This is a genomic window from Plantactinospora alkalitolerans (genome assembly GCF_015690345.1).
Taxonomy (GTDB): Bacteria; Actinomycetota; Actinomycetes; order Mycobacteriales; family Micromonosporaceae; genus Plantactinospora; species Plantactinospora alkalitolerans.
This window is the reverse complement of the sequence record NZ_JADPUN010000173.1, coordinates 1-43,881: the sequence shown is the minus strand read 5'-3', so window position 1 is coordinate 43,881 and position 43,881 is coordinate 1. Positions and strand designations below refer to the sequence as shown.

Sequence of the window (43,881 nt, the reverse complement as noted above, 5' to 3'; positions counted from 1 at the left end):
ACCCCCCACCTCATCCACAGGCGATTTCTCCGTGATCCGGTAACGTCCGGCCTGCGCGGGCAGGCCGAACTCTTCGTGATCACGGGAGGGTCCGGGGTCAGGCGAGGGGGGCAGGCGAGGGGTCAGGCCAGCACTGAGTGGTAGAGGGTCATCGTCCGGTCGGCGATCGAGTCCCAGGAGAAGTGCTCGACGGCGCGGCGTCGGCCGGCCCGGCCGAACTCGACGGCCCGCTTCGGGTCGGCCAGCACCTCGATGATCGCGGCGGCGAGGTCGGCGACGAAACGGTCCGGGTCCAGCGGGGTGCCCGTACCGTCGGTGGCCTGTGCGATCGGCACCAGCAGGCCGGTGGAGCCGTCCGCGACCACCTCGGGAATGCCGCCGGTGGCCGTGGCGACCACGGCGGTCTCGCAGGCCATCGCCTCCAGGTTGACGATGCCCATCGGCTCGTAGATCGACGGGCAGACGAAGACCGTGCTGTGGGTGAGGATCTGGATCACCTCGGGCTTGGGCAGCATCTCGGCGACCCAGACCACGCCCTCCCTGCTGTTCCGCAGTTCGGCGACGAGTTCCTCGACCTCGGCGGCGATCTCCGCCGTGTCAGGGGCGCCGGCCAGCAGGACGAGTTGCGCCTCCGGCGGTAGCGTCCGGGCCGCCCGGAGCAGGTAGGGCAGCCCCTTCTGCCGGGTGATCCGGCCGACGTACGTCACGCTGGGCCGGTCCGGGTCGATACCGAGCCGGGCCAGCACGTCGGTGCCGGGGTCCGGGGCGTACTGGTGTGTGTCGATGCCGTTGTGCACCACCCGGACCCGGTCCGGGGAGACCGACGGGTAGGCGGCGAGCAGGTCCCGCATCATCCCGGCGGAGACCGCGATCACCGCGTCGGCGGCCTCCAGCGCGGTCCGCTCGCACCAGGAGGAGAGCGCGTAGCCGCCGCCGAGCTGCTCGGCCTTCCATGGTCGCAGCGGCTCCAGGCTGTGTACGGTCACCACGTGCGGCACGCCGTGCAGCAGCTTGGCGACGTGGCCGGCGAGGTTGGCGTACCAGGTGTGGCTGTGTACGACGTCGGTGCCGGCGCAACCGGCCGCCATCTCCAGGTCCACGCCCATCGTGCGCAGCGCGGCGTTCGCGCCGGCCAGGGTCGCCGGTTCGGGGTACGCGGTGACGCCCGGCTCGGCGTACGGCGGCTGTCGGGGCGCGCCGAAGCAGTGCACCCGGGTGTCGGCGCGGGAGCGGAGTTCCCGGGCGAGGTACTCGACGTGTACTCCGGCTCCGCCGTACACCTCCGGGGGGTACTCCCGGGTCAACAGGTCCACCCGGAGCCGCCGGTCGTCGGGCGTCGTATCGGTCACAGCCGGCACCCTAGTGCAGCCGGAACCGATCCGCCCGAGAGGAGCCGGCCGGGTCGGACGCCACGGGTTCGGCGGGTCGGACGCCACGGGTTCGGCGGGTTGCCGGACCGGTGGGACGGCGGAGGCGTACCGGGGCGAGGACGCCGGCCCGGGGTCAGCCGTTGGCGACCAGGCTGACGCCGATGGTGACCATGACGATCGCGATCAGGGCGTCGAGGACCCGCCACGCCACCGGGCGGGCGAAGACCCGCCACGCCACCGGGCGGGCGAAGACCCGCCCGAGCAGGCGGGCGCCGTAGCCGAGCGCGGCGAACCAGGCGAAGCTGGCGAGCGCCGCTCCGGCGCCGAACGTCCAGCGGCCGGACCCTTCGTGTGTGTTGGCGATCGAGCCGAGCAGCAGCACGGTGTCGAGGTAGACGTGCGGGTTGAGCCAGGTCATTGCCAGCATGGTGAGCACGGCGGTACGCCTCGACGCGGCGCCGCCACCGCTCGCGGTGTCCAGGCTCTGGGTGCCGACGGCCCGGCGGGCCGCGAGGAGCCCGTAACCGACCAGGAACGCGGCGCCGGCCCAGCGGACGACGGTGAGCGTGGCCGGGGCGTGCGCGACGACGGTCCCGATCCCGGTGATGCCGGCCAGGATCAGGACGGCGTCCGAGACCGCGCAGATGGCGACGAGCGGAAGGACGTGCTCGGCCCGGATGCCCTGCCGGAGCACGTACGCGTTCTGGGCGCCGATCGCCACGATCAGGGACAGCCCGACGCCGAACCCGGTCGCCAGGACGGGCACCAGTTCGGTGACGGGCGCGAGGCCCGAGGAGATAGGCACAGACCCGACCCTAGGGAGCCGGTTCGGCGTACTCCAGCTAATGTTTTTCACGACTCATTAGAGTTGCTTATCATGGACGTACAGTTCGAGCAGCTCCGTACCTTTGTCGCGGTGGTCGACCACGGATCGTTCGAGGCCGCCGCCCGGCAGCTTCACGTCACCCCGTCCGCCGTCAGCCAGCGGATGAAGGCCCTGGAGACGAGCGTGGGGCGGATCCTGGTCGAGCGGGCCAAGCCGACCCGGCCGACCCGATCCGGCCAGGTCGTGCTGCGGCTGGCCCGCCAGGTCGCCCTGCTGGAAACCGACGCGGTCCAGGAACTGGGGTACGACTCCGCCGCCGGTCCGGCCGAGTTCACCCGGATCCCGGTCGTGGTCAACGGGGACTCCCTGAACACGTGGGTGCTGCCCGCGCTGGCAGCGGCAGCCCGGCAGCGGGTCTGCGTCGACGTCTACCGCGAGGACCAGGACCATTCCGTGGAACTCCTCCGGCAGGGCACCGTGATGGCCGCGATCACCTCCGAGGACCGGCCGGTGCAGGGCTGCGCGGTCCGGCCGCTCGGACGGATGCGCTACCGACCGATGGCCAGTACCGAATTCGTCCGGACCTGGCTGCCCGACGGGCCGACGATCGACGACCTGGCCCGGGCGCCGATGCTCGTCTTCGACCGGCGGGACGACCTCCAGGACCGCTACCTCCGCCAGCGGGCCCCCCGGGCCTGGGACCCGCCCCGCAGCTACCTTCCGTCGACCGGGGACTTCCCGGAGGCGATCCGGCTCGGCCTCGGCTGGGGGATGCTGCCGTACCAGCAGACCGACCGTTACGAGGCGGCCGGTCCGCTGGTTCCGGTCGACCCGGAGGCGTTCATCGACGTGCCGCTCTACTGGCAGCAGTGGCGGCTCGACTCCCGGTCCCTCGGCGTACTGGCCGACGCCGTCGTCACGGCGGCCGGCGAGGCGCTGGAGCGGTGATCTGGAGCGGTGATCTGGAGCGGTAACCGGCGCGGTGATCTGGAGCGGTGATCTGGAGCGGTGACCGGCGCGGTGAGCTGGAGCGGTGACCGGCCGGACCGGTCATCCGATCGCCCGCAGGTCGAGAAGGTAGAACCCGCCCGCGCCGTCCCACCACTGCACCGTCGCCGCGTCGGCGCCGAGCAGCGCCCGGCCCAGGAGCGTCGCCGGGGCGTCCCGAGCCGGCTTCGCCCCGCCCGGGGACACCGTCGTGATCGGGTTCGGCGGCACCGTCGTGATCAACGCCGTCCGCCCGGTCGAGCGGTCCCAGACGAAGGGTGCCGGCCCACCGTCGACGCGTACCGCGCCCACCCCGAACCGACCGTCGACGGCGGGGTACATCTGGAAATTGAACGAGCCACGGTACGGGAGCAACTGGTAGCCGCTGCCGTCGAGCCGCTGCACGAACGGCTGTCCGTCCCGCGTCTGGCCGGAGCACAGGACCGGGTCGCACGAGACGTTCGCGGACGGCTGTGTCGTCCAGCGCAGGCGCTGGCCGGTGACCAGGTTCCACAGCTCGCCAGAGGTCGGCGACGGGACGTCCGCGTTGTCCACCCAGGGTGACAGCCCGTCATGGCCGGGGCCGGACACGGCGGGGTAGAAGCCTTCGGCGCCCGGAACGGGCGTCGGGGTGCCGCCAGCGGCGGAAAGTCGGTAGATCCCGGCCGGAGCGCCCTCCTGGTACCAGTAGACATGGTCGCCGGCGACGCCGAGAGTGGGCAACGCGCGATCGGCCGGGGCCGGGGTGTGCAGCAGGCGCGGGGCGGCGGTGCCGTCGAGGCGGGCGGACCACAGCTCCCGCACGAAGATGTCTCCCCTGATGTAGGTCGCCCACCAGAGCAACTCGTCGCCGAGCACGGCGAAGTCGGGAACGCCGTAGCGGGTCTTCCCGGCCGCCGCCGTCGGATCGCCCAGCGCGCGCACCGTACCGGCCCGTACGTCGAAGACCGAGGGCGGCGCCTGCGGGGACACGTACGAGGCGAGTTGGTTCTCGGGGATCGACCGCGCACCCCACCTCGGGGACTCCACCAGGTACCTGTCGTCGTCGAGTATCGCGAGGACTCCGTACTCCCGGCCGTCCGGAAGCGTTCCTGGGAGCCGGCGTACCGCCTCCGGCCAGACCCGCTCCGGCGATTCCAGGGCGGTGGTGAAGGCCGGTACCGTGCCGGACCAGGCGGCCACCGCCGGTGCCGGGTCGGTCAGCGTCGGCGGTGGCGCGCCCAGGCGTACCACGGTCAGGCTGGCGACGACGGTGAGCGCGACCCCGCAGGCGGCGGCGACGGCGGTACGTCGACGTCGGCGTCGCTGCTGCCGCCCGCGTACTCCGGCCAGGAATTCTCCGTCCGGCGTCGGCGCCGAGGCGGCCGCGCCGTCCAGGGTACGAACCAGTTCCCGCTCCAACTGGTCGCTCATCTCCCCGCCCGTCACCGCTTCCTCCCGGTTGTCTCCGGCGTCGGCTCCCCGGCCCCGGCCGACGCGACGGCGGTGTCCCCGGACGAGGTGACGGCACCGCCCTCGGCCACGGCGGGGCCCGGCAGCCAGGCCGCGCGCAGCTTGTCCAGCCCTCGGGCCGCCTGGCTGCGTACCGTTCCCCGGGAGATGCCGAGCAGGCGGGCGATCTCCTCGTCGTCGCGGTGCTCGTAGTAGCGCAGTACCAGTACCGTGCGCTGCCGCCGGGGCAGGCCGGCGAGGGCCCGCCAGAGCCCACCGTCCCCGTCCGCGCGGGCGAACCCCGGATCGAGGTGCTCCCGCTCCGGAATCTCGTCGACGAGGCGTTCGTGCCGTCGTCGTCGCCACCAACTGATCTGCAGCCGAGCCATCGTCGTCCGTACGTACCCCTCCGGGTCGTCCCGCCGGCGGACCCTGGACCAGGCGGACCCGAGCCGGGCCAACGCCTCCTGCGTCAGGTCGGCGGCGTCGTGCGGGTTGCCGGTCAGCACGTACCCGTAGCGCATCAGTGCCTCGGAACGGGCGCGGACGAAGTCCTCGAAACCGTGGTCGACTGCATCGTTCATGACACCTCCTTCCACCCCGGGACGCGGGCGACCGTCGAACTGTTGCACGGAACGGCGGACCCACGGCGATCCTCCCGCCCGGACCAGTCGGACGAACTGGCCGTTAGCGATCTTGGTGGGATGAACACGACGAGCCCTGTGCGGAGCGCCCCCGGCTCCGTTACCGTCGGGACATGTCAGCCAAGGTCCTCGCGATCGTCCTGGCCGGAGGCGAGGGCAAGCGCCTGATGCCCCTCACCGCGGACCGGGCCAAGCCGGCCGTCCCGTTCGGTGGCATGTACCGGATGGTCGATTTCGTGCTGTCCAACCTGGCCAATGGTGGCTTCCTGAAGATCGTGGTGCTGACCCAGTACAAGTCGCACTCGCTCGACCGGCACGTCACCAAGACCTGGCGGATGTCGAACCTGCTGGGCAACTACGTGACGCCGGTACCGGCGCAGCAGCGGCGCGGGCCGTGGTGGTTCGCCGGATCGGCGGACGCGATCTACCAGAGCTTCAACCTGATCAACGACGAGCAGCCGGACTACGTCATCGTGTTCGGCGCCGACCACATCTACCGGATGGATCCCCGGCAGATGATGGACGACCACATCGCCTCCGGCGCCGGGGTCACGGTGGCCGGCATCCGCCAGCCGCTCGCCTCGGCCGATCAGTTCGGGGTGATCGAGGTGGCCGAGGACGGCCGGCGGATCCGGGCGTTCCGGGAGAAGCCGACCGACGCCCAGGGGCTGCCGGACGCGCCGGACGAGATCTACGCGTCGATGGGCAACTACGTCTTCTCCACCAAGGTGCTCTGTGAGGCGGTCGAGCGCGACGCGGCCGACCGGACCAGCAAACACGACATGGGCGGCAGCATCATCCCGATGCTGGTGGAGCGGGGCGAGGCCAACGTCTACGACTTCCGGGACAACGAGGTGCCGGGCAGCACCGACCGGGACCGGGGCTACTGGCGGGACGTGGGAACGCTGGACTCGTTCTACGAGGCGCACATGGACCTGATCGCGGTTCACCCCGTCTTCAACCTCTACAACTACGACTGGCCGATCTACACCGACCATCCGCCGTGGCCGCCGGCCAAGTTCGTCCACGGTCTGGAGGAGCGGGTGGGCCGGGCGGTCGATTCGATGATCTCTCCCGGCGTGGTGATCTCCGGATCGCTGGTGGAGAATTCCGTGGTCTCGCCGAATGTCCGGGTGCACTCCTGGGCCCACGTGGAAGGCTCGGTACTGATGGAGGGGGTGCAGATCGGCCGGCACGCGGTGGTCCGCAACGCCATCCTCGACAAGAACGTGGTGGTACCCGAGGGCGCGGAGATCGGCGTGGACCTGGAACGGGACCGCGAGCGGTACACGGTCTCCGACCGTGGGATCGTGGTCGTCGGCAAGGGGCAGCGCATCGAGCCCTGACGTCGCCGGTCACCACCGGGCGATCCGGCTCCCGCCGGTCACCACCGGGCGATCGGGCTCCCGCCGATCGGCCGGAGAGCGTGCACAGTTCCGTGTCAGAAGGAGGCCCCACCGATGTCGGTCCACGCCCGCGCCGGCCAGCCCGCCGAGCCCGAGGACCTGGTCGACGTGCCCCGGCTCGTCACCGCGTACTACGCCGAGCACCCCGACCCCGCCGACCCGGCGCAGCAGGTCGCGTTCGGCACCTCGGGGCACCGGGGGTCGAGCCTGCGGGGCGCGTTCAACTCCGACCACATCCTGGCCATCACCCAGGCGACCTGTGACTACCGCCGGGCGCAGGGGATCGACGGGCCGCTGTTCCTGGCCCGCGACACCCACGCCCTCTCGGAACCCGCCTCCGTGAGCGCGATCGAGGTACTCGCCGCCAACGAGGTGACCGTGCTGGTCGACAGCAGGGACGGGTACACGCCGACGCCGGCGCTGTCACACGCCATCCTCACGCACAACCGGGGTCGTACCGGCGGGCTCGCCGACGGGGTGGTGATCACCCCGTCGCACAACCCGCCCTCGGACGGCGGCTTCAAGTACAACCCGACGCACGGCGGGCCGGCGGACACCGACGCGACCAGGTGGATCCAGGACCGGGCCAACGCACTACTGGCCGACGGCCTCCGCGAGGTACGCCGGATCCCGTACGCCCGGGCGCGGGCCGCCGAGACCACCGGCCGGTACGACTTCCTGGCCGCGTACGTCGACGATCTTCCCTCGGCGGTGGACCTGTCGGCGGTCCGGGCGGCCGGGGTACGGATCGGCGCGGACCCGCTGGGTGGGGCCAGCGTGGCGTACTGGGGAGAGATCGCGTCCCGGCACGGGCTGGACCTGACCGTGGTGAACCCGCTGGTGGACCCCGCCTGGCGGTTCATGACCCTGGACTGGGACGGCAAGATCCGGATGGACTGCTCGTCCCCGCACGCGATGGCCTCGCTGATCGCGCGCCGCTCGGAGTACCAGGTCGCCACCGGCAACGATGCGGACGCCGACCGGCACGGCATCGTCACCCCCGACGGCGGCCTGATGAACCCGAACCACTACCTGGCGGTGGCGATCTCCTACCTGTACCGCAACCGGCCGGAGTGGGCCGCCGACGCGGCGATCGGCAAGACACTGGTGTCGTCCTCGATGATCGACCGGGTGGCCGCCGACCTGGGACGTCGGCTACTCGAGGTCCCGGTGGGCTTCAAGTGGTTCGTGCCGGGGCTGCTGGACGGCTCGGTCGGATTCGGTGGCGAGGAGAGCGCCGGGGCGTCGTTCCTGGCCCGCGACGGCAGGACCTGGACCACCGACAAGGACGGCATCCTGCTCTGCCTGTTGGCCTCCGAGATCATCGCGGTGACCGGGCGGTCGCCCAGCGAGCACTACGCCGACCTGGTGGCCCGGTTCGGCGAGCCGGCGTACGCCCGGATCGACGCGCCGGCCAACCGGGACGAGAAGGCGGTGCTCGGGCGACTCTCGCCGGACCAGGTCACCGCCACCGAGCTGGCCGGGGAACCGATCACGGCAACCCTGACCAACGCTCCGGGCAACGGTGCCGCGATCGGCGGTCTGAAGGTCACCACCGAGTCGGGGTGGTTCGCGGCCCGGCCGTCCGGCACCGAGGACGTCTACAAGATCTACGCCGAGTCCTTCCGGGGGCCGGAGCATCTCGGTCGGCTCCAGGAGGAGGCGCGGTCGCTGGTCACCGAGGTGCTCAAGGGCGCCTGACCACTGCCGCCCCGGTCACGGCCAGGTGTCTCCCGCGTCGAGCCGCCTGCGGAGCATCGCGTGCAGCGGCATCGACTGACCGTCCGGTCCGCCCTCACCGACGATCAGCTTCGGTGACGACGGCTCCGGCGTCGCCCCGGTCAGCCGGGCCCGTAGGCTGGCCGGCACCGTGAGCACGTAGAACGCCCCGTCCCCGTCGACCGCGTGGATCAGCGCGATGTCGAGGTACCAGCCGGTCAACGGGGTGCGGTAGCGGCTCCGTCCGTTGTAGGCGATCGCGATCAGCGGCGTCTGCCGCAGTCCGCGTTCCCGAGCCTCCCGGACGAACGACACGACGAGTTGCCGGGCCTGTTCCGTCTCCGCGTTCCGACGACGCTCGTCGGCCGCCGCGTGCGCGGCCACCGCCTGTCGTCGCTGTTCGGCCCAGTCCTCGGGCCCGCCCTCCGCCATGCCTGGACGGTACGCCCACCCCGTCGACGCCCGGCCCGTGAACCCCGGGTTCCGGCCGTGCCGGCGCTGTCAGCTGCTACCCGCCCGGATGTGGAGCACCGGGATGCGTCGGTGGGCGGGGCTGACCGGACTGGCCGTACCCCGGAGTCGGCTGGTGCGGTGCGCCCGGATGGCCCGGAGGCGGATATCCGGACGGCGGATACCCGGACGGCGGATACCCGGAGCCGGGCGGGCCGGTCGTCGGCGTCGCCGGATAATTCCCCGGCGGTGCGGGCGGATGCGGGGGAGTGCTCGACTGGCCGGGCGGACCGCGCCGACGGCGGCCGGAGCGTACGAGCAGCCAGACGAGTACGCCGACGCCGGCCAGCACCAGCAGCAGGCAGAGCGCGCCGACGACGTATGCGACCGGGCTCAGCGTGATGCCGGGCGACGCCCCGGCGTCCGGTGGTGCGGCCGCCGGCTCGGACGGATCGTCCGCCGCTGGCGTGGACACGTCGGGCGACGGTTGCGACTCGGCGGGCTTGACGTCGGCGGTGAGCGCCTCGACGAGATTGAGTACGCCGTAGCCGTACTCGGGGTCGCGGCCGGGTGCGCCCCTGTCGGTGGCGGTCGCGGTGAGCCGGTGTTCGACCTCGGTCGCCGAGAGGTTCGGATACTTCGCCCGGACCAACGCCGCCGCGCCGGCCACGATCGCCGTCGAGTCACTCGTTCCGGTCGCGGACTTGTAGTCACCGGTGCGGCTGGTGGTCGCGATGTCCTCGCCCGGCGCGACGATCCCCACCGCCTTTCCGGTAACGCTGACCGGCGCCAGTTTTCCGTCCTGGCCACTGGCGCCGACCGCCAGCACACCCGGGTACGACGCCGGGTAGCCGACGAACCTGGCGTCGGGCCGGTTGCCAACGGCTGCCACCAGGACGACGTCGGCGGCGAGCGCCTTGTCGACCGACTCCCGGAGCCGGTCGAAGGCTCCGCTGCTCAGCGACAGCGAGATCACTTTCGCCCCCCGCTGTACCGCCTGGTCGATGGCAGTTGGGAGGTTCTGGGCATTGCCGACCTCCGATTTCGCGTCACGAATGGGGAGGATCTTGGCCTTTGGCGCGATGCCCAGCGCGCCGTCGGCGTTGCCCGGTCCGTGTCCGTGCGCGGCGATCAATCCGGCCATCGCGGTGCCGTGCCCGTGGGCGTCCTGCTGGCCGTTGCCGCCCTCTCCGGTCAGGTCGACTCCGGGCAGGACGTTGCCGACCAGGTCGCGATGGCTCGCCCGGACCCCCGTGTCGATCACCGCGACCACCACACCGGCGCCCTGGGTGATCCGGTGTGCCTCGGCGACGTTGAGGGCGCGTAGGTGCCACTGCCGGTCCCGCTCCGCGTCCGCGAACGCCGGCGGTGCACCGACCAGAACCGTGAGGATTCCGCAGGCGGTCGCCGCGCACCAGCGCGGCAGCCACGTTCCGCGTCGGCCGCGAACCCTCACCGATCCTTCCCGATGACCCCGGTGCCGGGCTCGTGCCGCCCGACGGTCCGGTTCGGCTCGATCTCGGGGGCGACGCCCTCCTCGACTGCCCACGGATTGTCCGGGTCCCAGTGACGCGTGTCCTGCTCGTCCCCGCTCTTTCGGCCGCGCTGGCTGCCGACCATGCCGGAGGAACCAGATCCTCCGGCCGCGCCGGCCCGGCCCGTCCCCGACCCGCGACCTGCTCCAGCGCCACCGGCCGCACCGGCCGCCCCGGGCCGACCCGCGCCCTGGCCGGACTGTCCGATCACGCCACCGACCGGGTTCGCCCGGGGTGCGCCACCAGCTCTGCCCGATCCGCCTGGTACACCGCCGACGTTTCCGCCGGGCTTGGCCCCAATGACCCCACCCGGCGGTACCCCCGCGCTGAGGGCGGTCGGGCCCAGGCCGACCTTGCCCGTGCCGCCGGGTCCCCGGGGAACGCCGCCGGTGCTGATGGGGCCGACCGGCGGTCCTCCGATCAGTGGAGGCCCGATCGGGAGGCCGGGAGTGACGGTGGGCGGTGGTGTGGGCACCGGAGGAGCGGGCGGAAGCGTCGGTCCGGGCAGGGTGGTCGTCGGTGGGGTGACCCCGGTCAGGCTCGGACCATCCGGCGGGTAGATCGGTGTCGTGACGTTCGTCGGAGTGTGTTCGGTGTGCAGGTCCGGCGGGGATGTGCCTTCGATGTAGCCGGGCTTGTCGGTGTCCTCCGGCTCACCCCGACGGTGCGGCGGCGGGTTGACCTCGGGGGGAATCCTCGCCCGGCTCCTCTTGGCAGAGCGTTCCTTACTCTCCTGCTCCTCGACGTTCCTCGGTGGGAGATACTCCGGCGGGGGTTGGACCCGGTTGCTGCCGTCCCGGGCCGCGCCGTCCACCTCCACCTGCACCGCACGGGCCCGCGCGACCAGCGCCGCCTGTTGCGCGTCGCTCACCGGTGGCGAGGTGAACGTCTCCATGGCGTTCTCGCCCAGGAAGTCGCCGGCCTTCCGGCCGAGGGCGCCGAGCCCCCATTTCTGACCGGCGGCCCCGCCGAGCAGTCCGCCCACGTCGCCGGCCTTCTCGACCTGCTTCTGGTAGTCCGCCAGCGCTGCCTGGTTCTTGACGTACTCGTCGTAGATCGGCTTCAACTTGCCCCGCGCCTGGTCGATCGCGTCCGCCACATGGCCGATGTGCGTCGCGTTGTTCTGGGCGGCGGTCGACGTCTGTTGGGCCGCCACGATCAGCCGGTCCAACTCGGCCATGTACGCGGCCGAGGCGGCGTTCTGCTCCGGTGGCCAGAGCGCGGCGAGCTGAGCACGGCAATCCTGCAGTCTCGAGGCGTGGTTGCTGAGCATTCCCGAGGCCCGCTCCCATGCCGAGACCTGGTCCCGGCTCGGTTGGAGCTTCTGCTGGGCCGCGTCGATCATCTGCCACAGGTGGGGGATGTAGGCCGCGTCAGCCATTGTCGCCGCCTCCCGTCTGGCTGGCCGGGGCGGTCTGCGGTGCCGGCTGCTCGGGCGGTGGCAGTACCTTCTGGACGTCGCTCACGGTGGCGTGGGCGAACGCGTCGGAGCCGCGGTAGTTGGCGGCGATCTTGTCGGCGGCCTGGGCCACGGCGTCGGTGCCCATGTCCAGGTTGTACAGCGACTCCAGGGTCTTCTGGATGCACTCGTCGTAGCGGTCCTGCAAGTGCCGCCAGTCGTCGCCCTCGATCCGATCGCCGATCGTGGCGCCGGGCTGCATGGCGTCGTGCACCTGGGGCACCTGGGAGCGGTAGCCCTGTTCCAGTTCGTCGCGCATCACCGCCGCCGCGCTGACCAGACCGTCGATCTCGACGTTGATCTGGCCGATGACGGCAGCGGCTGCCGCACCGATCGCCACGCCGCCCGACTCAACCGGAATCATCGCAACCCCTCCCCGTGGTGGTCGTCAGATATGGGCGGGGCTCATTGTAGCCGAGGCACAACACCGGGTACCTGTCAAATCGTCGTACTCGATCATCATCCGAAAGTGGACCCGACTCGCCGACCGTCCTACCCCGACGCTGGCTACCGTACCCCTGGGGATCGTCCCATCCGGTGTCGGCCGTCGATTTCGGTTCACGGCGATGTTGCCCGCCGCACGCCTGCCGGACGCCGATCGCCGTGATGCTGTGCCCGACCGCCGGGGCCCCGCCCGGCGCGACCTCCGACAACGCATCCGGACGGAGGTCAGGCCGACCTCCGGAGCACACCACTGTGGAACGGGAGATACCCATGTCCCGACGACGTAACGTCCTCGGCGCGCTGCTGGTGACGGCAACCGTGCTGGCCGGGGTGCCGACCGGCGTCCAGGCCGGCGAGCGGCACCGGCCGGAGTCCGCGCGCGGATTCGACCTCCAGGCCCACCGTGGCGGGCTCGGCCTGCGGGTGGAGAACACGCTCGCGTCGTTCGGCAACGCGCTGCAACTCGGGGTCAGCACCCTCGAACTCGACGTGCAGATCACCGAGGACCGGCAGGCGGTGGTCACCCACGACCGCCGGATCAGCGGTACCAAGTGTGCGGACACCAGGCCGGCGGAACCCGGGGACACCGAGTTTCCCTACGTCGGCAGGTACGTCAACACCCTGACCCTGGCGCAGGTGCGTACGCTCGACTGCCGCAGCCGTACGCTGGCCGACAAGCCGGGACAGCTCGCCGTTCCGGGTGCCCGGATGCCGTTGCTCCGGGAGGTCTTCGCGCTCGTCCGGCGGTACGGCGCGGACGACGTGACGCTCAACGTGGAGACCAAGGTGGAGGCCGGCGCACCGATCGAGACCGCACCCCGGGAACAGTTCGTCCAGGTCACCGCGGCCGAGATCCGGGCCGCCGGACTGCTGGACCAGGTCACCATCCAGAGTTTCGACTGGGGCGCGTTGATGCGGATGCGTCAGATCGAGCCCCGGCTGCCCCTGGTGGCGCTGACCAACTACGACTTCCTGCAGACCGGTGCACCGGGGGCGTCACCCTGGCTCGGCGGCCTGGATATCGACGACTTCGGCGGCGATCCGATCAGGGCGATCAGGACCTTCGGCGCCCGCACCTTCTCGCCGGTGCACGGCTTTCCGCAGAACGGCACGGTCACCGACCCCGGCTACCGGCCGTACGTGACGAAGGAGCTGGTCGCGCACGCGCACCGAAACGGCGTCCGGGTCGTGCCGTGGACGGTGGACGACGTACCGACCATGGCCAAGCTGCTGGACGACGGGGTGGACGGCATCATCACCGACTACCCGGACCGGCTGCGTACGCTGCTCGCCCAGCGCCGGATCGCGCTGCCCCGGGGGTACGTGGCGCCGTTCGACATCCAGGCGCACCGGGGTGGCCGGGCGACCAGGCCGGAGAACACCCTGCCGGCGTTCCGGAACGCGCTGGACAATTCGGCGATCTCCACCCTGGAGCTCGACACCGGGGTGACCCGGGACGGCCACCTCGTGGTGCTGCACGACCGGACGATCAACGGCAGCCACTGCGAGGACACCGCGCCGGCCCGGCCGGGAGACAAGGCGTTCCCGTACGTCGGAAAACTGGTCCACGACCTGACGTGGAAGCAGATCAGGACCGTCGACTGCGGGTCGAAGACGCTGCCGGAGCTGCCGGAGCAGGTGGCCGTGCCGGGGGCTCGGATCCCGAGTCTCGACGAGGTGTTCGACCTGGTGAAGGCGAGCGGGCGGCGGGACGTACGGCTGAACATCGAGACGAAGCTCAGCCCACTGGTGGCGGACACCGAGCCGTACCGCAACTTCACCGCCAAGCTGGTCCGGGAGATCGAGAAGGCCGGCTTCACCGACCGGGTGACGATCCAGTCGTTCGACTGGCGGACCATCACGTACGCCCGGCAGCTCAACCGGAAGATCGAGACCGCGGCCCTGGTCTGGCAGTACGGCCCGGCCGAGTGCGCCAGCCTGGCCGACGAGTGCTCCCTGCGGGCGGTGTACGGCGACCGCTCGGTGCGCAGCCCGTGGACCGCCGGCCTGGACTGGTGGCGGTACCAGGACCTGGGCAAGCTGGTCCGGGCGGCCGGTGCGGGAACGGTCTCCGCGAACTGGCAGGTGCACGACCCGGCGCAGGGCACCGTGCGGTCGACCGACTGGTACCTGCGGCAGGATCCGGCCTACTTCCACGGACCAACGGTGCCGGAGCTGCAACGCCGGTACGGGCTCAAGGTGGTCCCGTACACGGTCGACGATCCAGCGGTCATGCAGCGGGTCATCGACCTCGGTGTGGACGGCATCATCACCGACCACCCCGAGCGGCTGGTGGCGGTGGCGATCCGCAACGGTCTCCGCTGACCTGTTAGGAGGGGACCCTTCTTCTACAGAAAACGATAAGAAGGGGCCCTTCCTTACACACCGTTGAAGTAGGAGCGGACCTCGGCGGCGACGGCTTCCAGGTGCTCGTCGGGGAGTTCGGGGTAGATGGGGAGGGACAGGCACTCCCTGGCCCAGGCCTCGGTCACCGGGAGGTCGCCGGCCCGGTGGCCGAGCGAGGCGTACGCGGGTTGCAGGTGCAGGGGGATCGGGTAGTGCACGCCGGCGCCGATGCCAGCGTTCCGCAGGTGGGCCAGCAGCCCTTCCCGGTGGCGGGTGCGCACGACGAACAGGTGGTGGACGCCGCGCCGGTTCGGTGGCTCGACCGGCAGGACCAGGTCGCCGACGCCGTCGAGTCGGGAGCGGTAGGCGGCGGCCAGGTCCCGTCGTCGTCGGTTGCCCTCCGCCAGCGTGGTCAGCTTCACCGCCAGCACGGCCGCCTGGAGCGTGTCGAGGCGCGCCGCGTAGCCGACGGTGAGGTGCTCGTACTTGGTGGTGCGACCGTGGTCGGCCAGGCGCCGGATCCGGTCGGCGAGTGCCGGGTCCGAGGTGGTGACGGCTCCGGCGTCGCCGAACGCGCCGAGGTTCTTGCCCGGGTAGAAGGAGAAGCATCCGATCCGGCCGTACGCCCCGGCGCGGATCGTCGAGCCGTCGTCGCGGACGTACTCCGCCCCGTGGGCCTGTGCGGCGTCCTCGATCAGCGGCACGCCGGCCGCCGAGGCGAGTGCGCCGATCGCGCTCAGGTTGACCGGTAGCCCGTAGAGGTGCACCGGCACTACCGCGCGGACCCGGTCGATGACCGCCTTCAGCGCGTCGGGGTCCATGCCGCCGGTCTCCTCGTCCACCTCGACGAAGCGCGGCCGGGCGCCGAGCCAGCTCACCGGCTCGGCGGTGGCGACGAAGGTGTGTGCCGGGACGGCCACCTCGTCACCGGGGCCCACGCCGAGGGCGGCCAGGCTCAGGGGATCGCCGCGGTGCCGGAGGAGACCCCGATGGCGTGGCTGGTGCCGCAGAAGTCGGCGAAGGCCGACTCGAACTCGCCGACGTCCCGGCCGAGGATGAACCGGGTGTCGTCGACGACGGATCGGATGGCGGCGTCGATCGCGTCGCGGTGCCGGGCGTACGCGGCGGCCAGGTCGACCAGTGGGATTCGGGGCATGACGGGCTCCTGTGTGTTCACGCTGCGGGGAGCTGTGCTGGGGCGATCTGCGCTGGGCGATCTGCGCTGGGCGATCTGCGCTGGACGGAGTACGCCGGGCGCGGGGTGGTTCAGTGCGCGGCGGGGGTGAGGTCCGGGTGCGGACCGTCGGTGTGCCGCCGTCCTACCGGTGCCGGGGTGACCGTCGACTGCGCGATGTCCGGCGAACCGGGAATGCGGGGCACGGTCACCGTCACGCCACCGGCCCGCAGCGACGCGTCGGCCGCCTCCAGTACGGCCACCACGCGCGCACCGTTCCAGCCGTCCGTACGGGGCCGGGCGCCGGTGCGTACGCAGTCGAGGAAGTGTCCCAGTTCCACCGCCAGCGGTTCCGCCGTGGACAGCACCGGTACGTGCGTCGCGTCGTCGCGCAGCCGGTACCGGCGGTTCCCGTGTCCGTCCGGCTCCAGGGGATCCGCGCCCTTGTCGAAGACGGTGAGCCGGGCGTCGGTGTTCAGGTCGTCGTAGACGAGCATCCGGCGGGTGCCGACGACGGTGGTGCGTCGGGTCTTCGCCGGATCCAGCCAGCTCACGTGCATGTGTGCCACCACGTCGTCCGGATACCCGACGGTGACGAACATGACGTCCTCGACACCGTCGTGCAGGTACCGGCCGCCCTGCGCGGCGACCCAGCGTGGCTCGGCGCCGAGCAGGTAGTTGGCGATGGAGACGTCGTGTGGGCCGATGGACCAGAACGTGTGCAGGTCGCTCTGGATCCGGCCGAGGTTGAGACGTTGGGAGTGCAGGTAGAGGACGTCACCGATCTCGCCGGCCCGGATGAACTCGCGCATCCGTTCCACCGCCGGGACGTACTCGAAGGTGTGACCCACCATCAGGACCAGGCCGTGGCGGTCGGCCGTCTCGGTAAGCGTGACCGCGTCGGCGACGGACATCGCCAGCGGCTTCTCGACGAAGACGTGCTTGCCGGCCGCCAGTGCCCGGCGGGCCAGCGGTGCGTGGCTCGGCGCCGGGGTGGCGATCAGGACCGCGCTGACGTCGTCGTCGTCGAGAACCTCGTCCAGGTCGTCGGTGGCCCGCACCTGCGGGTACAGCTCTGTCGCGGCGTGCCGGCGTTCGGGACTGGCATCCACCAGATAGCGCCACTGCGACTGTGCCAGTTGGTCGAGGTTCCGGGCGAGATTGGTGCCCCAGTAGCCGAAGCCGATCAGGCCGAACTTCTCGGTCACGATACTGTCTCCAATGGATCGGGGACGGTGACGGGTCGCCGGAAATGCCGCCGTGGTCCGCTTGCGCGACGTGAATTACTTTCGTCGATGAGAGCTTGCGATCGATTGTCGTAAATCGTCGTGACAGGCCCCTGTCCCGACCCAGCCGGCGCCGCCCGGTCGAAAAGTCAATAGGCGGGGCCATTGATTTTATTGGGTACGCGATGACAATTCTTCGGGGATCCTGCTACGAGTGCCCGCGACTCGCCATACCGCTGTCCAGTTCCCGACCTCGTCAGGTCGATCGGAACGAGGAAGGGCGAGCGTTTCGCGTATTCGGCACCAGTGCCGAGGCGCGGAGTGTCTGGTCCGGGTGGTCGCAGAGCCAGGCGAGGCGTTCGATCACCTTCTCCGGGTCGTCGAAGGGATCCAGCGCGGTCGCCTCGGTCGGATTCAACGGGGGAACCGAGACGTGCGAGATCAGCGGGTGCAGCGGTCGGACGTCGGTTTCGCCCTCGCCGAGCAGGTCCTCGTGTAGCTTCTCGCCGGGTCGCAGACCGGTGTAGACGATCCGGGGCTCGCCGGGTGCCTGGGCGGCGAGCTGTCGGGCCAGGTCGTCGATGCGTACGGGCTTGCCCATGTCGAGCACCAGTGCCTCGCCGTCCCGCCCCAGCGCCGCGGCCTGGAGTACGAGCTGCACCGCCTCCTGCACGCTCATCAGGTAGCGGGTCACGTCGGGGTGCGTGACGGTGATCGGTAGCCCGGCGTCGATCTGCGCCCGGAAGGCGGTGACCACCGAGCCCCGGCTGCTGAGCACGTTGCCGAACCGTACGCTCAGGAACGTGCCGGCCTCGTTGGCGCCGGCGTACGCGGTCAGGCGCTCGGTGATCCGCTTGGAGTAGCCGAGAACGCTTATCGGGTTGGCCGCCTTGTCGGTGGAGATGTTCACGAACCTGGCCACGTCGCGAGCGGCGTTCAGGACGGACAGGGTGCCCCAGACGTTGGTTTTGATCGCCTCCCCGGGGTGCCGCTGCAACAGGGTGAGGTGCTTGAGGGCGGCGGCGTGGAAGATGACGTCCGGGCGTCGGTCCCGGATCGTCCGCGCGATCCCCTCGCTGTCGCGCAGGTCGGCCAGGATCAGTTCCGGCCCGTCCAGCAGCGCCCGACCGGACAGCGACAACTGGAGGCTGTGCAGGGCCGACTCGTCCCGGTCGAGCATCATCAGCTCGCCGGGGTCCGCCCGGAGGATCTGCCGGCACAACTCGGAGCCGATCGATCCGCCGGCCCCGGTGACCAGCACCCGCCGGCCGGTCAGGGCGGAGTCCGCGTTGCCGAGGTCGGCGACGACCTGACGCCGGCCGAGCAGGTCGTCGATCTGCGCGTCCCGTACGTCGGCGACGCTGATCCGGTGGTTGACCAGCTCCCGTACGGGTGGCAGCACCTTGAACTCGGCACCGGCGGCGAGCGTGGCGGCCCGGACCGCACGGATCAGTTCCCCGTCCGCGTTGGCCACTGAGAAGATCACGGTGGTGGCCCCGGTCTGGCCCACCGCCTCGCGGATCTCGCATCGGCCACCGAGCACCCGTACGTCGTCGATCCGCAGGTGCCGCTTGTCCGGGTCGTCGTCGAGGAGGCCGACCGGCAGGTAGCCGCCCCGAGGGTCGCTGACCATGGCCCGCAGCAGTGCCTGGCCGGCCGAACCGAGGCCGAAGAGCAGCACCGGGATCGCCGAGCCGGTGTTCGGGCGTAGTGCCCGGTCGCGCCGGTGGCGGTAGGCGGACCGAACGCAGAGCATCAGGAGCAGGGCCACCGCCGCGCCGACCGGCGGGGTGCTGGCCGGGATCGGGCGGTCCGCCACGGCGAGGACGGCGAGCAGCATGATCGCCGCGCTCGTGGCCACCGTCACGGCCAGGGACCGGATCTCCTGCAGGCTGCCGAGCGGGTGTCGTCCCCAGTGTCTGCGCTGCACCGAGGCGAGCGCGGGATGCAGGCTGGCGGCGATCAGTCCGGCGCCGACCACCTGGACGAACTGGCCGGTGGTGAGCTCGAACTCGTATCTGGTCCACGCTGCTGCGGTGAAGCCGCCGATCCACGCGACGGCGTCACCGACGACCAGAGCCGCGGCGCGGCGCTGGGCCTTCCGACGACGACGGACGTTGTGGAGGGGTGGCGCATCTGAGCTGAGCGACATGTACGACTCCTGGTGCGGCTCTGTCTCGTTGGCACCTGGCGGAACGCAAGGTCCCTATTCCTCAGGTGATAAACACTTACCCGAGTGAAAAGCGGACCGAGGGCTTTTTCCGATTTTTTTCCGCCCATGCGCGTTCTGTGCGTCACCGGACGACTCCTTCCTCGTTGACGTGTCGGGCGGATTGGGTCGGCGGTACCGGTGCCCCGGTGCCGAACAGGAAATGAAAAAGCTACGCCTAGGTGAATTGGGAAAGCATTGAAGATCGTCGTGACTGGCGGAGCCGGCTTCATCGGCTCCAATGTGGTACGCGCGCTCGCGGACGCCCCACGGGTCAATGAGATCGTCGTTGTCGATGACTTCTCGACCGGGATACTCGAGAATCTCGTGGAGTTGCCGGCCCGGTTGCTGCCCGGCACGATTCTCGACCCCGGGACCCTCGACGAGGCGTTCGGAGGGGCGTCGAGTGTGATCCACCTGGCCGCCATACCCTCGGTCCAGCGGTCGGTGGACGATCCGCTGCGCAGTCACCAGGCCAACGCGACCGGCACCCTGATGGTGCTCGAGGCGGCGCGGCGGCACCGGGTACCCCATGTCGTCCTCGCCTCCTCCTCGTCGGTGTACGGCGCCAACCTGGCCCTGCCGAAGGTGGAGACGCTGCGGCCGATGCCGCTGAGTCCGTACGCCGTGTCGAAGCTGGCGACCGAGGCGTACGCGTTGGCGTACTCCTCCTGTTTCCGGCTTCCGGTGCTTCCGTTCCGGTTCTTCAACGTGTTCGGCCCCGGCCAGGCCGCCGGGCACGCCTACGCGGCGGTGGTGCCCGCGTTCGCCTCGGCGGCGCTCGAAGGCCGACCGCTGCGGGTGTTCGGCGACGGGCAGCAGACCCGGGACTTCACCTTCGTCGGCAGCGTCGCCTCGGTGATCGTCGACGCGGTGCTCCGCAGGGTGTCGGCGCCGGACGCGGTGAACCTCGCCTTCGGGTCGCGGATCTCCCTGCTCGGCCTCGTCGCCGAGTTGGAAGCGGTGCTGGGGCGGAGTCTCGAGGTCGTCCACGAGCCGCCCCGTCCGGGCGACGTGCGGGACTCGCAGGCCGATCGCACGCGACTGACCGCCCTGTTCCCGTCGGTGCGGCCCCATTCGCTGCGGATGGGGCTGGAGGCCACCGTCGACTGGATGTCCGGCCGCGTCCTCGCCGGTCGCTAGCCCCGCAGGACATGGGTTCCCTGGGACACGACGTCGTCGAGCGCGACGAGTCGGCGGTCGGGCGGCCGGGCGAGGATACTGCGGCGGTGGGCGGGGTCGGCCGGGACCGGAGCCGGCGGCTGGTCTCCGGCATCGCCACGGCGGCGGTGAGCCGGGGGACCGGGGTGGTGGTCCCGCTCGTTCTGATCCCGGTCACGTTGTCGTACCTCGGTGCGGACCGGTACGGCCTGTGGATGGCGGTCACGGCGCTCACCGGAATGGCCGCCTTCGCCGACCTGGGGCTCGGGAACGGGTTGATGACCAAGCTCGCGCCCTGCTACTCCAGCGGGGACGCGGCGAAGGCCCGCGGCTACGTCTCCAGCGCCTACCTGGTGCTGACGGTGATCTCGGTCGGGACCTGCACCCTCCTCTGGCTTCTCTCCGGTGTCATCCCGTGGTCATCGCTGCTCAACGTCTCCGGCACCGCTACGCCGGCGGATGCCCGGGCGGTCACCCTGGTCTGCCTGACCGCCTTCGTCCTGAACATTCCGCTCTCGCTGGTCATCCGCGTCCAGTACGCGTACCAGCAGGTCGGCAGGAGCAACATCTGGCAGGCGGCGGGAAGCCTGTCGTCGCTGCCGCTCACGCTGGGGGCGGTGCAGGCATCCCTGCCGCCGGTCGCGGTCATCGCGGCCAGCGTGTCGGGTCCGGTGCTGGTCAACCTGGTCAACACCGGGTGGACGTACGCCCGGCAGATGCCGGAGATCGGGCCGCGGATCGGTGCCGTCGACCGCCGGCTCGCCCGGGAGCTGCTGGGGCTGAGCGGGCTGTTCTTCGTCCTGACCATCGTCTGGTCGCTGGGGATGAACGCGGACAGTCTGGTCGTCGCGCACGCGCTCGGCCTGGAGGCCGTCACCGCGTACGCGGTACCCGCCCGGCTGTTCACCCTGCTCGGTTTCCTCGTCGTCCTGGTGAACCTTCCGCTCTGGTCCGCCAACGGGGACGCGCTGGCCCAGGGGCATCTCGACTGGGTCAGGCGGATCACCCGGTGGATGACGCTGATCTCCGCGCTCACGTTGCTGCTGCCGGCCGCCGTCCTGCTGATCGCGGGCGACCGTCTGCTGGCGGCCTGGCTGCCGGTGCCGCTGGGCGGGGACCGCTGGCTGCTCGGCGGTCTCGCGCTGTGGATGGTGGTGCTCGCGGCCACCTCGCCGATCGCCATGGTGCAGAACGCCGCCGGCGTCGTCCGTCCGCAGTTGCTGGGCGTGTCGCTGTACCTGGTGCTGTCGGTGCTCGGGAAGTGGTACGGCGCGACGCGGTACGGGATCGCCGCGGTGCCGTACGCCTCGGTGGTCGGTTACACGCTGACCGTGCTTCCGTTCACCTGGTACGGATACCGGCGGGTGCTCCGTACGCATGCGGCGAAGGCGCTCCAGGGCGACGTGGATTCGGAGGGCGATTCGCATTCACGGGTACGGGAGCGACTGCCGGGATAACGACGCAGGAACAATTTTCGGATTGCTTTCCCGATTTTCGAAGTCCCTATCGGACCGAACTGACTGGACTATGGTTGGCGGGCTATGAACAGACACTCAGTGATGGCGCGGCTACGCACGTTGATGCCGGGAGTTCCCCGTACCCGTGCCGAGGCGCTGGCGTCCCTGCACCTCCTGGCGACCCTGCGGGCACAGGGTTGGCAGCGGTCGACGAGCGGCGGGGCGCCCGTCAACGCGAGCGGTGAGCCACAGCCGTGGCTGACCTATCCGGCGGTGGACTGGCTCGAGCGGGCGCTGACGCCGAGCGTCCGGGTCTTCGAGTACGGCGCCGGTTCGTCGACCACCTGGTTCGCCCAGGCGGGCCGGGTCAAGGAGATCGTTTCCGTCGAGCACGACCCGGGATGGTTCGCCCGGCTGCCGCAGCCGCCCAACGGGCGGATCCGTTACGTGCCGTGCGAGGGCACGTGGTGGGAGACGGACGAGCGGGCGCCGTACGTGCGGGCCGTCGCCGACGGGGCGCCCTGGGACGTGATCGTCATCGACGGCATGGCCCGGAACACGTGTGCCCGGATCGCCGCCAACCATCTCTCCCCGACCGGAATGGTGGTCCTCGACGACACCGACAACGTCGCCTCCCTGCCGGCGCAGGTCGCGCTGGCCGAGCGGGGGCTCGGCCGACTGGACCTCTGGGGATTCAAGCCCGGGATCGGCACCCGCCTGTGCACGTCGGTGTTCGGTCGGGACATCGACGCCTGGCTGCCCAGATGACCCGGCGCGGAGCCTGGGTGGCGCAGGTCGGCCCGTTCCTCTTTCCCTGGGGGCAGCCCGGGTCCCGGCGGGTCTACGGGGTGGCCAGGTCCCTGGCCGCCGCCGGCTACGACGTGGTGGTGGCGAGCGGCGAGGACGGGCCTCGGGCGCCGACCCGGCTCGACGAGGTCGACGGCCCGGGATCGGTCCGCTACCTCGGGCTGGGCGAGATTCCGCCGGCCGGAGCCAGTCGGCTCACCCGGTCCGTGCAGTGGTTCCTGCGCTGGGGGCAGCGGACGGCCCACTGGCTCGACGCCCAGCCCACGTTGCCGTCACACGTCGTGGTCGCCGGCGGCGACGCGCCGTACATGGTGCACCTGCGGCGGTGGTGCCGCCGCAACCGGGTTCCGCTGATCGCCGACGTGGTCGACTGGTACAGCCCGCGGCAGCTCCGGGGCGGTGTCCTCGGCCCTCCGCACCTCAGCGCCCAGGCGGCGTTGCGCTACTACTATCCCCGCTGCGACGGCATCATCGCGGTGAGTTCCTTCCTGGAACGGCACTACCGCAGCCGGGGGAGTCGGGTCCTGCGCGTGCCGCCGACCCTCGACGTCCGGAACCTGGCCGTGCAGCCCACCGGGGCCGGCACCGGCAGGACCGATCTCACCCTGGTCTACGCGGGCACGCCCGGCCGGAAGGACCTGATCATCGACATGATCCGCGCGGTGGACCGGTTGGACCGGGAGGGCGCCCGGATCGAGCTGCGGATCTACGGTCCGTCACCGCAACAGGTGCGGGGGCTGCTCGGCGGTGAGCCGCCGCCCGGCAGTGTGCGGTCGCTGGGGCGGCTGCCGCAGCAGGACATCCCGCGCGCGTTGCAGGAAGCGGACTTCAGTGTGCTGCTGCGCCGGCCGGAACGGGGCAACCAGGCGGGCTTTCCGACGAAGTTCTGCGAGAGCCTCGCCAACGGCACGCCGGTGATCGCCAACCTCACCAGTGACCTGGGTGGCTACCTGGTCGACGGCCGGGAGGGACTCGTCTGCGCCGACCACTCGGTGACCGGGCTCGGCGAGACGCTCCGGACGGCGTTGCGACTGACCGCCGCGCAGCGGCGGCAGATGCGTGAGGCCGCGCGGCGGCGGGCGCTCGACTCGTTCGACTTCCGGGCGTACGCGGAGCCGCTCGGCACGTTCCTCGACACGGTCCGGCTCTGACCGTCACCGGTACGAGGAGACGGTCCGGCTCCGACCGTCACCGGTACAGTCGCTCGGCCCGGTGCCCGGCGTCCACGGTCGCGTCCCGCAGGGCGTGGTAGAAGACGTCCCGCCGCCGCGCCAGCGGCTCGTCGGCGAAGTCGGCGGCCCGGCCGAGGTTGCGGGCCGAGGCGGCCGCCATCCGGGCCGGATCGGTCAGGAACTGCCGGATCGACCCGGCGAGTCCCTCCGGGTCGTCCGGCGGCACGAGGTCGTCCGGCGGCAGCAACTCCGGTATGCCGCCCACCGCCGTGCCGACGGCGGGCAGCCCCCGGGCCATCGCCTCGAGAAGTGCCTTCGGTAGTCCCTCCGTCCGGGACGGCATGACGAACAGGTCCGCCTCGTCGAGCCGGCGCCGTACCTCGGCACCGGCCGGCAGCGCGCCGGTCAGCACCACCCGGTCCGCGACGCCCAGCCGCTCGGCGATCCGTTCGACCCGAGGGCGGCACCGGCCGTCGCCGACGTGCACGAGCCGCAGCGGAAGTCCGGTCGCGACGAGCCGGGCGAGCGCCTCGACGAGGGTGTCGACGCCCTTGTACATCTGCTCCAGGGTGCCGACCGACACCAGCGTGTGGCCCTGCCGTCCGGGATCGGGGCGGCGCGGTCCCTCCCGGTACGCCTCGGCGGGAAGTTCGATGCTCGAATAGGCCGCCGTGACCGCCCCGGTCCGGGCCGGGTAGCGGGCCTGGAGATACCGGTCGGTCACGTAGGCCGCCCCGACCGCGGTGCGGCACTGGTGCCGCAACCGCGCCGTCTCCCGCTTGCGCAGCAGTGGGCGCAGCGGATGCCGGATCACCCCCGGGGCGAACACGTCGTACGGGTCACCCACCACCTCGACCGCATACGGCAGACCCGCGCGTTCGCGCGAGGCCGCCAGGAGCGAGCCGAGCGGGGACGGCACCCGCAGCACGACGGCGTCCCCGTCCTCCGCCGCCGCGCGCACCGCCCGGACGACCGCCGCCCGGCGCGTCAGATACTGCGCCGGCCCGATGTAACAGGGCACCGGCCACACCTCGACCCCGGCGCCGTCCACCCGCTTCGCGCCGTCGTCGCGGCCGGGGACGTCGGCCACCCGGGCGACCACCCGGACCCGGTCGAAGGCCGACAGGTATCGGGTGAAGAAACGGTATGACGGGCCGCCCCGGGTCCAGATCGTCCCGTCCGGAGAACGGCTGAACCGTGCCTCGACGGTCACCACCACTCTGGTCCCGGAATATTGAGAAGCGTTCACTTCAGGAGCCTCCACATCCGTATTCGGGACGAGCCGGGACCGCGATATCGCCATAGGACTAAATCAGATTAGGGATGGCCTTTGGTGATAACCGCGGATGTCCCGCATTTCTGCGTGTCTTTCGTCTTGTCACCTCGTTGACCCCGATGTTGTTGACGAACGGGAGTACGGATGACCTTCCTGCCCGCCGGCCGCCGGGTGCTGATCACCGGAGGCACCGGTTCCTTCGGTCGGACCATGGCACGCCGGCTCCTGCACCAGGACGTGGGCGAAGTCCGGATACTCAGCCGCGACGAGGCCAAACAGGACGCCATGCGCCGCACCCTCGGCGACGACCGGGTGCGCTACCACGTGGGCGACGTACGGGACTACGACACGGTGCTGCGGGCGAGTCGCGAGGTGGACTTCGTGTTCCACGCCGCAGCGCTCAAGCAGGTGCCGTCCTGCGAGTTCTTCCCGCTGGAGGCGGTCCGGACGAACGTCCTCGGCAGCGCCAACGTGATCGAGGCGGCCGACCGCAACGGGGTCGGCTCGGTGGTCGTACTCAGCACCGACAAGGCGGTCTATCCGGTCAACGCGATGGGGATGAGCAAGGCGTTGATGGAGAAGGTGGCCCAGGCCCACGCCCGTAACAACCCCCGCAGCCGTACCACGGTGTCGTGCGTGCGGTACGGCAACGTGATGTACTCGCGCGGTTCGGTGATCCCGCTCTTCGTGGAGCAGATCAAGGCGGGGCGGGCGCTGACGGTCACCAACCCGGCCATGACCCGGTTCCTGATGTCGCTGTCCGACTCGGTGGAACTCGTGGAGCACGCGTTCTCGCACGCCCGGCCGGGTGACGTGTTCATCCGCAAGACGAGCGCCTGCACCCTCGGCGATCTGGCCGCCGCGCTCTGCCAGCTTTTCGACGCGCCCGCCAAGCTCGACGTGATCGGGGTACGGCACGGCGAGAAGCTGGACGAGACGCTCGCCAGCCGGGAGGAGTTGGCCCAGGCCGAGGACTTCGGCGAGTTCTTCCGGGTGCCGGTCGACGCCCGCGACCTCAACTACGCCCTCTACGTATCCGAGGGTGATCCGTGCACTGACACCGTCGACTTCAACTCCGCCAACGCGCCCCGGCTGGGCGTACCCGAGATCGTCGCGTTGCTGCGTACCCTGCCCGAGATACGCGCGGAGCTGGCCCTGCGCGAACCGGTGCTGATCTCGTGAACCTGGCCCTCACCGGAGCCGACGGTTTCCTCGGCTGGCACGTACGCGTGCTGGTCCGGGCGTTGGGCTGGCCCGACCCGACGGTGCTGACCCGGGCCGACCTGACCGATCCGGACGCGGTGGCGGCGAAGCTCGACGGCGTCGACCGGCTGCTCCACCTGGCCGGCGTCAACCGGGGCGACCCGGCCGACGTGGCCGCCGGCAACGTGGAGCTGGCCGCGGCGCTCGCCCGGGGCCTGCGCCGCTGTGCGGAGCCGCCGGCGACGGTCGTCTTCGCCAACTCCACGCAGGCCGGAAACGGCACCCCGTACGGCGACTCGAAGGCGGTCGCGGCGGCCACCCTGGCCACCGCGACCGGACCCAGTGGGCACTTCGTCGACCTCCGGCTGCCCAACCTGTACGGCGAGCACGGCCGGCCGCACTACAACTCCGTCGTCGCGACCTTCTGCCGGCTGCTCGCGCGGGCCGGCGACCCCGAGGTGCGAGACGACCGGGAGCTGGAACTCGTGCACGTGGGCGATGCGGCGGCGCTGCTGGTCGACGCGCCCGGCGAGGGCGCCTGGGACAGCACGATGCCGAGCCTGCGGATCGGCGTACGGGCCCTCGCCGACCGGCTCGGCGACTTCGCGGCGACGTACCGCAGGGGCGAGATTCCGGCACTGCGGGACCGGCACGACGTCCGACTCTTCAACACCTACCGGTCGCACTGCTTTCCGGCGCACTATCCGCTGCCGCTGACCCGGCACGCCGACCGGCGCGGCGAGCTGGTCGAGGTGGTCAAGACCCACGGCGGTGCCGGCCAGACCTTCTGCTCCACCAGCCGTCCCGGGATCACCCGGGGCGAGCACTTCCATCTGGCCAAGGTGGAACGCTTCGCGGTGCTGCGCGGCACCGCCGAGATCAGCCTGCGTCGGGTCGGCCACACCGAGGTGACCCGGTTCGCGGTCGGCGGTGACGAGCCGGTCGTGGTGGACATGCCGACGATGTGGGCACACCAGATCACCAACACCGGGCCGGACGAACTCCTCACCCTCTTCTGGGCCAACGAGATCTTCGATCCGGCCCGTCCGGACACCTATCCGGAGCCGGTGGACGGCGCGGCCCGGGTGCCGGCGGTGGTGGGATGAGCGGCTCCGCCGCGACCCGGGTGATGACCGTGGTCGGCACCCGCCCGGAGATCATCCGGCTGTCCCGGGTGCTCGACCGGCTGGACCGCACCCTGGACCACGTGCTCGTGCACACCGGGCAGAACTGGGACCGGTCCCTGTCGGACGTGTTCTTCACCGAGCTGCGGCTGCGGAAGCCGGACCGCTTCCTCCGGGTCGACACGTCGTCGCTGGGCCGGGTCCTCGGCGGGGTGCTGATCGGCATGGAGGAGGCGATCGAGGACCTGCGCCCGGACGCGCTGCTGGTGCTGGGCGACACGAACAGTTGCATCGCCGCACTGATGGCCCGGCGGATGCGGATCCCCGTCTACCACATGGAGGCCGGCAACCGGTGCTTCGACCTCAACGTGCCGGAGGAGACGAACCGGCGGCTGGTGGACCACGTCGCCGACTTCAACCTGGTCTACACCGAGCACGCCCGACGCAACCTGCTCGCCGAGGGGCTGCATCCGAGGCGGATCCTGCACACCGGCTCGCCGATGCGCGAGGTGCTGGAGCACCACCGTACGGACATCGAGGGTTCGTCGATCCTCGACCAGTTGGAACTGCGGCCGGACGGCTACTTCGTGGTGAGTGCGCATCGCGAGGAGAACGTCGACGACCCGAACCGGCTCCGGCGCCTGCTGGACTGCCTCCGCGCGGTACGTGACACCTGGCAGTTGCCGGTGCTGGTCTCCACCCACCCCCGTACCCGCAAACGCCTGGAGGCGTTGACCGTCGACGCCACCACCCTGGACGGGGTCGCGTTCCACGACCCGTTCGGACTGTTCGACTACGTACACCTTCAGACGCGTGCCCGCTGCACGCTCTCGGACAGCGGCACCATCAGCGAGGAGTCCGCCATCCTCGGATTTCCGGCGGTGACCCTGCGGGAGTCGATCGAGCGCCCCGAGGCGCTGGACTCCGGCGGAATCATCATGACCGGGCTGGATCCCGCCGGGGTGGTCGAGGCGGTCTCGGTCGCGGTCGACCAGGTCCGCGCCGAGGGCGTGCCCTGTCCGGTGGACTACCGCGTTCCGGACACCTCCCGCCGGGTCGTCGACTTCATCCTCTCCACGGTCCGTCGTTCCCACGACTGGGCCGGCATCCGGCGGTGACGCCGGTGGGACGTTCAATGGCGACAGATCGGACGACGAGATGCACGCAGTGATAATGGCCGGCGGCAAGGGCACCCGGCTGCGGCCGTACACGACCGCGCTGCCGAAGCCGCTGGTGCCGATCGGTGACAGCCACGCCATTCTGGAGATCGTCCTGCACCAGCTGGCGGCGCAGGGGTTCGCCGACGTCACCCTGGCGATCAACCACATGGGTTCGCTGATCCGCGCCTTCGTCGGCGACGGCTCGCGGTTCGGCCTGCGGGTCGACTACGTCGAGGAGCGGGTCCCGCTCTCGACCATCGGACCGCTGTTCGGCCTCCGGGACCGGCTGCCGGAGCACTTCCTGGTGATGAACGGGGACGTCCTCACCAACCTCAACTACGCGGACCTGCTGCACACGCACGCCGCCTCGGGTGCCCCGCTGACCGTCGCGACCTGCCACCGCACCGTCAACGTCGACTTCGGCGTGCTCTCGGTCGAGGGCGGCAGGATCGTCAGCTTCAGCGAGAAACCCAACCTCGACTACCAGGTCAGCATGGGCGTCTACGGGCTCTCCGCCCGCACCATCGCCGCGTACCCGGAGGGGTTGGCGTTCGGGTTCGACCAGCTGATGCTGGAGCTGCTCGATCGGGGTGAGTTGCCGGCCAGCTACGACTTCAGCGGCTACTGGCTGGACATCGGCCGCCCCGAGGACTACGACGAGGCCAACCGCCGGTTCGACGCGCTGAAGCCGATCCTGCTGCCGAGCCCGGTACCGGAGCCGGTATGACCGGGCAGAGCGGAGCGGCCGTGACCGGGCAGAGCGGAGCGGCCGTGACCGGGCAGAGCGGAGACACCGGCCAGCCGAGGGTGCTGCTGTTCGGCGCGTCCGGATTCATCGGCGGCCAGGTACGCCGGACGCTCGGCTCGGTGGCCGCGCTGCGCTGCCCGCGCCGCGACGAGTTCGACCTGGTCCGGTGCGAGGTCGACGAGTTGGGTGCGCTGCTGCGCGCGGAACGCCCCGACGTGGTGGTCAACTGCACCGGTCGGCTGGCCGGCGGTACCCACGACCTGGTCCGGGCGAACACCGGGGTCACGGCCAAGCTTCTCGACGCGGTCGCGAAGGAGGCCCCCGACGCCCGGCTGGTCCGGTTGGGGTCGGCGGCCGAGTACGGCCCGGTGCCGCCGGGGCACGCGGTGACCGAGACCGATCCGGCGTTGCCGATCAGCGGGTACGGCGTGAGCCAACTCGCCGCGACCCGGCTGGTCGAACTCGCCGCCGCGGCCGGTCGGATCGACGGGGTCGTGCTGCGGGTGTTCAACCCGATCGGCCCCGGCACGCCGGAGGAGACCCTGCTCGGCCGGGCCGCCGCACTGCTGCGCCATCCACCGGTAGCGGCCGGGGCCGCCGGAGACGTCTCGCTGGGCTCGCTCGCGGCGTACCGGGACTTCGTGGACGTCCGCGACGTGGCGTCCGCGGTCGCCGCCGCGGCCCTGACCGGGACGCTGACCGAGCGGGTGTTCAACGTCGCCAGTGGCCGCGCCGTGTCGGCGCGGGAGGCGGTACGCCTGGTCGCCGAGGCGGCCGGGTTCGCCGGGAGGATCCGGGAGGACCATCCGGCACCGGAACGGTCGGCGGACGTCGGGTGGATGTGCGGCGACATCCGGCGCGCCGGCCGACTGCTCGGCTGGACGCCCTCGTACGACCTGGAGGGGTCGGTCAAGGCGATCTGGTCCGGCGGACTCGACTAGGTCCGCCCCGGGCGGTTCCCGCCATCAGGTCGGACCGCCGGAGAAACCCGACCGGTGCTCCGGCGACGGAACCGGCCGGGGGAGTCTACTTTCGCAAGGAGGCAGGAGTTTGTACCGGAAGATTGGCGTCGTCGGGCTCGGCTATGTCGGCCTGACCCTCGCCGCCTCGTTGGCCCGCAAGGGCTACCAGGTGTTCGGGGTCGACGCGCAGCAGCAGGTGCTGGAGTCGTTGCGTGAAGGCCGGGTGCACATCTTCGAGCCCGGCATCGCCGAGGTGCTCGCGGAGCACATCGGACGGTCCCTGCGGGTCGGCACCACGCTGCCGCCGGACGTCGACGTCGCGGTGCTCTGCGTGTCCACGCCGGTCGACGACCACGCACACCGGCCCAACCTGGCCAACCTGGCCGCCGCCGCCGAGCAGGTGGCGCGGTGGTGCGGACCGGAGACCCTGGTGGTGGTGCGCAGCACGGTGCCGGTCGGGACGAGCCGCGCGGTGGTGCTGCCGCCACTTCTCGCGGCCTGGGGTCGGGCCCGGCTGGTGATGGCGCCGGAGCGGACCATCCAGGGGCAGGCGCTGCGCGAACTGGTCGAGCTGCCGCAGGTCGTCGGTGGGCTGGACGAGCCGAGCCGCCTTGCCGGACTGGAGTTCTTCGGCGGGCTGGCCACCCAGGTGGTGCCGGTCTCCAGCCTGGAGGCGGCCGAGCTGGTCAAGCTGGCGAACAACTGCCACACCGACCTGATCTACTCGTTCGGCAACGAGCTGGCCCTGATCGCCGAGCGGCACCGGCTCGACCCGTTGGAGGTCATCGGCGCGGCGAACCTGGACTACCCCCGGCCGGACCTGAGCCGGCCCGGGTACGTCGGTGGCGGCTGCCTCTCGAAGGACCCGTACCTGATGGTCGAGAGTGCCGGCGGTCCGGGACCGTTCCTGGTCGGCGCGGCCCGGCGGCTCAACGAGTACCTGCCGGTGCACGTCGCCAACCGGGTCGTGGAGCTGATCCGGCAGGAGCGCGGCGCGACCGCCGGTGCCCGGCTGGCCGTACTGGGCTGGGCCTACAAGGGATGGCCGCCGACCGACGACATGCGGGGCACCCCGATCGCGGCGATGACGACGCTGTTCCGCGAGGCGGGACTGGTGGTGCTCGGCCACGACCCGATGGTCTCCGACGACGTGATCCGGGACCATGGCGGGGAGCCGACCAGCCTCGACAAGGCATTCGCCGACGCCGACGCCGTCCTCGTGATCAACGATCATCCCGACTACCGGGCGATCGAGATCGGCTCGGTGCTCGGTGCCCGACGACCGGTGCTGATCTACGACTCGTGGCGGATCCTCGACGAGCCGGCGATCAGGGCCGCCGGCATCCGCTACGCCGGCATCGGCTACCTGCCGGAACCGGGCGGCACCGACCGTCCGGAGCGGGACCTCTCGGAGGGTCGGATCTGATGCGGGTACTCGTCCTCGGCGGTGCCGGCTTCATCGGCAGGCATCTCGCCGACCGACTGGTCGCCGACGGGCACCGGGTGACCATCGTCGACGACTTCTCCCGGGGCCGGGACGACCGGCACCTGGCCGCGCTGCGCCGGCACCCGGCGGTCCAGGTCCGCTCCGCCGACCTGACCAGCCCCGATTCCTGGGCTGTCCTGCCCCGGGGGTGGGACCAGATCTACCTGCTGGCCGCGGTCGTCGGGGTCCGCAACGTCGAGGCCGACCCGGCCCGGGTGGTCCGGGTCAACACCCTCACCGCGTTGCACCTGCTGGACTGGATCGCGCCCGGCGAGCGGGTGTTCTTCAGCTCCACCAGCGAGGTGTACGCCGGCGGGGTGGACGCCGGCATCGTGCCGGTGCCCACCTCCGAGGACGTACCGGTGATGGTCACCGACGTCACCTCGCCCCGGTTCGCGTACGCGATCAGCAAGCTACTCGGCGAGGCGGCCTTCGTGCACGGTGCACGGGCGAAGGGCTGTCCGGCGGTCATCGGGCGGTTCCACAACGTATACGGCCCACGGATGGGCACCGACCATGTCGTTCCGGAGCTGGCGATGCGCGCGCTGGGCGGGGAGGACCCGTTCCGGGTGTGGGGCTTCGACCAGTACCGGGCGTTCTGCTACGTCGACGACGCGGTCGAGGCGATGCTCCGCCTGATGGACTGTCCCGACGCGGCCGGCCGGATCGTCCACATCGGAAACGACACGGCCCACACGAGCATCGGCGAGCTGGCGGCGCTGGTGCTGCGGATCGCCGGGGTGAGTCCGGTGGTGCAACCGCTACCGGCGCCCCGGGGGTCGGTGAACCGGCGCTGTCCCGACCTCGGCCTGCTCCGCCGGCTGACCGGGTTCGAGCCGACGGTCTCGCTGGAGGAGGGGGTGCGGCGCACCTTCGACTGGTACCGGGAGTGGCAGGCGCCTTCCGTCGGTCCGTCCGTCGGCGCCCCGGTCGCTGGCGTTCAGGGTGCTGGTGCTGGTGCTGGTGCCCGGGTCGCCGACGCCCCGGTCGGTGTCCATCGACGCGAACCCTGACGCGGTCACGCCACCTCGGCCCCGGAACCCTGCCGCCACGACGGCATCGGGATCCGGGGCCTCGCGCTCGCCGGGGCCCCGGCCCGGATCCGGGTCCCGCCGAGGTGGCGCCCCCGGATCCCGGAGCCGCAGCCTCAGCGGCGGGACGGGTCCGGTAACGGCCAGGCACCGGGTGCGGCTGCCGGGCGGCGGGTGCGGACCGCCGTGGCGCTTCCGGCGTACTTCGCCGGGCGGGCCGCCCGGTCGACCGACCTGCGGCCCTGCCGTGCCAGCCACACCACCGCGGCGACCGGGAGTACGTACTTGAGCAGGAACCAGGTGTTGTTGTCGAGGTCGGCGGTGGGCAGGAACGCGCACACCAGTGCCATCGGCCCGAGCAGCTTCGCGGTGAGCGACCCCTGCTGCCGCGCCCGTGCGTAGTACCGCCGGCCGAACCGCACGAGCATGCCGAGGAAGGCGAAGGAGAGCACTCCGCCGGCCGGGCCGAAGTTCATGATGGCCTCCCCGGCGAGGCCGTAGACCCGGCTCGACCGCATCCCCGACTCGTACGCCCCGGGACCGAAGAGCAGGTCGGTGCCGGCCGCGACCTTGTCCGTGGGGCGTACGGGCAGGACCGCGCCGGGTACCAGGAACGAGACGTCGCCCAGATAGGTGACTCCGTACGCGAGTTCGGCGTCGCTCCGAAGCTGCCGGTCGAGCACCAGGGCCTGGATGTCGGCCCGGGAGAGATCTCCCAACAGCAGCGAGGGCACGTCCCGACCGGTCTCCGACGAGATGTCCCCGACACTGCGGGTACCCCGCGCGGCGTCCAGCACCTCCAGCCCGGCGGACTTGTAGAGGCCGTACGTGTAGATGAACAGGCCGACCACCAGGAGGAATACGAGCAGGGCCTTTCTGGAGACCCGGGCGACGAGGAGGTGGACGAGGGTCAGGCCGATCAGGATGGGCCAGATGGTGTTGCTCCGACTTCCTCGCAGCCCGCCCACGAAGAACTGCATCAACGCCAGGCCGACCAGCAGGAGGAGGATCACCGACCGGTGCCCGGCGAGCCAGCTCCGCCACCGTACGAGGACGAGCGCGAAGATGATCATCGGGAAGGCCTCGCCGAGGATGAGGAGCCAACCCAGCCCGGTCAGCTCGACCCGGTCCGACTCGCCGGTCATCGTGTTCAGATATCCGGACAGCCCGCCGAACATGGCGACCTCGCCGCAGAAGGCCAGCACACTGACCAGCACCGCGGCCAGGCCGACCCGGTGGAAGGCCCGCTCGTCGAACCGGGAGGCCCGCCGGGGGCGGGGCTGCGGCCGGTCCCGGAAACCCAGCACCACCCGGTAGAGGCAGAGGCCGAGGACGTTCAGCAGGGCCATGGTGCCGAGGGCGGCCCGCCAGTCGGGTGGCCCGACGAGATGGCGGGGCCAGTGGTCGAGCATCACGTTGAGGATCGGCGCCAGATAGAAGAAGTGCATGCCGAGCAGGCCCAGGATCGCCTGCGGATCGAAGATGTCACGCCGCCGACGGACCCACTCGATCGCGTCGACGCCGATCAGCACGCCACACACCGTCACGGGAATCACGAACCAGTGCCGCAGGCGCGGATCGAGGAGCGCCAGGGTCGTGCTGACCGACGTCACCAGGACGGCGGACATCGCCCAACTGGCGGCCTCGGCGCCGAGTCCGGGACCGATCACGGCGACCCGTACCGGTGGGGTGGCCGGCGGCGTTCCTTCGTCCGGAACGGGTTCGGCGGTCGGTTCGACCGATGGCGTGGCTCCGTTCGCCGGACTGCCCGGCGCCGGGTACCTGGTCCGGATCACCGCGCACCCGCCCGCCACAACGTCTTCCACTCCCGTACCGCGTGCTCCAGGACGAACGGCGACGACCGCAGGCTCCGGCTGATCCGCCGGCGCCCGTCGGCATCCGTCCGGGCCTGTGCCGTCGCGGTGCCCGCCCAGCTACGCGCCCCGGCCGACAATGGCAGCAGGGTGAGCCCGTGCAGGTGGGCGGCGAGTTCCCGCAGGCAGGGCAGGTCCGTCGCCACCACCGGGACGCCGGCCGCCAGGGCCTCCAGCACCACGCCGGGCAGCCCCTCCCGCCGCGAGGGCAGCACCAGCACGTCGGCGGTGGCCAGCACCGAGGCGATCTCCTCGGTCTCGCCGCCGAGGACGACGTACGGGTCGTACGCGGCATCGGGATATGCGGTGACGATGTCGTCGACGCCTCCCGGGCCGACGGCGAGCAGCCGCGCGTCCGGCTCCTCCAGCCGGACGGCCCGGTGCACCTCGACCAGGAACGGGCGGTTCTTCGCCGAGGCGGCCCGACCGATGTGCACCAGGACCGGAACCTCGGCCGGAAGGTTCCACCGCCGCCGCGCCGGCTCGCGCTGCCAGCCGTCTACCCGGTCGGTGGAGACGCTGTTGTAGAGCACCCGGTAGCGGCCGTCACCGGACCGGGGTGCGGCGAGGTCGAGCGCCGCCGAGGTCACCCCGACGACGTCGGTGGCGGTGCGGCGGAGCAGTTGCCGCAGGAGCGCCCGGCGGGCCCGCTGGGGCCACGTGTCGGGTCTGCCGTCCCCCTCGCTCCAGAGCCGGGCCACCCGTACCGGCACCCTGGCGGCCCGCGCCACCAGCAGGACGGCCGCGCTGACCAGGCTGACGTGCGAGACGACGATGTCGGGCCGGAGTGCCCGCAGGCTCCGCCACAGGCGCGGTCCGAAGGTCGGGCCCGGCCGGAGCGGGCACTGCCGTACCAGGGCGCCGGCCGCCCGGAACTCGTCGACCAGTCGCCCCTCCCGGCCGGCGAGGGTGAGGAAGACCTGCTCGACCTCTGTGGACGGCACCGAACGACAGATGTCCAGGGTCACCGTCTCGGCGCCGCCGCGATCCAGGCTGCCGATGACGTGCGCCACCCGGACGGGTGCGAACGGGTACGCCCCGGCGGCCCGGTCCGGGAGCCGGTCCGCGCGGTCCCGGGCGACCTTCTCGATGACGTCGGCGACCCGGACCGCCGAGGCCCGGTTGTCGAAGAGCCGGACGGCGCGGAGCCGGGCCTGCTCGCCGCGCCCGGCCAGACGCCCGCTCTCGAACTCGCGGTACGCCGAGTCGAGCGCGGTGGCCAGCGCCGTCGGGTCGCCCCGGGGCACGATCCAGCCGGACGACTCGTCGACGGTCTCGGGCAGCCCTCCGGCGTCGCTGACGATGCTGGGTACGCCCATCGCGCTCGCCTCGACGGCGGCACCGTGTCCCTCGGAGAGCGACGGGCTGACGCTCAGGTCGGCGGCCTGGTGGCAGGGGCGTACGTCGGCGACCGACTCGAGCCAGGTCACGCTCGGGTCCGCGTCGACGCCGAAGCGGCGGACGAGTTCACGGCGGTGTGCCTCGCCGGCGGCGGTCCAGCCGCCACCGACCAGCAGCAGGTGGGCCCGGGGGTGCCGGGACCGGAAGGTCTGCCAGGCCGTGAGGAGGACGTCGTGCCCCTTGATGGCCCGGCCCTTGTGGGCCAGTCGTTTCGGCGGATAGACGTAGGCGATCATGACGACGAGGAAGGCGTCGGAGTCGACGCCGAGTTCGGCACGGGACTTCGCCCGCAGCTCGTCCCGGCTCGGGACGTCCGGATCGCCCGACCGGACCCCGTCCGCCGGGTTGCCCGACCGGTCCCCGTCCGGCGGATGGGCCATGGCGAAGTGGGCCGGGTCGACGCCGTAGGTCGCCACGGGCCGCCGCTCGGGTGGGCACCCGAGCGCGCCGTAGAGCCCTGACGTGTGTTCGGTGCCGCAGATGGTGGCGTGGTCCAGCCGCCACAGCAGACGCTCGACCGGCCGGATCAGCGGCGACTCGAGGAACAGCGGCCCGGCGACCATGTGCACCCGGCGTACCGGCAGCCCCAGGGTGCCGAACCGGGCCGCGAGCGCCGAGGCGTACAGGTGGTAGTGCAGCACGTCGGGCCGGAGCCGGCGGAGCAGCCGGCGGAGCCGCCACAGCCCCCGCAGCGTCGCCAGCCCCGGCCGGAACCGGAAGTCGAAAGGCGATTCGAGTACGTCGAATCCGCGCCGGGTCAGCTCCGCCGTCAGCCGACCGGGGCCCGGGGGCAACACGACGTCGACCTCGTGGCCACGGCGACGCAGCTCCTCCACCTGAGGGAGAATCCACATTCCACCGCTGTTCGTCTTCAGCAGGACCGCGACGCGAAGTCTTCCCACCACTGCTGGTCCTCTCTCTTGCCCGGGCTGTTCCCGCTCAGGCCTGGTCGCGCCCGGTCGGCCGGCGGGGTGCCGGCGTGACCAGGCGCGGATGTCACCTCGCCGGCACTCCCTTGACCACCGCACCGGCCGGCACGTCCCGGACGACGCAGGCGCTGGCGCCGACGGTGGCGTCCGCGCCGACCCGGAGGCCCTGGAGTACCACCGCGCCGGCACCGATCAGCACGCCGGCCTGGAGCCGGCACTCCCCGGAGACCGCGGCGAGGGGGTTGACCGAGACGTAGTCCGCCAGCACGCAGTCGTGCGCGACTGTCGAGTTCTGGTTCAGGTGCACGTGCCGGCCGAGCGTCACGTTGGTGGTCACCCGCGCACCGGCGAAGACGACCAGGCCGTCTCCGGAGACGGTGTCCGGGCCGACGACGGCGGCGGGGTGCACCAGGCTCGCGGCCGGCAGCCCGTACCCGTCGATCCGCCGGGCGACCGTGCGGCGGACCCGGGGATCGCCGAGTCCGAGTACGACGTGTGTGCCCGGCCCGGCCTCCCGTAGCCACTCGACCGTGCCGAGGTACGGGACCGCCAGGCGTTGCAGTCGCTTGTGGTTGGCCTCCGAGGGGCGATCGTCGACGAAGCCGAGCACCCGCCACCGTGGGCCGGCCGGTGACGAGGCGTTGATCGCGCGGATGATGTCGAGGGCCTCGCGGCCGTGGCCGCCGCAGCCCACGAGAACGACGTCCACTGTCATCCGGTCCGCCAGTCCGCCGGCCAGTGCCCGGCAGCTCCCCGGCTGCCGGTGAGGTCGCCGAGGGGAGCCGTCCGGCCGTCCGGACCGCTCGGCGCCGGCGCGTCGTGGTCGGCGCCACCCTGGCCCGGTAGTTCGGTGCCGCCGAGGAATTCCGGCATGGTGGGGTTGCCGAGGAATTCCGGCATGGTGGGGTTGCCCGGTGCCGTGATGCCGCGCCTGTGCAGGACGGCACCGACGGTCTCGACGAGGATGTGCAGGTCCATGCGGAGGCTGCGGTTGTCGACGTACCACACGTCGTGCGCGAAGCGCTCCGGAAAGGGCATCGCGTTGCGGCCCCGGACCTGCGCCAGTCCGGTGATTCCGGGCCGTACCTCGTGGCGGCGCGCCTGCGCCGGGGTGTACCTGTCGAGGTAGTCGACGAGCAGCGGGCGCGGCCCCACCAGGCTCATCTCGCCCCGGACCACGTTCCAGAGTGTGGGCAGTTCGTCCATGCTGGTGGCCCGGAGCCGCCGGCCCAGCCGGGTCAGCCGGTCGCGGTCGGTCACCACGCCTCCGGCGACGTCGACCGGCCGCATGGTCCGGAACTTGACCAGCTCGAACAGCTCGCCGTGCCGGCCCGGCCGGGCCTGCCGGAACAGCACCGGCCGCCCCAGCGTCACGGCGATCACGACGGCGACCGCGAGCATGACCGGCGACGCGACGAGGAGCAGCAGAATCGCCAGCACGACGTCGAGGAGGCGCTTGGTCCGGTCGTACCGGGTCCGGCCGACGGGGGTGACCGGCCCGCTGGGTCCGATCACCGCCGTGCCTCAACGAACTCCGCGGTGGCGTCGAGCACCCGTCCGATCTGCGGCTCGGTCAGGGCGGAGCCGCTGGGCAGGGTGAGTCCCTGGTCGAACAGCCGCGCGGCGGCACCGGTCAGGGCGGCCCGGGCCGTGCCGAAGACGGGTTGCAGGTGCATCGGTTTCCAGACCGGTCGGGTCTCGATCTGCCGTTCCGCGAGGTGGGCGGCGAGTTCGTCGGCCCGCCATCCGGCTCGGGCCGGGTCGACCACGACGATGGTGAGCCAGCAGTTCGCCCCGGGATCACCGTCGCCGAGCAGGCGTACGCCGGGTGTGGCGGCGAACAGCTTGGCGTACCGCTCCCGCAGGTCCCGGCGGCGGGCCATCATCTCGTCGAGCCGGCACAGCTGGGCGCGGCCGAGGGCGGCGAGCAGGTTGCTGAGCCGGTAGTTGTAGCCGACGTCGGTGTGTTCGTAGTGCGGCACCGGCTGGCGGGCCTGGGTCGACAGGTAGCGGCACCGCTCGATCAGCGTGGCGTCGTCGGAGACCAGCATGCCGCCGCCGGAGGTGGTGATGATCTTGTTGCCGTTGAAGGAGAGGGCGGCGACCCGTCCGAACGACCCGGCCGGTCGCCCCCGGTACGTGGCGCCGAGCGCCTCCGCCGCGTCCTCGACGACCGGCACCTGGGCGGCCGCGCACAGCGGAAGCAGCGTGTCGTAGTCCGCGCAGGCGCCGAACATGTCGACCGGGATCACGGCGGCGACCCGCTCGCCGGCGGCGGCCAGCCGGCGGAGCAGGTCCGCCAGCAGCCCGACGTCGATGTTTCCGGTGGCCGGATCGCAGTCCACGAATACCGGCTCCGCGCCGGTGTACGCCACGGCGTTTGCCGTCGCGACGAAGGTCAGCGTTGGTACCACGACCACCTGGCCGGGCCCGGCGCCGAGGGCCAGCAACGCCAGGTGCAGGGCGGCCGTTCCCGAACTCAGCGCCACCGCGTGCCGGGTGCCGGCGCGTTCGGCGATCTCCTGTTCGAACGCGGCGAGGTCCGGACCGGCGGGCGCGATCCATCCGGAGCGGATCGCCCGCAGGACGTACGACTCCTCCAGCGCTCCGACGTCGGGGGGCGACAGCAGTATCTGGGCGGTCATCGGGTGGCGGCTCCGGGGGGATGAAAACCATGAAAATGGCTCAAAAGGTTCTACGGGTCCAACTACCGCTCTAACGGTGTCGACCGACTTTTTTCCCCTGATGTCACCGAGAATTCGGCTACAGCGCACGATATAAGTGATATCCGCCCAGGGCGTGTGATGATCCAGCTACCCTGACGGGTTGCCCGGACCGGCGCCGTCCGGTCCCCGCCGCGACCGGACGGGCGATCGCTCAGACCGACACGACGGGCAGGGTGAGGATGACGGCGGTACCCACCCCGAGCTGGCTGGTGACCCTGATCGATCCGCCGTGGTCGGTCAGGATCTGCCGGACGATGGCCAGGCCCAGTCCGCTGCCACCGGTCTGCCGGCCACGTGCCGAGTCGGCCCGCCAGAACCGGTCGAAGACGTGTGGCAGCGCGTCGGGGGCGATTCCCGAGCCGGTGTCGACGACCCGTACGACGGCGGAGTGCGCGTCGCGCTCCAACGTGAGCGTCACCCCACCCCCCGGACGGGTGGCGCGGAGCGCGTTCGTGATCAGGTTGCCCAGCACCTGCCGGAGCCGGTCGGGATCGGCGTACACGGCCACCGGTGCGGCGGTGACGGTCAGCGACACCCCGGCGGCGTCGGCGCTGGCCCCGTGGGCGGTGCGGCAGGTCTCCAGCAGTTCCGCCAGGTCGACGGTGGTCCGGTGGTAGGCCAGGCTCCCCGCCTCGGCCAGTGCGAGTTCCTGGAGGTCGTCGACGATGCGCTGCTGCAGGACCGCCTCCTCGTGCAGCGAGGCGAACAGCTCCGGATCGGGCTCGATCACACCGTCGGAGAGCGCCTCCAGATAACCGCGCAGGTTGGCCAGCGGGGTACGCAGTTCGTGCGCGACGTCGGCGACCAGCCGACGCTGACGTTCCTCGCCGCGTTGCAGTGAGTCGGCCATCCGGTTGAACGAGCGGGCCAGCGTGGCGAGTTCGTCGTTGCCCCGGACCGGTACCCGGCTGCTCAGGTCGCCCCGTCCGAGCCGCTGCGACGCGGTGGTGAGGATGCCGATCGGCCGCAGCACCCGGTGGCTGAGCAGCGCGGTCGCGATGATCGCCACCGCCGCCACCCCGGCCGCCGCGGCCAGCAGCGGACCGACGACGAGTCCCGCCCCGCCCTCCTCGCCGACCCCGACGATGACCCGGGCCGGCTCGGGCGCCGCCTCGTCGATCCCGGCGTTGAACGCCTGGGCCAGGCAGTACTTCATCGACTGGGAGTCCACCGACGTGCCGCAGGCGGCCAGTTGGGTCTCATCCGTCTGGGAGGCCTGCGGAGAGTCGCGCGCCTGGTCCTGACAGTTCCGGACGGTAAGAAGATCCGGGGACGTACCGGGGGCGACGTCGTGGGTCGGGATGCCGTACGGGCCGGGTGTCTGGACGACCTCGACGCCGTTGCGGGTCAGGCAGGCCGCGTACCGTATTCCGGTCCGGTACGCGTGGAGCTGTTTCGCGGTGACCGCCACCGCTTCGGGGCCGGCACCGGACAGGTCGAGCGTCGGCCGGGGGTTGACGAGCCCGACCACCGTGCCGAGGCGCCGGGTCGCCTCCGCCGGATTCGCCTCACGATCGGTGTCCACGAGCACCCAGCCGGACTCGGAGACCAGGTGGATCCGTTGTCCGGTCTGCTTGCCCAACCGCACGACGACGTCCCGGACGCCCTCCCAGGTGCCGTGCCGGCTGCCGTAGTCGGCGAGCTGCCCGGTGATCCGGTCCAGCGTCGTACCGGGGACGGCGGACTCGTCGATCTGCTGTGAGGCCTGGCGCAGGACCAGCCAGAGAGTGGCGGCGGTCGCGCTGACCGCGACGAGCATGACCAGGGCGAGCACCCGGAACCGGAAACTCACGCCGACAGTTCCGCCCCGTCGGCGGTCGGCTCGGCCAGCCGGTAGCCACGGCCGAACACGGTCTGTACGTAGCGCGGCTCGGCGGGATCGATCTCGATCTTGCGGCGCAGGTTCATCACGTGCGCGTCGACGGTGCGTTCGAGCACGTAACGGTCGAAGCCGAAGGCCCGGTCGATGATCTGCGCCCGGGTGAACGCCCGTCCGGGCTCGCCGGCCAGCACCTCGAGGATGCCGAACTCCTTCGCGGTGAGCGTGATCAGGCGCCCGTCGATCCGTACCTCGAACCGGCCGGGATCGACCTCCAGGTCGCCCACCCGCAGCACCGCCTGGTTGCCCGCACTCAGTACGCCGGACCGGCGCAGCAGGGCGCGCACCCGGGCGGTCAGTTCACGCGGACTGTACGGCTTGGTGAGGTAGTCGTCGGCCCCGATGTCCAGACCCAGCAGTACGTCGTCCTCCGTCGTCCGGGCGGTCAGCAGCAGGATCGGGAGGGTGGATTCGGCCCGCAGGATCCGGCAGACGTCGAGCCCGTCCACCACCGGCATCATCACGTCGAGGATCGCCAGGTCGGGGCGGCGGGTCCGGCACTGCTCCAGCGCCGCTCGGCCGTCGCCGACGACAAGCACGCTGTGGCCCTCCCGTTCGAGATAGACCCGGACCAGGTTGGCCTGTTTCGGGTCGTCCTCGGCGACCAGTATCCGCGCGCTCATGATTCCCCATTCTGCCTGCTCCCGGCGGCACCGATTAGAGGCCGGCGGCGGTGAAGAATCGATGAAAACCGGATGGGAAAGCTGTCGGGGGACGCTTCGCACCGGGCGGGGACGGCTTCTTCACCGATTCCGCACATCCGCTGGCTACATTCGTCGCCATGGCAGTCGAATTGTTGCTCATGGCCGGGTCGGTCGGCGGAGCCGGTGATCAGGAGCGGAGCCGCCGCCGGGCGGTACGTCGACGGATCCGGGAAACCGTGGCGCTCCGCCGGGCCTGCGCGGCCGCCGGAGCGGATGCGCGGGATGCGGCGGGGCCGCGCCCCGAGGTGGCCGGGTCGCACCTGCCCTGAGCCAACCGGCCACCCGCCCGCCCTCGGTCCGGCTGAGCCAACCGGCCACGCACCCGCCCTCGGCCCGGCTGAGCGAATCGGCCACGGGCCTGCGCTCGGTCCGGCTGAGTGAATCGGCCACGGGCCTGCGCTCGGCGGACCGGAGCCGGCTACCGGCGGACGGAGTCGGGCGCCGGCCGGCCGCGCTGACTAGAGTCGTCGCCTGGCGGCCGGCCCGGTCGGGCCGGCCCGGGTGAAGGGTGGCGGCGTGCTGCACCTGCGGATCATCGTGCCGACCGACCGGTCGGCCGAGGTACTCGACCTGCTCGATCGCGAAGCGGCGGTGACACACGTCATCGTGCTGCCACAGGCCGCCCGTACGCCGCCGGGTGACGTGGTCCTCTGCGACGTCGCCCGGGAAGGCGCCGACGAGGTGCTCGACGCGCTCCAGGCGCTCGGTGTGCACCGTTCCGGCGCTGTCGTCGGCGAGGCAGTCGACGTGACGCTCTCCGCCGCCGCCGACCGGGCGGCCGACGCGGCTCCCGGGCTCGGCACCGACGCGGTGGTCTGGGAGGAGATCGCCCAGAAGACCGGTGAGGAGACCCGGCTCTCGGCGACGTACCTGATGCTCATCACCCTCGCCACCATCATCGCCGGCATCGCGGTCCTGCTCGACCAGCCGATCCTGATCATCGGCGCGATGGTGGTCGGCCCGGAGTTCGGCCCGCTGGCCGCGCTCAGCGTGGCGCTGCTGCGGTGGCGACCGTCGGTGATCCGCCGCTCACTGCTGGCCCTGGTGGTCGGGTTCCTGGTCGCGGTGGCGGTCACCGTGCTCGCCACCTGGGCGCTGACCGCCGCCGACCTCATCGACGAGTCGATGCTGCTCGCCGAGCGGCCGATGACCGACTTCATCTGGCGACCGGACGCCCTCTCCTGGGTGGTCGGTTTCCTCGCCGGGGTGGCCGGCATGCTCGCGGTCACCTCCAACAAGTCCGGCTCACTGGTCGGCGTACTGATCTCGGTCACCACCGTGCCAGCAGCGGCGAACGGCGCCGTGGCGCTCGCCTACGGCGTGTTCGACGAGGCGGCCGGCTCGGCCGTCCAACTGCTGATCAACGTCTGCGCGATAGTGCTGGCCGGGGTGCTCACCCTGCTGGTCCAGCGGCTCTGGTGGCACCGGGTGACCGAGATCAGTACGCCGACCAGTGAGCCGGACTTGTTGGAGGTGACCGCGAGCATGCCGGCCACCCCGGCGAGGAAACCGACCACCCGGGAGAGGGCGTCCGGTCGCCAGATGAAGTCGGTCA

General features: G+C 71.5%; 36 protein-coding genes and 2 pseudogenes. 17 read left to right on the top strand and 21 right to left on the bottom strand.

Features of this window, described 5'->3' with window-relative positions:
* Window positions 1-122: 122 nt before the first annotated feature.
* Together glgA and I0C86_RS18325 are read right to left on the bottom strand one after the other, a co-directional pair.
* Window positions 123-1,349, bottom strand: coding sequence for a glycogen synthase (glgA, locus tag I0C86_RS18330; protein WP_196202464.1), 1,227 nt, complete (start codon window positions 1,347-1,349; stop codon window positions 123-125).
* Window positions 1,350-1,503: 154 nt separating this feature from the next.
* The gene (locus I0C86_RS18325) at window positions 1,504-2,139 is read right to left on the bottom strand and encodes a LysE/ArgO family amino acid transporter (protein WP_196202467.1); all 636 of its coding nucleotides are present in this window, start codon (window positions 2,137-2,139) and stop codon (window positions 1,504-1,506) included.
* Window positions 2,140-2,247: 108 nt separating this feature from the next.
* Between I0C86_RS18325 and I0C86_RS18320 the strand changes: the two genes are divergently transcribed.
* Window positions 2,248-3,144 (top strand): LysR family transcriptional regulator ArgP, encoded by an 897-nt coding sequence (locus I0C86_RS18320; protein WP_196202463.1) that lies wholly within the window; start codon window positions 2,248-2,250, stop codon window positions 3,142-3,144.
* 102 nt (window positions 3,145-3,246) lie between these two features.
* Here I0C86_RS18320 and I0C86_RS18315 read toward each other — a convergent pair whose 3' ends face one another.
* Both I0C86_RS18315 and I0C86_RS18310 read right to left on the bottom strand, forming a co-directional pair.
* Window positions 3,247-4,611 (bottom strand): serine/threonine-protein kinase, encoded by a 1,365-nt coding sequence (locus I0C86_RS18315; RefSeq protein WP_196202462.1) that lies wholly within the window; start codon window positions 4,609-4,611, stop codon window positions 3,247-3,249.
* Window positions 4,608-5,198 carry a SigE family RNA polymerase sigma factor gene (locus I0C86_RS18310; RefSeq protein ID WP_196202461.1) on the bottom strand — a complete coding sequence of 197 codons (591 nt, stop codon included), beginning with the start codon at window positions 5,196-5,198 and terminating at the stop codon, window positions 4,608-4,610. Before I0C86_RS18310 ends, I0C86_RS18315 begins: the two co-directional genes overlap by 4 nt.
* Before the next feature lie 167 nt (window positions 5,199-5,365).
* Between I0C86_RS18310 and glgC the strand changes: the two are divergent.
* Window positions 5,366-6,604: pseudogene (gene glgC, locus I0C86_RS18305) on the top strand (glucose-1-phosphate adenylyltransferase); the annotation flags it as partial.
* A 114-nt stretch (window positions 6,605-6,718) separates the two neighbouring features.
* Window positions 6,719-8,365: a phosphoglucomutase (alpha-D-glucose-1,6-bisphosphate-dependent) gene (gene pgm / locus I0C86_RS18300; RefSeq protein WP_196202459.1), complete on the top strand. Its 1,647-nt coding sequence runs from the start codon at window positions 6,719-6,721 to the stop codon at window positions 8,363-8,365.
* A 15-nt stretch (window positions 8,366-8,380) separates the two neighbouring features.
* On the opposite strand, the gene I0C86_RS18295 is transcribed toward pgm, so the two are convergent.
* From I0C86_RS18295 to I0C86_RS18280, 4 genes are all read right to left on the bottom strand, one after another.
* A complete protein-coding gene (locus I0C86_RS18295; protein WP_196202458.1) occupies window positions 8,381-8,815 on the bottom strand; it encodes a hypothetical protein in 435 nt (144 codons plus the stop codon).
* Between the two features lie 76 nt (window positions 8,816-8,891).
* Window positions 8,892-10,289 (bottom strand): type VII secretion-associated serine protease mycosin, encoded by a 1,398-nt coding sequence (mycP, locus tag I0C86_RS18290; RefSeq protein ID WP_196202457.1) that lies wholly within the window; start codon window positions 10,287-10,289, stop codon window positions 8,892-8,894.
* The gene (locus I0C86_RS18285) at window positions 10,286-11,749 is read right to left on the bottom strand and encodes an MCP four helix bundle domain-containing protein (RefSeq protein WP_196202456.1); all 1,464 of its coding nucleotides are present in this window, start codon (window positions 11,747-11,749) and stop codon (window positions 10,286-10,288) included. Before I0C86_RS18285 ends, mycP begins: the two co-directional genes overlap by 4 nt.
* Complete coding sequence (locus I0C86_RS18280; protein WP_196202455.1) at window positions 11,742-12,191, bottom strand: hypothetical protein; 450 nt, start codon at window positions 12,189-12,191, stop codon at window positions 11,742-11,744. Before I0C86_RS18280 ends, I0C86_RS18285 begins: the two co-directional genes overlap by 8 nt.
* 350 nt (window positions 12,192-12,541) lie before the next feature.
* On the opposite strand from I0C86_RS18280, the gene I0C86_RS18275 reads away from it, so the two are divergent.
* Window positions 12,542-14,596, top strand: coding sequence for a glycerophosphodiester phosphodiesterase family protein (locus I0C86_RS18275; RefSeq protein ID WP_196202454.1), 2,055 nt, complete (start codon window positions 12,542-12,544; stop codon window positions 14,594-14,596).
* 53 nt (window positions 14,597-14,649) lie between these two features.
* Here I0C86_RS18275 and I0C86_RS18270 read toward each other — a convergent pair whose 3' ends face one another.
* The 4 genes from I0C86_RS18270 to I0C86_RS18260 all read right to left on the bottom strand — a co-directional run bounded on the left by I0C86_RS18270 (window position 14,650) and on the right by I0C86_RS18260 (window position 19,169).
* Entirely contained in the window at window positions 14,650-15,555 is a 906-nt protein-coding gene (locus I0C86_RS18270; protein ID WP_323373710.1) for a DegT/DnrJ/EryC1/StrS family aminotransferase, read from the bottom strand.
* Between the two features lie 17 nt (window positions 15,556-15,572).
* Window positions 15,573-15,773, bottom strand: a complete 201-nt coding sequence (locus I0C86_RS44480; protein WP_255527754.1) for a DegT/DnrJ/EryC1/StrS family aminotransferase — start codon at window positions 15,771-15,773, stop codon at window positions 15,573-15,575.
* A 110-nt stretch (window positions 15,774-15,883) separates the two neighbouring features.
* The gene (locus tag I0C86_RS18265) at window positions 15,884-16,999 is read right to left on the bottom strand and encodes a Gfo/Idh/MocA family protein (RefSeq protein WP_196202453.1); all 1,116 of its coding nucleotides are present in this window, start codon (window positions 16,997-16,999) and stop codon (window positions 15,884-15,886) included.
* Window positions 17,000-17,273: 274 nt separating this feature from the next.
* A complete protein-coding gene (locus I0C86_RS18260) occupies window positions 17,274-19,169 on the bottom strand; it encodes a nucleoside-diphosphate sugar epimerase/dehydratase (protein ID WP_196202452.1) in 1,896 nt (631 codons plus the stop codon).
* A 267-nt stretch (window positions 19,170-19,436) separates the two neighbouring features.
* On the opposite strand from I0C86_RS18260, the gene I0C86_RS18255 reads away from it, so the two are divergent.
* The 4 genes from I0C86_RS18255 (at window position 19,437) to I0C86_RS18240 (ending at window position 23,802) form a co-directional block, all read left to right on the top strand.
* Window positions 19,437-20,369, top strand: coding sequence for an NAD-dependent epimerase/dehydratase family protein (locus tag I0C86_RS18255; RefSeq protein ID WP_323373709.1), 933 nt, complete (start codon window positions 19,437-19,439; stop codon window positions 20,367-20,369).
* 11 nt (window positions 20,370-20,380) lie between these two features.
* Window positions 20,381-21,844, top strand: coding sequence for an oligosaccharide flippase family protein (locus I0C86_RS18250; RefSeq protein ID WP_196202450.1), 1,464 nt, complete (start codon window positions 20,381-20,383; stop codon window positions 21,842-21,844).
* Window positions 21,845-21,928: 84 nt separating this feature from the next.
* Window positions 21,929-22,612 (top strand): class I SAM-dependent methyltransferase, encoded by a 684-nt coding sequence (locus I0C86_RS18245; protein WP_196202449.1) that lies wholly within the window; start codon window positions 21,929-21,931, stop codon window positions 22,610-22,612.
* Window positions 22,609-23,802: a glycosyltransferase gene (locus I0C86_RS18240; RefSeq protein WP_196202448.1), complete on the top strand. Its 1,194-nt coding sequence runs from the start codon at window positions 22,609-22,611 to the stop codon at window positions 23,800-23,802. The genes I0C86_RS18245 and I0C86_RS18240 overlap by 4 nt, the downstream gene beginning before the upstream one ends.
* 37 nt (window positions 23,803-23,839) lie before the next feature.
* On the opposite strand, the gene I0C86_RS44765 is transcribed toward I0C86_RS18240, so the two are convergent.
* Complete coding sequence (locus tag I0C86_RS44765; protein WP_323373708.1) at window positions 23,840-25,072, bottom strand: glycosyltransferase; 1,233 nt, start codon at window positions 25,070-25,072, stop codon at window positions 23,840-23,842.
* Between the two features lie 171 nt (window positions 25,073-25,243).
* On the opposite strand from I0C86_RS44765, the gene I0C86_RS18230 reads away from it, so the two are divergent.
* The 7 genes from I0C86_RS18230 (at window position 25,244) to I0C86_RS18200 (ending at window position 32,795) form a co-directional block, all read left to right on the top strand.
* Window positions 25,244-26,281, top strand: a complete 1,038-nt coding sequence (locus I0C86_RS18230; protein ID WP_196202446.1) for an SDR family NAD(P)-dependent oxidoreductase — start codon at window positions 25,244-25,246, stop codon at window positions 26,279-26,281.
* The gene (locus I0C86_RS18225; RefSeq protein WP_196202445.1) at window positions 26,278-27,408 is read left to right on the top strand and encodes a polysaccharide biosynthesis C-terminal domain-containing protein; all 1,131 of its coding nucleotides are present in this window, start codon (window positions 26,278-26,280) and stop codon (window positions 27,406-27,408) included. The genes I0C86_RS18230 and I0C86_RS18225 overlap by 4 nt, the downstream gene beginning before the upstream one ends.
* Window positions 27,405-28,544, top strand: coding sequence for a non-hydrolyzing UDP-N-acetylglucosamine 2-epimerase (wecB, locus tag I0C86_RS18220; protein ID WP_196202444.1), 1,140 nt, complete (start codon window positions 27,405-27,407; stop codon window positions 28,542-28,544). Before I0C86_RS18225 ends, wecB begins: the two co-directional genes overlap by 4 nt.
* 40 nt (window positions 28,545-28,584) lie before the next feature.
* Window positions 28,585-29,313 (top strand): sugar phosphate nucleotidyltransferase, encoded by a 729-nt coding sequence (locus tag I0C86_RS18215; protein WP_196202443.1) that lies wholly within the window; start codon window positions 28,585-28,587, stop codon window positions 29,311-29,313.
* A complete protein-coding gene (locus I0C86_RS18210) occupies window positions 29,310-30,275 on the top strand; it encodes an NAD-dependent epimerase/dehydratase family protein (RefSeq protein WP_196202442.1) in 966 nt (321 codons plus the stop codon). The genes I0C86_RS18215 and I0C86_RS18210 overlap by 4 nt, the downstream gene beginning before the upstream one ends.
* A 109-nt stretch (window positions 30,276-30,384) precedes the next feature.
* Window positions 30,385-31,722 carry a nucleotide sugar dehydrogenase gene (locus I0C86_RS18205; protein WP_196202441.1) on the top strand — a complete coding sequence of 446 codons (1,338 nt, stop codon included), beginning with the start codon at window positions 30,385-30,387 and terminating at the stop codon, window positions 31,720-31,722.
* A complete protein-coding gene (locus I0C86_RS18200; RefSeq protein ID WP_196202440.1) occupies window positions 31,722-32,795 on the top strand; it encodes an NAD-dependent epimerase/dehydratase family protein in 1,074 nt (357 codons plus the stop codon). The genes I0C86_RS18205 and I0C86_RS18200 overlap by 1 nt, the downstream gene beginning before the upstream one ends.
* 134 nt (window positions 32,796-32,929) lie before the next feature.
* Here the strand turns inward: I0C86_RS18200 and I0C86_RS18195 are convergent, their stop codons facing one another.
* The 7 genes from I0C86_RS18195 to I0C86_RS18165 all read right to left on the bottom strand — a co-directional run bounded on the left by I0C86_RS18195 (window position 32,930) and on the right by I0C86_RS18165 (window position 42,245).
* Window positions 32,930-34,609: a hypothetical protein gene (locus I0C86_RS18195; RefSeq protein WP_196202439.1), complete on the bottom strand. Its 1,680-nt coding sequence runs from the start codon at window positions 34,607-34,609 to the stop codon at window positions 32,930-32,932.
* The gene (locus tag I0C86_RS18190) at window positions 34,606-36,990 is read right to left on the bottom strand and encodes a glycosyltransferase (RefSeq protein WP_196202438.1); all 2,385 of its coding nucleotides are present in this window, start codon (window positions 36,988-36,990) and stop codon (window positions 34,606-34,608) included. Before I0C86_RS18190 ends, I0C86_RS18195 begins: the two co-directional genes overlap by 4 nt.
* 94 nt (window positions 36,991-37,084) lie before the next feature.
* Complete coding sequence (locus tag I0C86_RS18185; RefSeq protein ID WP_196202437.1) at window positions 37,085-37,732, bottom strand: acetyltransferase; 648 nt, start codon at window positions 37,730-37,732, stop codon at window positions 37,085-37,087.
* Window positions 37,729-38,532 (bottom strand): sugar transferase, encoded by an 804-nt coding sequence (locus I0C86_RS18180; RefSeq protein WP_323373707.1) that lies wholly within the window; start codon window positions 38,530-38,532, stop codon window positions 37,729-37,731. Before I0C86_RS18180 ends, I0C86_RS18185 begins: the two co-directional genes overlap by 4 nt.
* The gene (locus tag I0C86_RS18175; RefSeq protein ID WP_196202436.1) at window positions 38,529-39,662 is read right to left on the bottom strand and encodes a DegT/DnrJ/EryC1/StrS family aminotransferase; all 1,134 of its coding nucleotides are present in this window, start codon (window positions 39,660-39,662) and stop codon (window positions 38,529-38,531) included. The genes I0C86_RS18180 and I0C86_RS18175 overlap by 4 nt, the downstream gene beginning before the upstream one ends.
* A gap of 232 nt (window positions 39,663-39,894) precedes the next feature.
* Window positions 39,895-41,535 carry a sensor histidine kinase gene (locus I0C86_RS45085; RefSeq protein ID WP_196202435.1) on the bottom strand — a complete coding sequence of 547 codons (1,641 nt, stop codon included), beginning with the start codon at window positions 41,533-41,535 and terminating at the stop codon, window positions 39,895-39,897.
* A complete protein-coding gene (locus I0C86_RS18165) occupies window positions 41,532-42,245 on the bottom strand; it encodes a response regulator transcription factor (RefSeq protein WP_196202434.1) in 714 nt (237 codons plus the stop codon). The genes I0C86_RS45085 and I0C86_RS18165 overlap by 4 nt, the downstream gene beginning before the upstream one ends.
* Before the next feature lie 158 nt (window positions 42,246-42,403).
* Here I0C86_RS18165 and I0C86_RS18160 point away from each other — a divergent pair, with 158 nt between their 5' ends.
* Complete coding sequence (locus tag I0C86_RS18160) at window positions 42,404-42,595, top strand: hypothetical protein (RefSeq protein WP_196202433.1); 192 nt, start codon at window positions 42,404-42,406, stop codon at window positions 42,593-42,595.
* A 604-nt stretch (window positions 42,596-43,199) separates the two neighbouring features.
* Window positions 43,200-43,649, top strand: a pseudogene (locus I0C86_RS43515) (DUF389 domain-containing protein); the annotation flags it as partial.
* On the opposite strand, the gene I0C86_RS18150 reads toward I0C86_RS43515, so the two are convergent.
* Window positions 43,640-43,822, bottom strand: coding sequence for a hypothetical protein (locus I0C86_RS18150; RefSeq protein WP_323373711.1), 183 nt, complete (start codon window positions 43,820-43,822; stop codon window positions 43,640-43,642). The pseudogene I0C86_RS43515 and the gene I0C86_RS18150 sit on opposite strands and share 10 nt — an antisense overlap.
* Between the last annotated feature and the right edge of the window lie 59 nt (window positions 43,823-43,881).

Coding starts and splice junctions, on each gene's coding strand:
- I0C86_RS18230 (WP_196202446.1), top strand. CDS start 25,244: ATGACCTTCCTGCCCGCCGGCCGCCGGGTGCTGATCACCGGAGGCACC.
- I0C86_RS18200 (WP_196202440.1), top strand. CDS start 31,722: ATGCGGGTACTCGTCCTCGGCGGTGCCGGCTTCATCGGCAGGCATCTC.
- wecB (WP_196202444.1), top strand. CDS start 27,405: ATGAGCGGCTCCGCCGCGACCCGGGTGATGACCGTGGTCGGCACCCGC.
- I0C86_RS18285 (WP_196202456.1), bottom strand. CDS start 11,749: ATGGCTGACGCGGCCTACATCCCCCACCTGTGGCAGATGATCGACGCG.
- I0C86_RS18275 (WP_196202454.1), top strand. CDS start 12,542: ATGTCCCGACGACGTAACGTCCTCGGCGCGCTGCTGGTGACGGCAACC.
- I0C86_RS18320 (WP_196202463.1), top strand. CDS start 2,248: ATGGACGTACAGTTCGAGCAGCTCCGTACCTTTGTCGCGGTGGTCGAC.
- I0C86_RS18245 (WP_196202449.1), top strand. CDS start 21,929: ATGAACAGACACTCAGTGATGGCGCGGCTACGCACGTTGATGCCGGGA.
- I0C86_RS18175 (WP_196202436.1), bottom strand. CDS start 39,662: ATGACCGCCCAGATACTGCTGTCGCCCCCCGACGTCGGAGCGCTGGAG.
- I0C86_RS44480 (WP_255527754.1), bottom strand. CDS start 15,773: ATGCCCCGAATCCCACTGGTCGACCTGGCCGCCGCGTACGCCCGGCAC.
- I0C86_RS18250 (WP_196202450.1), top strand. CDS start 20,381: ATGGGTTCCCTGGGACACGACGTCGTCGAGCGCGACGAGTCGGCGGTC.
- I0C86_RS18295 (WP_196202458.1), bottom strand. CDS start 8,815: ATGGCGGAGGGCGGGCCCGAGGACTGGGCCGAACAGCGACGACAGGCG.
- I0C86_RS18240 (WP_196202448.1), top strand. CDS start 22,609: ATGACCCGGCGCGGAGCCTGGGTGGCGCAGGTCGGCCCGTTCCTCTTT.
- I0C86_RS18185 (WP_196202437.1), bottom strand. CDS start 37,732: ATGACAGTGGACGTCGTTCTCGTGGGCTGCGGCGGCCACGGCCGCGAG.
- I0C86_RS18215 (WP_196202443.1), top strand. CDS start 28,585: ATGCACGCAGTGATAATGGCCGGCGGCAAGGGCACCCGGCTGCGGCCG.
- I0C86_RS18310 (WP_196202461.1), bottom strand. CDS start 5,198: ATGAACGATGCAGTCGACCACGGTTTCGAGGACTTCGTCCGCGCCCGT.
- I0C86_RS18165 (WP_196202434.1), bottom strand. CDS start 42,245: ATGAGCGCGCGGATACTGGTCGCCGAGGACGACCCGAAACAGGCCAAC.
- I0C86_RS18160 (WP_196202433.1), top strand. CDS start 42,404: ATGGCAGTCGAATTGTTGCTCATGGCCGGGTCGGTCGGCGGAGCCGGT.
- pgm (WP_196202459.1), top strand. CDS start 6,719: ATGTCGGTCCACGCCCGCGCCGGCCAGCCCGCCGAGCCCGAGGACCTG.
- I0C86_RS18210 (WP_196202442.1), top strand. CDS start 29,310: ATGACCGGGCAGAGCGGAGCGGCCGTGACCGGGCAGAGCGGAGCGGCC.
- I0C86_RS18260 (WP_196202452.1), bottom strand. CDS start 19,169: ATGTCGCTCAGCTCAGATGCGCCACCCCTCCACAACGTCCGTCGTCGT.
- I0C86_RS18280 (WP_196202455.1), bottom strand. CDS start 12,191: ATGATTCCGGTTGAGTCGGGCGGCGTGGCGATCGGTGCGGCAGCCGCT.